The following is a 57554-nucleotide window of genomic DNA, read 5'->3' on the forward strand; positions in this document are numbered from 1 at the left end:
ACCCTCGTCGAACACGCCCTCCTCGCCCGACTCCGCTGAACACCACACCAGCGGACGGCGTAGGGCCCGTCGGACCCCGGGGTGGGGTCCGACGGGCCGCGGCCGGTCGCCGGGCGGCTACTCGGTGGGCTCCAGCCCGGCCCTGACCAGGCCGTAGGTGTACGCGTCCTCCAGCGCCAGCCAGGAGGCGGCGACCACGTTGTCCGCGACGCCGACGGTGGACCAGGTGGACGTGCCGTCGGTGGACTCGATCAGCACCCGGGTCTTGGACCCGGTGCCGTGCTGGCCCTCCAGGATGCGGACCTTGTAGTCCACCAGCTCGAAGGTGGCCAGCGGCGGGTAGATGCCCTCCAGCGCGGTGCGCAGCGCCTGGTCCAGCGCGTTCACCGGGCCGTTGCCCTCGCCGACGGCGGTCCGGCGCTCGCCCTTGGCCCACAGCTTGACGGTCGCCTCGTTGCCGGAGACGCCGTTCGGGCCCTGCTCGCTGATGGTCCGCCAGGACTCCAGGGTGTAGAAGCGGTCCCGGCTGCCGCGCACCTCGTCGCGCAGCAGCAGTTCGAAGGAGGCGTCGGCGGACTCGTAGGTGTAGCCGAGGTTCTCCTGCTCCTTCACCTTGGCCACCACCCGGCCGGCCAGGTCCCGGTCGGTGGAGAGGTCGTAGCCGAGCTCCTTGCCCTTGAGCTCGACGGAGGCCCGGCCGGCCATGTCGGAGACCAGCATCCGCATGGTGTTGCCGACCCGCGCGGGGTCGATGTGCTGGTACAGGTCCGGGTCGACCTTGATCGCGGAGGCGTGCAGGCCCGCCTTGTGGGCGAAGGCCGAGTAGCCGACGTACGGCTGGTGGGTCGAGGGGGTCAGGTTGACCAGCTCGGCGATCGCGTGCGAGATCCGGGTCATGTCGGCCAGCCGGCCCTCGGGCAGCACCCGGCGGTCGTACTTGATCTCCAGGGCGCCGACCACCGGGAACAGGTTCGCGTTGCCGACCCGCTCGCCGTAGCCGTTCGCGGTGCACTGCACGTGGGTCGCGCCGGCGTCCACCGCGGCCAGGGTGTTGGCCACCGCGCAGCCGGTGTCGTCCTGGGCGTGGATGCCGATCCGGGCACCGGTGCGCGCGATCACGTCGGCGACGATCTCCCGGACACCGGCCGGCAGCATCCCGCCGTTGGTGTCGCAGAGCACCACCACGTCCGCGCCGGCCTCGTGCGCGGTCCGGACCACGGAGAGCGCGTACTCGCGGTTGGCCCGGTAGCCGTCGAAGAAGTGCTCGCAGTCGATGAACACCCGGCGGTCGCGGGAGCGCAGGAACTCCACGCTGTCCCGGACCATCTCCAGGTTCTCGTCCAGGGTGGTGCGCAGCGCCAGCTCCACGTGCCGGTCGTGCGACTTGGCGACCAGGGTGACGACGGGGGCGCCGGACGCGACCAGCGCGGCCAGCTGCGGGTCCTCGGCGGCCCGGCCGCCGGCCCGGCGGGTGGCTCCGAAGGCGACCAGCCGGGCGTGCTCCAGCTCCAGCTCGGCGGCGGCGCGGGCGAAGAACTCGGTGTCGCGCGGGTTGGCCCCGGGCCAGCCGCCTTCGATGAAGCCGACCCCGAACTCGTCCAGGTGCCGGGCGATGGCCAGCTTGTCCGCCACCGTCAGGTTGATGCCCTCACGCTGGGCGCCGTCGCGCAGCGTGGTGTCGAACACGTGGAAACTGTCGTCGGTACGGCTGACCTCGGTCATGACCCCTGGTTCTCCGTTCGGGGAGGTTCGTGCTGCTCTGGCCGGATTTCTGGTCCCGGCTCCACTGTCCAGGATCTCGCGCGCGGCCCCGGTGTCCCCGAGCCCTTCGTGGGGGCTCCCGGCCGGTCCGGAGGTGGTGCTCGCCGGGGCGGTGCCCACGGTGGTCACGGGGCTTCGCCAGGAAAGCAAAAGACCCCTCGCGGGTGCGAGAGGTCTGCGCGCGGGTCTGGACGCTCGTGGTCGCTCCGCATCGGGTCCTGCGGAAGCGGTCACTGCGGACCGGCGCGCCTGCTGCCGATAATCAGCGAAAGCGAGGACACGTCGGCAGTCTGGCACAGCCCCCGGGATCCGGCCCGCCCGTCTCGCGATGCGGAACGGACGGGCCGGACGGGGTGCGGGCCGGGCGGGCCGGGCCGGGTGCGGGCTCAGACGATCTTGTGCAGCCAGCCGTGGGTGTCCGGGGTCTGGCCGCCCTGGATCGACAGCAGCGCCTTGCGCAGCTCCATGGTGACCGGGCCGGGCTCGCCGGTGCCCACGGTCCAGTCCGCGGCGGCGGACTTCACCGAGCCGACCGGGGTGATGACGGCGGCGGTGCCGCAGGCGAACACCTCGGTGAGGCTGCCGTCGGCGTTGGCCTGCTGCCACTCGTCGGTGGAGATCTTCCGCTCCTCGACGGCGTAGCCGAGGTCGGCGGCGAGCCGGAGCAGCGAGTCGCGGGTGATGCCGGGCAGCAGGGCGCCGGACAGCTCGGGGGTGACGATCTTCGCGTCCTTGCCCTCGCCGAAGACGAAGTACAGGTTCATGCCGCCCATCTCCTCGACCCACCGGTGCTCGGCGGCGTCGAGCCAGACGACCTGGTCGCAGCCCTTCTCGGCGGCCTGGGCCTGGGCGATCAGGGAGGCGGCGTAGTTGCCCGCGCACTTGGCGGCGCCGGTGCCGCCGGGCGCGGCCCGGACGTACTCCTTGGACAGCCAGACCGAGACCGGCTTGATGCCGCCCTGGAAGTAGGCGCCGGCGGGCGAGGCAATGATCATGAAGAGGTAGGAGTTGGCCGGGCGGACCCCCAGGCCGACCTCGGTGGCGAACATGAACGGACGCAGGTAGAGGCTCTGCTCCGGCTCGTTCGGGACCCACTCCTGCTCCTGCCGGACCAGCAGCTCCACGGCCTCGACGAAGGCCTCGACCGGCAGCTCCGGCATCGCCAGGCGGCGGGCCGAGGCCTGGAAGCGGGCGGCGTTGGCCTCCGGACGGAAGGTGGAGATCGAACCGTCGGCCTGGCGGTAGGCCTTCAGCCCCTCGAAGATCGACTGGCCGTAGTGCAGGGTCATGTTCGCCGGGTCGATCTCCAGCGGCGCGTACGGCGTCAGCTGGGCGTCATGCCAGCCCACGCCCTCGGTCCAGCGGATGGTGACCATGTGGTCGGTGAAGACCCGGCCGAAGCCGGGGTTGGTCAGCCGGGCCTGGCGCTCCGCCGCGGGCAGCGGGTGGGCGGAGGGCTTGAGATCGAACGTGATGGGCGCCTGGGTGGGCGTGCTCATGGCTGTTTCCTTCACCGTGGGGTTGGTCCGGGCCGCCACCGCCGCAGGCACGTTCCGGCGATCGAACGCCGGAACGGAAGCACAGCGGCACGGCCCACTGTCGATACTCGCATCCAGAGGGCCGTGCCGAACAGTTGCCCGCTCCTTTGAGAGCTGCAAGCTGCGGTTATGCGGTCCGGCCCACCTGGCCGGAAACCTTGTCGGACCCGGCCTCGTACGGCCGGAATCCCGCTCTCGGATCCGGCCCGCCAGCCGGAACCGTGCTTTCGGATCCGGCCCGCTACCCGGAACCGTGCTTTCGGATCCGGCCCGCTACCCGGATACTCGACCGGCGAGCGCGTCGCCGACCTGGGAGGTGCTGCGGGTGCCCGAGCGCTCGGCCAGGTCCGCCGCGACGGCGGCCTCGACCCGGGCGGCCTCGGCGGGGAAGCCGAGGTGCTCCAGCAGCATGGCGACCGACAGCACGGTGGCGGTCGGGTCGGCCTTGCCCTGGCCCGCGATGTCCGGGGCCGAACCGTGCACCGGCTCGAACATGGACGGGAACTCGCCGCCGGGGTTGATGTTGCCGCTCGCGGCCAGGCCGATCCCACCGGTGACGGCGGCGGCCAGGTCGGTCAGGATGTCGCCGAACAGGTTGTCGGTGACGATGACGTCGAAGCGCTCGGGCTGGGTGACGAAGAAGATGGTCGCCGCGTCCACGTGCAGGTAGTCGGTGGTGACCTCGGGGAACTCCCGGCCGACCTCGGCGAAGATCCGGGTCCACAGGTGCCCGGCGTGCACCAGCACGTTGTTCTTGTGCACCAGGGTGAGCTTCTTGCGCGGCCGCGCCTGGGCCCGGCGGTAGGCCTCGCGCACCACGCGCTCGATGCCGTACGCGGTGTTCAGGCTGACCTCGGTCGCCACCTCCTGCGGCGTCCCGGTGCGCAGCGTGCCGCCGTTGCCGACGTACGGACCCTCGGTGCCCTCGCGGACGACCACGAAGTCGATCTCCGGCGAGCCGGCCAGCGGCCCCTGGACCCCGGGGAACAGCCGGCCCGGGCGCAGGTTGATGTGGTGGTCGAAGGCGAACCGTAGCTTGAGCAGCAGCCCGCGCTCCAGCACGCCCGACGGCACGCTCGGGTCGCCGATGGCGCCCAGCAGGATCGCGTCGTGCGACTTCAGCTCCGCCAGCACGTCGTCCGGCAGCGTCTCCCCCGTCCGGTGGTAGCGCCGGGCCCCGAGGTCGTACTCGGTGGTCTCCAGCTTCACATCGGCGGGAAGCACGGCACCCAGGACCTTGAGGCCTTCGGCCACCACTTCCTGGCCGATGCCGTCACCCGGGACAACTGCGAGACGAATCGTGCGAGACATGCTGGGACCCTACTCCGGCGTCCCAGGGGCTGACACCTGCCGTCCACTATCCGGACGGCTCAGGTCAGGTCGATCTCGACCGGGAACGGCTGATCGACCTTCAACTGCTTGTGGTGGATGCCGGTCGGGAAGTACCGCCCGGACGCAGGCTCAAGCTCGAACGTGTAGACGACCGGACGGCCCTCGTCGCACTCGACACGCCAGAAGTGCCGAATGCCGGCTGCAGCGTACTTGCGCGGCTTGATCTCCCGGTCACGCTCGCGGGACTCATCCGAGACGACCTCGATCGCCAGAAGGACGTGCTCGGCAGAGAAACCCGTCTGGCGATAGCCGGTGTCCGAGTCCTCGTGAACGACAAGGATGTCGGGTTCCGGCCGGTTCCGCCGGTCCAGCGTGACAGTCATCTCCGGCCAGACCTCCCAACCCTCCGGAACCGCCCTCTCCAGCCCTCGCTCCAGCACACGCTTCGCTCGGACATGGAACTTCGTCTGCGGGCTCACGAAGATCAGGCTCCCGTCGATCAGCTCTGTGTGCGGCGGGAGATCAGGCAGCCGGTCAAGGTCCTCTGCGGTGTAGCCACCAGCAGGGGGCCGAATCCAGTCGGGGTACGGCGCGATGCTCATGGTTCCTCCCATACGGGGATCCTGACGGCCCTCCCAGGCTACTCGGCAAGGAGTCGCCGAACGCCACTCCTTCGACGGAGCGCGTACGTCGAATCCCGCGCCCAGGGCGCACGTAGGGTGGCGAGGTCCGGGGTTCACTGGCAGAACGGGGCGCGTGGGTGAGGGCCGAACAGCGGCGGGAGGTGCTGGTCTGCGGGGGCGCCGGGGGGCTGGCGGCGGGCGGGTACGCGCTGGCGGCGGGGCTGCGCGGGCAGTGGCCGGCCGGGGCGGACGCGGTCGCCGTGCCGTTCCACGCCCACCTGTGGGACCTGCTGCACGGGGAGGCGTCCGGGGACCTGCTGTTCAACTGGAACAGCGGGTACGGAGTCCCGTTCCTGCCGGACTTCTTCGCCTACCTGATGAACCCTTTCTCCTGGTTCACCGCGTTCCTCCCCCGGGACCGGGGCGAGCTCGCCGTCCTGCTGGTCACCCTCGCCACCATCGGCCTCGGCACCGCGCTGATGGCCCGGCTGCTGGGCCGGCTGCACCCCGGCCCGCACTGGCTGCGGGCGCTCGCCGCCGTAGGGTACGGGCTGTGCGCCTGGGTGCTGGACGTCGGCGGCGCCGCGCCGATGTGGCTGTGGGGGCTGGTCTCGCTGCCGCTGCTCGGGCTCGCCGCCGACTGGTGCCTGCGCGAGCGGCACTGGGTGGCCGGCTCGTTGTGCGTCGCCGTCGCCTGGGCCGGGAACCTGTACACCGCCGCGCTGGCCACCCTCGTCGCCGGACTCCTGTTCGCCGTCCGGCTGTTCGCCACCCCCCGGCCGTTCCGCCACCGGGTCAGGGCCACCGGCCGGGCCGTCACCATGGCCACCGCCGGGGTGCTGCTGTCCTCGCCGGTGCTGTTCGTCGCGGTCCGGGCGGCGCGCGGCGCCCAGCCCGAGTCCCCGGTGGAGCCGCTCGGCCCGTCCGGCCTCGGCGGCCACCTCGCCCAGCTGCTGCCCGCCACCCACAGCGGGCGCCCGCTGCCGGACGTGGCAATCGGCCTGTTCGGGCTGCTGCTGGTGTGCGGGCTGCCGTTCAACCGGCGGGTGCGGGCGCGGGAGCGGGCGGTGTGGTGCGCGGCGCTGGTGCTGGTGGTGCTCAGCTTCGTGTGGACCCCGACCGTCCTGGTCTGGCACGGCCTGGCGATCCCGGCGGGCGGGCCGTACCGGGTCGCGTTCGTGCTCAGCGGCCTGCTGGTGCTGGCGGGCTGGGTGTCGCTGGCGCACCGGCCGGATCCGCTCACCCTGTGCGGCGGCGCCGCCGTGGTCGCGGTGATCGCCGCACTGGCGGCGGGCCGGCACTCGGTGCGTCCCGCCACCTGGGTGCTGCTGGCCGTCGGCGGCGCCGTCCTGCTCGCCGCGCTGTGGGTGCTGGACCGACGGCACACCGACCGCCGGGCGAACGCCGTCGCCACCTGGGTGATCGGCGGCGCGGTGGTCGGCAACGCGGTCTGGTCCGGGTACGCGGCGCTCGGCGCGGCCGATTCCGTCGGCGTCCCCCCGGCGGCGGCCCGCGCCGCGCACGCCGCGGTCCGCGCGGCCGACGACTGGCCGCGGGGGCGCAGCGACCCCGGCCCGCACGCCTTCACCGCCAACGACCCGCTGCTGCTGGGCGGCCAGGGCGGCGGCTACTTCAGCGGCTACCTGCCGACCGTCGCCGCCCTGCTGCTGCACGACCTGGGCGCGGGCTGGACGGCCGGCGGACGGCAGACCGCGAGCGTCGCCGACCCGGTCGGGCAGGCGCTGTTCGGGGTCCGCGCCCACCTGGACGACGGGCCGCCCCCGGACGGCTTCGCGCCCGTCCGGGCCGCCGCGCCGCCGCTGGTCACCCTGCTGGCTCCGCAGGCCCGGCCGGAGACCTCCTCGGTCTGGTCCCGGCAGGAGTCGCTGCTCGGCAGCCAGGTGTACGACGCCCCGCTGCCCGTCCCGGCGGGCGGTCCCGCCCCGACCCTGCACGGCACCAGCGGCTGGTCGGTGCCGCCCGGCGACGAGGGCACCGTCCTGACCGCCGTCTGCACGCCCGGCTCGACGGCGTTCTTCCACGGCGTCTGGTACCGGGGCACGGTCAGCGGCCTGGGCACCACCTACCGCAGCGACGGGGAGCAGCCCACCACGGCCGTGGCGATCCACCGGCTGGGGACCGTCCCGGCGGACGGGACGGTCCGGGTGACGCTGCGGTCCGAGACGGTGAGCCAGGTGCCCGCCCGCCCGGTGGGCTGCCTGCGGACCGGCGCCCTGGAGGCCGCCGTCGCCCGCCTCACCGCCGGCGGCGCCACCCGGGTCGAGGCGGGCGGGCACACCGTCACGGCGGCCCTTCCGGCGGGTTCCGTCGGCACCGCGCTGCTCTCCGTCCCCGCCACCGAGGGCTGGAGCTGCGCGGTCGACGGCGGCCGGTACTCGGCGCCGGTCCCGGTGCTCGGCATGATCGGGGTGCCGCTGGGCGCGGGCGGCTCCCGGATCGCCTGCTCGTTCCGCCCGCCGGGGCTCAGCGAGGGCCTCATCGTCACCTCCGCCACCGCCGCCGTTCTGGCCCTGGCCGCCGCCTTCGGCCACCTCGCCCGCCGCCGCCCCGCCCACGTCTCCCGCCGGGAGCGCCGCAGGGCCCTGTCCGCTCCCGGCGCCCGGAAGGCCCCGGACACCCCGGACGCACCGCAGGCCCCGCAGGCCCCGGACGCGTGAGGGGCGGCCCACCGGCCGGTGCCGGCGGGCCGCCCCGAGGGCCGGTCCCGGGGGTGTCCGGGGTCAGGGCAGGGTGACCACCTGGGCCCGGCGGCTGGCCGCGTTGAAGTGCTGCAGCAGCAGGAGCCCGGTGCCGTCGCCCGGCGTGCGGCGCACGGCGAGGACGGTGCCCGGGCCGGCCGGGGCCAGCACCGCCGGCGGTCCGGTGAGGCCGGTCCGGGCGTCGAGGGCCGGCTGGAGGACGTCCAGCGGGACGGTCGGGGCGGTGCCGTGCAGGCCGATGGCGGAGTAGGCCTCGGCCGCGTCCGGGGTGCCGGACCCGGCGGCGCCGGTCCAGACGCCGTAGCGGACGGCGCTGTGGCCGGGCCGGACGCCGGGCAGGGCGCTCAGCCGCACGGGCAGCACCACCACCTCGCTGTCGAGCAGCGCGGTGTCGGTGTCGCCCCAGCGGGCGTTGAGCGGTTGGACGTCGAGCTCCTCCCCGGTCCGGGCGTCGAGGGCGCGGGAGACCAGGACGTCGCTGCCGCGCAGCCGGTCGGCCTTGAGGACGACGTCGGTCGTCCCGTCCCCGTCGGTGTCCAGCGAGACGCGCACGCCGTACAGCCCGACCGGGGTGGCGGCGGGGGCCCACAGCCGGGCGCCCACGTACAGCAGGTCGGGGTCGACGGCGGCGCCGACCGCCCGCAGGTTGGCGGACCGTTCGCCGGGGTGCTCGACGCAGACGTCCTTGGCCGGGTCGGCCCCCGCCCCCGCGTCCTCGGGCAGGATGCCCGCGCCCGGCCCGACGGCGGCGCCGCTGCCGGCCGGGCAGTCGGCCCAGCGGGCCCCCTCGCCGCCGAGGGCGAGGGCGGTGACCAGTCCGGGCTGCTCGCCGGGGGCGGCGCTGCCGCCGAGCGTGACGAGGGTGCCGTCGCGCGCGGTGCGGGCGGCGGCCGTCGCGGTGAGGTCGCTCACCGGGCGCGGCGCGGCGAGCACCGGGACCCGCAGCTGCGGCAGGGAGTCGTCGGCGACCGGGGTCAGCAGCACCCGTCCGGAGAGCTCGCCCCGGTAGCTGCGGGCCTCGCCGCCCTGCACGGTGTCGATGGTCGGGTCGGGCGCGCGGCCCAGCCCGCCCGGGACGGACAGGGTCACCCGCACCCGGGCGGTGCCGCCGGCCGGGACGTCGACCCGGTCCGGGGCGACCTCGAAGGCGGCGCCCGGCAGTGCGGTGGCCGCCGCGTAGCCGGTGCGGTAGGACACCGGCGAGCCGGAGAGGTTGCGGACCTCGATCTCCCGCCCGAGCGCGGTCGGCCCGCCGACCTCGACCGGGCCGAAGGAGACTCCGACGCTGCCCTCCTCGGCGCCCTCCCCCGCCGCGTAGGCGACGGCGGGCGTGCGGACCGCCCGGTCGACCCGGACCCGCCCGGCCCCGGTGCGCTCGGGGCCGTAGACCGGCCCGCCGTGGTCGTCGCCGAGGTAGGTGTCGGTGGTGGTGTTCATCAGCGCGGCCTTGACCTGTTCGACCGACCAGTCCGGGTGCGCGGCGCGGACCAGCGCGGCGAGCCCGGCGACGTGCGGGGTGGCCATCGAGGTGCCGTTCTCGCGCTGGCCGCCGGCGCCGCTGCCGACGAGGGCGGACCAGATGGTCTCGCCGGGGGCGGCCAGGTCGGGCTTGACCACCCCGGGCACGCCGATGCCGCGCGAGGTGAAGTCGGTGAGGGTGTCGACCCGGGCGGGCTGGTTCTGCGCGACGGAGCCGTGCAGCGGGTTGCCGGGGGCGGCGAGCCGGACCCGGACCGGCCCGGCGGCCGCGGCCTGCCGCAGGCGCTCGCCGTCGGCGCGGGCCAGCAGGGCGGCGGGGATCCGGTCGTCGCCCGCGATCTCGGCGAGGTGGTCGGTGTCGGCGGCGTACAGCGCCCCGACGGCGCCCGCGTCGGCGGCGTGGTCGGCGCGCGGGCCGGAGTTGCAGGGCCGGTCGGCGTCGGCGGTCTTCCAGGCCAGCAGGGCGATCCGGCCGGCCAGCCGCTGCCGGTCCGCCTCGTCGAAGGCGGTGCAGCCGTCCGACTGGTCGACGGGCACGGCGAGTTCGCCGCTCACGTCGGCGGTGGCCCAGCCCTCGTAGCGCTCGCTCCAGTGCGCCGGGACGACGCCGGCCGCCGTGGCGGGGGCGAGCACGGTGATGCCGTCCACGTCGGCGTGCCCGTGGACGGAGGCGGCGACGGTGACGGCCCGGGCGGCACTGCCGGGGCTGCCGCCGATCGCGTAGACGTCGCCCTCGTTGCCGGCGGCCGCGACCACGACGGTGCCCAGCGCGGCGAGCCGGTCGACGGCGAGGGCGTCGGTGTCGTCGGTGCTGCCGAAGCGGCTGCCGAGCGAGAGGTTGACGACGTCCAGCCGGTCGCTCAGGTCGCCGTCGCCGTCCGGGTCGGCGGCCAGGTCGAGGGCCTGGGCGAGGCGGTCGGTGGAGCCGTCGCAGCCGAAGACCCGGATCGCGTACAGCTGGGCGCCGGGGGCGGCGCCGGGCCCGACCTTGAACGCGGCCGGGTCCAGCCCGGGCCCGTACGGGCCGGTGTACGGGCGGCCGTCGGCGGTGACGCCGTACCCGGCGGCGGTGCCGGCGACGTGGGTGCCGTGGCCGTTGCGCACGCAGTCGATCGGGTTGTCGCCGGGGTGCGGCACGGGCTGGTGGTGCGGGGAGGACGGGTCGGGGTCGTAGTCGTCGCCGACCAGGTCCTTGCCGCCGACGACCTTGGCGTTGGGGAACAGCGCGGGCGGCGCGGGCTTGCCGCGCTCGACCGAGCGGAAGGCCTCTTCGGTCCCGGGGCCGCCGAAGTCGGCGTGGGTGTAGTCGATGCCGCTGTCGATGATCCCGATCCGCACGCCCTTCCCGGTGTCGCCGTCGGGCTGCCCGGTGCCGCCGTCGGGCGCCTGGGCGCCGGCCCAGACCTGCGGGGCGCCGGTCAGCGGGACGGAGTAGGAGTTGTCCCGCCGCTTGTCGACGATCGGGTGGACGGCCCGGACGCCGGGCAGCGCCCGCAGCGCGGGCAGCCGTCCGGCGGGCGCGCTGACGGCGAGGCCGGTGAGCAGGGTGCGGGTGCGGTAGAGCTCGCGGGCGGCGGGGGCCGTCCGGTGGACGGCTTCGGCGAGCCGGTCGAGCGCGTCCCCGGCGCGGGCGCGCTGGGCGGAGCCGGCCTGGGCGGCCTCCCGGCGGACGGCCTCCGGGGAGCGCCGGTCGCGCCGGGCCCCGTCGGCGGCGCGCCGCCAGGCGGTGCCGGCCGGCTCCGTGGTGAGTTCGAGCAGGACGGAGGACGCCCGTTCGGTCCTCCGCGGTCCCGAGGCCGGTGGGCCGCCCGCCGCCGGGGCGGCGGCGAGGGCGACGGTCCCGGCCAGCAGGGCCAGGGTGAGGCCGATCCGGGCGGCGGATCGACGGACGGGTGGCAGGCGCACTGGGCCCTCTCCCCCGGCCGGGGGGACTGATCCGCAGCGTGTGTCGCTGACGCCCGCCCGCGCGGACGTCGATCACCCTTCCGGGGGCCCCAAATTAGGATGATCGCGCCGGGCGGGGCGATCAACTTCGCTCGGACGGACCGGCATTCCACCCTACGGAGTGATGCACCGTCACCCCGGTCGGCCCAGTAGCCCGATGAACGCCACCAGCCCGGTCGGCGCGGTCCCGCGGCGGCGGGCCCGGCCGGCGCGGCTCAGTGGTGGCCGGTCGCGCCGCCGTTGTCCCGGCGGTCCAGCGAGCGCTGCAGGGCGGCGGCCGCGAAGGGGGTCCGCTCGGCGGCCCGGCGGCGGCGCGGGGCGCGCACCGGGGTGGCGGTGGGGGCGGAGGTGGCGTGGCGGTCGGCGGTGGTGGGCATACCGGGCTCCTTGGAAGCGGCGCGTCCGAAGGCGCGGCCAGAGGGTGGGAGACGGGAGTCGTACCGCGCGCGGCGCACCCCGGGCAGGGGGCGGCGGGCGGGAGCGCGCTGGGCAGGGATCGCCTGCCCGTGAAGGCGCACGCGTGCACGGGCCGCGCGCCCTGGCTACAGGGGCGGCACACCGTACGGCCCTTCCACGGTACGACCGCTCCGGGGCCCTGTCTGCACGGATACTCGGATTTCCTAGTATCTGAGACGGGCGTCACCCGGGAGAACGCAGCAGGGCCCGGACCACCGTGCGAACGGCGGTCCGGGCCCTGTCGGGGCGGGGGGATCAGCCCAGGTCGACCGAGCGCGCGAAGCGGGCGCCGATCTCGGCGGCGATCGCCGACAGCACCTCCTGCGGGATCTCGCTGTCCACCGTGATGGAGGCCAGCGCGCTGCCGCCGTCCCGGGCGACCTGCATGCCGGCGATGTTGATGCCCGCGTCGCCGAGGTGGCGGCCGAGCACGCCGACCACGCCGGGGCGGTCCTCGTACTTGAAGAAGGCCATGTGGTCGGTGAGCGCGACGTCCACGTCGAAGGCGTCCACGCCGACGATCTTCTGGGTCTGCTTGGGGCCGGCCAGCGTGCCCGAGACGGCGATCTCCTCGCCGGTCGCGAGCGTGCCGCGCACGGTGATCACGTTGCGGTGCTCGGGGCTCTCGCTGGAGGTCGTCAGCCGGACCTCGACGCCGCGCTCCTGGGCGAACAGCGGGGCGTTGACGTAGGACACCGTCTCCGCCACCACGTCCTCGAACACGCCCTTCAGGGCCGACAGTTCGAGCACCTTCACGTCGTGCTGGGTGATCTCGCCGCGGACCTCGACGTCGAGCCGGGCGGCCACCTCGCCGGCCAGCGCGGTGAAGATCCGGCCGAGCTTCTCGGCCAGCGGCAGGCCCGGGCGGACGTCCTCGGCGATCACGCCGCCCTGGACGTTGACCGCGTCCGGCACCAGTTCGCCGGCCAGCGCGAGGCGCACCGACTTCGCGACCGCGATGCCGGCCTTCTCCTGCGCCTCGTCGGTGGAGGCGCCCAGGTGCGGGGTGGCGACCACGTTGTCGAAGGCGAACAGCGGGGAGTCGGTGCACGGCTCCTTCGCGTACACGTCCAGGCCCGCGCCGGCCACCCGGCCCTCGCGCAGGGCGCTGGCGAGCGCCTCCTCGTCGACGATGCCGCCGCGGGCGGCGTTGACGATGCGCACGGTCGGCTTGACCTTGTGCAGCGCCTCGTCGCCGATCAGGCCGAGGGTCTCGGGGGTCTTGGGGAGGTGGACGGTGATGAAGTCCGAGACCTCCAGCAGCTCCTCCAGGGTGACCAGCTTGACGCCCATCTGCGCGGCGCGGGCGGCCTGGATGTAGGGGTCGTACGCGACGATCTTCATCCCGAACGCGGACATCCGCTGGGCGACCAGGACGCCGATCCGGCCGAGGCCGACGACGCCGAGGGTCTTCTCGCTCAGCTCGACGCCGGTGTACTTGTTGCGCTTCCACTCGCCCTGCTTGAGCGCGGCGTTGGCCGGCGCGATGTTGCGGGCGACGGAGATCAGCAGGCCGCAGGCGAGTTCGGCGGCGGTGACGATGTTGGAGGTCGGCGCGTTGACGACCATCACGCCGGCCTTGGTGGCGGCGGCGACGTCCACGTTGTCCAGGCCGACGCCGGCCCGGGCGACCACCTTGAGCTTGCGGGCGGCGGCCAGCGCCTCGGCGTCGACCTTGGTGGCGGAGCGGATCAGGATGGCGTCGACGTCGGCGATCGCGGTCAGCAGCTCGGTGCGGTCCGCGCCGTTGCAGTGGCGGATCTCGAAGTCCGGGCCGAGCGCGTCGACGGTGGCGGGCGACAGCTCTTCGGCGATCAGTACGACGGCGGTTTTCACAGTGGTCGCAGTGCTCACGGCAGTGTTGTCCTTAACTGTCCGGTTCCCCCGGCACGCAGGTGGGCGCGGAAGGGCGGGGGAAGGTGGCATGCCGCGTAGGTAGACGCACGACGCTGTGGGCCTGACGCGCACTCGGAGTGTATCGACGGGCTGGATGCCCGGCTGCTCCCGTCCGGCGAAATCACCCGGACGAGAGCAGCCGACTTGTACAAGGGAGTTACGGAATCAACGTCCGGGGACGTCAGGCCTTGTCGTTGACCCAGCTCATCAGCGAACGCAGCTTCTTGCCGGTGGTCTCCAGCAGGTGGTCCTCGTCGGCCTTCTTGTACTCGTTGTACTTGGGCAGGCCCGCCTTGTACTCGGCGATCCAGGTGTTGGCGAAGGTGCCGTCCTGGATCTCGGTGAGGACCTTCTTCATCTCGGCCTTGGTGGCGTCGGTGATGATCCGCGGGCCGGTGACGTAGTCGCCCCACTCGGCGGTCTCGGAGACCGACCAGCGCATCTTCTCCAGGCCGCCCTCGTACATCAGGTCGACGATCAGCTTCAGCTCGTGCAGGCACTCGAAGTAGGCGATCTCCGGCTGGTAGCCGGCCTCGACCAGGGTCTCGAAACCGGCCTTCACCAGGGCGGCGGTGCCACCGCAGAGGACGGCCTGCTCACCGAACAGGTCGGTCTCGGTCTCCTCGGTGAAGGTGGTCTTGATGACGCCGGCCTTGGTGGCGCCCAGGCCCTTGGCGTACGACAGCGCCAGGGCGAAGGCGTTGCCCGTGGCGTCCTGCTCGACGGCCACGATCGCCGGGACGCCGCGGCCCTCCTCGTACTGGCGGCGGACCAGGTGGCCCGGGCCCTTCGGGGCGACCATGCAGACGTCGACGTCCGCCGGCGGCTTGATGAAGCCGAAGCGGATGTTCAGGCCGTGGCCGAAGAACAGGGCGTCGCCGGCCTTCAGGTGCGGGGCGATGTCGGCCTCGTACACGTCGGCCTGGATCGGGTCCGGGACCAGGATCATGATGACGTCGGCCTCGGCCGCCGCCTCGGCCGGGGTGACGACGCGCAGGCCGGCCTCCTCCGCCTTGGCACGGGACTTGGACTCCGGCTTCAGGCCGACCCGGACGTCGGCGCCCGAGTCGCGCAGGGACAGCGCGTGGGCGTGGCCCTGGCTGCCGTAGCCGATGACCGCGACCTTGCGGCCCTGGATGATGGACAGGTCGGCGTCGTCTTCGTAGAACAGCTCGGCCACGGGGGCACATCTCCTTGCGTATCGGTGCCGGGTGGGCGGTTCCTACCGTATGTGCACCCGGCACGGGTGTGGGTCTCTGCTTGCGGCGATTGCGGGTACGGCGATTGCGAGCGCTTGGTCAGGCGCTGCGGTCGAGGGCGCGCAGCGAGCGGTCCGTGATGGAACGCGCGCCGCGGCCGATGGCGACCAGGCCGGACTGGACCAACTCCTTGATGCCGTACGGCTCCAGCATCCGGAGCATGGCCTCCAGCTTGTCCGAGCTGCCGGTGGCCTCGATGGTCACCGCTTCCGGCGACACGTCGACGGTCTTGGCACGGAACAGCTGGACGATCTCGACGATCTGCGACCGGGTCTCGTTGTCGGCGCGGACCTTCACCAGGACCAGTTCCCGCTGGATCGCAGCGGCCTGGTCGAGTTCGACGATCTTTATCACGTTCACGAGCTTGTTGAGCTGCTTGGTGACCTGTTCCAGCGGGAGGTCCTCGACGTTGACCACGATCGTCATCCGGGAAACGTCCGGGTGCTCGGTCGGGCCGACGGCGAGGGAGTCGATGTTGAAACCCCGACGGGAGAACAGCGACGCGATGCGGGCGAGCACGCCGGGCTTGTTCTCGACCAGGACGGAGAGGGTGTGCTTGGACATGTGATTCCTCGGTCGTTCCGGAGGGGAGGGCCGTCAGTCGGAGTCGTCGCCGAAGTCCGGGCGGACTCCCTTGGCGAACTGGATCTCGTCGTTGCTGGTGCCGGCGGCGACCATCGGCCAGACCATCGCGTCCTGGTGGACGATGAAGTCGATGACGACCGGGCGGTCGTTGATCTCCATCGCCTGCTTGATGACCTCGTCGAGGTCCTCCGGGCGCTCGCAGCGCAGGCCGACGCAGCCCATCGCCTCGGACAGCAGGACGAAGTCGGGGATCCGGGTGCCCTGGGCCGGCGGGGCGATGCCGTCGTGGCCGGGGCCGGCGTGCAGCACGGTGTTGGAGTAGCGCTGGTTGTAGAACAGCGTCTGCCACTGCCGGACCATGCCCAGCGAGCCGTTGTTGATGACCGCGACCTTGATCGGGATGTCGTTCAGGGCGCAGGTGACCAGTTCCTGGTTGGTCATCTGGAAGCAGCCGTCGCCGTCGATCGCCCAGACCGGGGTGTCCGGCCGGCCGGCCTTGGCGCCCATCGCCGCGGGGACGGCGTAGCCCATGGTCCCGGCGCCGCCGGAGTTGAGCCAGGTGCCGGGCTTCTCGAACCGGACGAACTGCGAGCTCCACATCTGGTGCTGGCCCACGCCCGCGGCGTAGATCGCCTCGGGGCCGACCAGCTTCCCGATCCGCTCGATGACCTGCTGCGGCGAGAGCTGGCCGTTCGGGGCCGGCTCGTAGCCGAGCGGGTAGGTCTTCTTCCACTCGTCGAGCTTCTCCCACCACTCGGTGTAGTCGCCCTTGTGGCCGGCGTCGAACTCGGCCTGGACGGCCACGATCAGGTCGGCGAGCACCTCGCGGGCGTCGCCGACGATCGGCACGTCCGCCGGGCGGTTCTTGCCGATCTCGGCCGGGTCGATGTCGGCGTGGACGACCTTGGCGTACGGGGCGAAGCTGTCCAGCTTGCCGGTGACGCGGTCGTCGAAGCGGGCGCCGAGGGTGAACAGCAGGTCGGACTTCTGGAGCGCGGTGACGGCCGGGACGGAGCCGTGCATGCCGGGCATGCCCAGGTGCTGCGGGTGGCTGTCCGGGAAGGCGCCGAGCGCCATCAGGGTGGTGACCACCGGGGCGCCGGTCAGCTCGGCGAGGATCCGCAGCTCGGCGGTGGCCCGGGCCTTGATGACGCCGCCGCCGACGTAGAGCACCGGGCGCTTCGCGCCGACCAGCAGCTTCGCGGCCTCGCGGATCTGCTTGGCGTGCGGCTTGGTGACCGGGCGGTAGCCGGGCAGCGCGGTCTCGACCGGCCAGCGGAAGGTGGTGGTGGCCTGCAGCGCGTCCTTGGCGATGTCGACCAGGACCGGGCCGGGGCGGCCGGTGGCGGCGATGTGGAAGGCCTCGGCGATCACCCGGGGGATCTCGGCCGGGTCGGTGACCAGGTAGTTGTGCTTGGTGATCGGCATCGTGATGCCGCAGATGTCCGCCTCCTGGAAGGCGTCGGTGCCGATCGCCTTGGAGGCGACCTGGCCGGTGATCGCCACGATCGGCACGGAGTCCATGTAGGCGTCGGCGATCGGGGTGACCAGGTTGGTCGCGCCCGGCCCGGAGGTGGCCATGCAGACCCCGACCCGGCCGGTGGCCTGGGCGTAGCCGGTGGCGGCGTGCCCGGCGCCCTGCTCGTGCCGGACCAGGATGTGGCGCACCTTGACGGAGTCCATCAGCGGGTCGTACGCGGGAAGGATGGCCCCGCCCGGGATGCCGAAGACGGTGTCCGCGCCGACGGCCTCCAGGGAGCGGATGAGCGACTGGGCGCCGGTCATGGTCTCGACGACGTGCTGGGGAGCGGGAGCGTTGGCGGCCGGGTTGTCCCCGCGGCGGGGGGATGCGGCGTGCTCAGTCATCTGCCTGTCTCTTCTCGGAATGTGCCGACCCGGCTGCGGGCCCCGGTGCTGCGAGGGTGGGGTCCCGGTCCGGATCGATCGCCGGCTCTGCCCCGATCGTCCCGCTCGGTCCGACAACTCGGACTTCTCGGGCGGCCGGAGCCAGGGGTCTTGCGGGTTGGAACAGCGTCAGTGCAACAAAAAACCCCTCGTGCCCAAGGGCATGCGAGGGGTGGCGCGTCGGTCTGTCACGAGCAGGGCGTGTGAGCCCACTCAGCCGACGCGCCCGCCAAGTACGAGAATTCGGGTGCGCATGGCAACGACCATCCTCCCGTCCGGGGTGGCGTGTCAAGCAGGTGGGATGACCGTCTCGCCATGCGGACCACCTGCCGGACCGGTGGCGGCCCGGTGTTCGGGCAGGTCAGCACCCTCGTGGTGATGTACGACACGTCCCGGCCCGGGGTCCGTCCGGCCACTCGTCCGGGTGTCGGCGGCCGGGTGCCCGCGCCGGGCGGCGAACGTGCCGGACGGCCCGGGCAGCGGGTAGTCCCGGCGGGCCAGCGCGCGGCGCAGCCGGGGCTCGTCCAGCGGCGGCGCGAAGGCCGAGCCCTGGGCCAGTCCGCAGCCGAGCTCCCGCAGCACGGCGACCTGGCGGGGCAGGTCCACCCCGTCGGCGGCGGTGGCCATCCCCAGGTCGCGGCCGAGCCGCAGGGCGTGCCCGGCGAGCGTGCGGCCGAGCGGGGACTCGCCGAGGTCCTGGACCAGCGTGCGGTCCAGCTTGAGGCCGTCCAGCGGCAGCCGGGCGAGGGCGCCGAGCGAGCCGCTGCCGGCGCCGTAGCCGGCCAGCCAGGTGGAGACGCCGAGCCGGCGCAGGGCGGCCAGCCGGCGGCCGAGTTCGTCGGCGAGCGAGTCCGGCCCCATCCGGGCCACCTCGATCACCAGCTCGTCGGCGGGCAGCCCGGCGTCCCGCAGCGCGGCGGCCACCGTCTCGTACAGGCCGGGCGAGCAGAGCCGCTCGGTGGACAGCCGGACCGCCACCGGGACGGGCTCCGGCGCGCCCCGGCCCCGGCCGGGCAGGCCGCGCCGGGCGGCGGCCGCGGCGACCGCCTCGTGGACCAGCCAGCGGGCGAACCGGGTGGCCGCGTCGCCGTGCTCGGCCGAGCGCAGGAACTCGGCCGGGGTGAGCAGCAGGCCGCCCGCGGACCGCCAGCGGGGCTGCGCCTCGACACCGGTCACCGTGCCGCTGGCGAGGTCCACCAGGGGCTGGTGGAGCAGGGTGAAGCCGCCCTCCCGGACGGCCAGTCTCAGCCGTTCCTCCAGTTCGGTGCGGCGTTCCAGGTCGGCGCGCATGGCGGGGGTGTAGAGCACCACCCGGCCCTTGCCCTCGGACTTGGCCCGGTACATCGCGAGGTCGGCGTTGCGCATCAGCTCGTCGGCGGCGGCCCTGGGGTCGGCCGCGGCGCCGCGCTCGGGGGTGCCGAAGGCGATGCCGATGCTGGCGGCGACGCCGAGTTCGGTGCCGCCGATCCAGTACGGCTCGGAGAGCGCGATGCGCAGGCGTTCGGCCAGCTCCTGGACCTGGAGGCGGCCGAGCGGGCCGCAGACCAGGGCGGCGAACTCGTCGCCGCCGAACCGGGCGACGGTGTCCCCGCAGCGGACGGCGCCCTGGAGCCGGCGGGCGGCCTGCACCAGCAGCCCGTCGCCGACCTGGTGCCCGGCGGTGTCGTTGACCGCCTTGAAGCCGTCCAGGTCGAGGAAGAGCACCGCGATCCCGGCGCCGGTGTCGCCCTGCTGGCCGCGGGCGCCGAGGGCGGCCCGCAGCCGCTGGGTGAACAGCGCCCGGTTGGGCAGGTCGGTGAGCGGGTCGTGGAAGGCGTTGTGCTGCAACTGGGCCTGGAGCATGACGCGTTCGGTGACGTCCCGGCTGTTGAGCAGCAGCCCGTCGCGGTGCCGGCTGACGGTGGACTCGACGTGCAGCCACTCGCCGCCGCCGGAGCTGATCCGGCACTCCACCCGGGCGGAGGGCTCGGCGGCGCCGGGGGCCCGGCGGGCGGTGGGCCGGTGGGCGGTGAGCCGGACCCGGGCGAGGTAGCGGCGGACCTCGGAGAGCACCCGTTCCACGTCCTCGGGGTGGACCAGGTCCAGCAGGTTGCCGCCGACCAGTTCCTCCGGGTCCCGCCCGTACACGCCGAGCGCGGCCGGGGAGACGTAGGACAGCACGCCGTTGGCGCCGGCGATCATGATGACGTCGCTGGAGCCCTGCACCAGGGAGCGGAAGTGCGCCTCCTTGTGGGCGAGTTCCTGGGCCAGCGACAGGTTGTCGAGCAGCATGACGCCCTGCCTGAGGATCAGTGCCAGCCCGACGGTGCACGCGGCCGCGGCCACCACGCGGTCCAGCGCGCGCCCGCCGAGGGCGTTGTAGAGGATGCCGGCGGTGCAGACCGCGGCGGCCGCGTACGGGGTGAGCGCGCTGAAGGTGGTGGCCACCCGGCGGCGCGGCAGGCCGCCGGCCGAGGGGTGCTCGCGCAGCGGTCGGCGCCAGCGCGGCGACCACGGCGCCCAGGCCAGCAGCAGGCTGCCGGAGAACCAGCCGGCGTCGAGCAGTTCGCCGGAGTGGTAGCTGCTGCGCAGCTCCGGGGAGGTGAACAGGGCGTCGCACAGCACGGTGACGGCGAGCGCCAGCATCGCGGTGTGCACGGCCGCGCGGTTGCCGTCCCGGCCGCCGAAGCGCAGCCCGACCACCAGGCTGACCAGCAGGATGTCCAGCACCGGGTAGGCCAGGTTGAGGGCCAGCCGCAGCGGGGAGCCGTCCTCCCCGGCCGCGATCCGGCCGAGCGCCAGGCTCCAGCTGAGCGTGAACAGCGAGCCGGCGATCAGCCAGCCGTCGAGCAGCAGGCAGAGCCAGCCGGCCGCGGAGCGCGGGCGCTGGGCGAGCACCAGGACGCCGGTGATGGCGAGCGGGGCGAACAGCAGGAAGGCGTACTCGGCGAGCGAGTCGCGGGGCAGCGGGGTGCGCACGACCAGCTCGTACCAGCCCCAGGTGCCGTTGCCGAAGGCGACCATGAGCGAGGAGAGGCCGAACAGCAGCCAGGCCGGACGGGCGTGCCCGCCGACCGTACAGCCGTACACCAGGCAGGACAGCGCGGCCGCCAGCGCCGCTGCGGCCAGGCCGAAGTCGCCCATGAAGACGGACAGTTGGCGCGATCCCCAGCCGACGGCGGCGCCCGTGGCGTAGGCCACGCAGAGCGCGCCCAGGACGAGGCCGGGCAGCGTCCGGCTCTCCAGGAGCCGGCGCAGCGGCGCACGGCGGGCGGGTTCCGGCAGCTCGGCGGCGGACGTGTCGGCGGGCGGTGCGCCCGGGCGTCCGGCCCCGGGCAGCACCGTATCGGTGGAGCTCACTCGGCCTCTCCCCCTCCGGCCCGGGGCCTCGCGCCCCGGCCACGGACCACCGGCCGCGCACCTCTCGGCCGTACGCGCTGGCCTGGCGCCCCGTCAGGACGGTGGCCCAGGGGGTGGGCGGCCTGTCGGCCGCCGCACCGTACCGATGCTCCCAAAATGGACCCTACACCAATTCCGTCACTCAATGACACGCACACTCAACTTAGAGTAATGGCGCGGGAGTAGCGGAATGTCCCCGATTCCGACGGATCGGCCCGGTTGGCGGCGGCGCGCGGGCGGGGGCTCACGCGGCGCGCACGGGAGCACGCGGCGGCGCCCCGCCCTCGGGCCGACCGCGCCGACGGCGGTCCGGGCCCGGCGGCGGGGCCGGTTCTCAGCGGCCCGGCGGGGCCGGATCGTGTGGGAACAGCCGCAACCGGTGCGCCAGCGCGGCCGCCTCGCCCCGGCCGCCGACCGCGAGCTTGCCCAGGATGTTGGAGACGTGCACGCTTGCGGTCTTCGGAGAGATGTACAGCTCCTCGGCGATCTGCCGGTTGGTCCAGCCGCGCGCGAGCAACCGGAGCACGTCCCGCTCACGGGGGGTGAGGTTGAAGGAGTCCCCGGCGGTCGCGGCCGGCACGGGCCCGGCCGCCGTCCGCTCGGCGGGCGCCAGGCTCAGCCCGGCCCGCTCGGCCAGGCCCTCGACCTGCGCCCCGAGCGTCCGGTCCTTGCGGACCGCCGCCAGTGCGGCGGCCTCGCGCAGCAGTTCGGCCGCGGCCTCGCGCCGCCCGGCCCGCACCTCGGCCTCGCCGGCCCGCAGCAGGGCGACCGCCAGCGGGTACGGCAGGCCGGTCGGCCGCAGCGCCTCGACGGCGGCGGCCCACTGCGCGGGGGTGTCGGCGCCCTCGGCGCGGGCCAGTTCGGCCTCCAGCAGCCGGGACCAGCCGTGGTGCAGCGGGGCCCGGGGCCGCAGCGCGGCGGCGGCCGCGCTGATCGCGGCCAGTGCCGCGGGGCGGCCCGCCTCGGCCTCCGGCAGGCCCCGGGTGTCCGCCTCCACCGCGGCGGCCTCGGCCAGCAGCGGGTAGACATTGGCCTCGTAGCCGAGCCGCCCGTCCTCGGTCAGCGCGGCGAGCAGTTCGGCCCGGGCCTCCAACGGCCGGCCGCCGAGCGCGGCGACCCGCACCGCCAGCCGGCTGATCGGCACCCCGTGCTGGACCTGGCCGACCCGGTTGGCCGCCCGGGCCCGGGCCAGCATGGTCGCCGCGGTGGGCAGGTCCCCCCGGAGCAGGGCGAGTTCGCCGCGCATCCGGTCCAGGAACTCGGCGTGGGTGCCGCTGAGGCTGCCCAGCTCGCAGGCGGCGAGCACCTCGGCCGCCTCCTCGACCCGTCCGAGGTCGGTGAGCGCCTCCACCAGGTTGCCGGTCAGGATGGTGCCGATGTTGCGCAGCAGGCCGTTGCCGTCCGCGAACTCCAGGCCCTCGCGGGCCAGCCGGACCGCGTCCTCGGGCCGGCCCAGCCCGCGCTGCAGGCTGGAGAGGTTGTTGATGCCGCGCAGCAGCAGGTCGGGCACGCCCAGCCGGCGGGCCCGCTCGACCGCCCCGACCAGTTCGGCCAGCCCGCCCTCGGCGTCGCCCTGGACGTCGTAGCGCAGGCCGCCGAGGGTCATCCGGGCGTGCACCTCGACCGAGTGCGCGCCGACCTCCGCGGCGATCCGGATCGCCCGCTCGGCGAGTTCGAGGTGCTCGGGCCCGGGCTTCTTGAGCATCGCCGAGCCGGCGCCGAGCGCCAGCACCTCGGCCTGGACGGCGGACGGCGGCAGCGGCTCCACCAGGCGCAGCGCGTGGCCGATCTCCTCCTCGTCGCCGGAGCGGCGCAGGCTGCCCAGCATCCGGGCCCGGTTGATCCGGAACCAGGCCGCGCGCACCGGGTGCACCGTCTCGTCGACCAGCCGCAGCCCGCGCTTGGCCAGGCTCAGGCCGCGCTCGCGGTCGCCGCAGCGGCGGGCCGCGACCACCGCCTCGGCCAGCACGTCCTCCAGCTGGATCCGGTCGCAGTCCTCGTCGGCGGCGCTGCTGTCGCAGGAGCCGGGCGGGTAGGTCTCGGCCCAGTCGTACGGGCGCAGGGTGTGCGCCAGCACCTCCTCGGAGACCATGTCCCACAGCTCCAGGGCGCGTTCCAGCATGCCCAGCTGCTCGGCGAAGGCGTTGCGGCGCCGGGCCGCGCGGGCGGCGTCCAGGGCGGTCGGCAGGGCGCGGGCCGGGTCGTGCGCGTGGTACCAGTAGTTGGCCAGCCGGGCGGCCAGCGCGTCGGAGGAGACCAGCTGCGGCTGGGCCTCCACGGCGAGGGCGAACTTGCGGTTGATCCGGTGCCGTTCGCCGGGCAGCAGGTCGTCGGAGACGGCCTCGCGGACCAGCGCGTGCCGGAACCGGTAGCCCTCGCCCTCGCTGTCCGGGCGCAGGATGTTGGCGCCGACGGCCGAGCGCAGCGCCTCGATCAGCGCCTCCTCGTCGTCGTCGAGGACGGCGGCGAGCAGGGCGTGTTCGACGTGCGAGCCGCCCTCGGCGGCGATCCGCACCACCCGCTGGGCCTCCTCGTCCAGGCCCTCGACCCGTACCAGCAGGATGTCCCGCAGCGAGTCGGTCAGTCCGGCGCCGCAGCCGTCGTCGAAGGCGGTGGCCAGTTCCTCGACGAAGAACGGGTTGCCCTCCGAGCGGCGGTGGATCCGGTCCACCAGTTGGCCGTCGGGGTCGGTGATGCCGAGGATGCCGGCCAGCTGGGCGGCCACCTCGCGGCGGACGAACCGGGCCAGTTCCAACCGCTGGACGGTGCGCAGCCGTTCGAGCTCGGCGAGGAAGGGCCGCAGCGGGTGCCGGCGGTGCAGGTCGTCGGTGCGGTAGGTGGCGACCAGCAGCACCCGGGAGCGGTGCAGGGTGCGCACCAGGAAGGCCAGCAGTTCGCGGGTGGAGCGGTCGGACCAGTGCAGGTCCTCGACGGCGAGCACGAGGGTACGTTCCGCGCCGAGCCGTTCGAACAACCTCGCGGTGTGCTCGAACAGCCGGGCCCGGCCGTACTCGTCGTTGGGTTCGCCGTCGGCCTCGCCGAACTCGGAGAGCAGCCGCGCGAGATGGCCTTCGCTGCCGGCCGCGGCGGCCTCGAACTCGGGGCCCAGCGAGCGGTGCAGCCGGCGCAGCGCGGCGGCCAGCGGCGCGTACGGCAGGCCCTCGGCTCCGACCTCCGGACAGCTGCCGAGGGAGGTGAGCGCTCCCCGGTCGGCGGCGCGCTGCAGGAACTCCTCCAGCAGCCGGGTCTTGCCGACGCCGGCCTCGCCGCCGATCAGCACGGCCTGCGGACTGCCGGTCCCGGCCCGGCGCAGCGCGTCGGTCAGTTCGGTGATCTCGCTGCCACGGCCGACGAAGACGGGGCTGACCGATATCTGCTGCATGGAGGCGAGCATGCCATAGCCGGAGGGGACCGGCCGAGGGGATATCTCCCCTGGCGAACGCCCGGAGGGGGAGACGCTCACTCGCAGCGTCTCCCCCTCCACGGCTCCCTCGGCACCGTCGTGGTGCCGCACCGTCAGCATTCGGTCTGGCGGACGGGGCGCCGCTGGAAGCGGGAGGCCACCGGACGCCGGCGCAGGCGGCGGGCCTCCTTGGCCTCGCGCACCAGGCGCTCGTGCTCGGCCTGGGCCACGAGCTCGTGGGCCTGTTGCTGGAAGGTCTGGTACTCGATCATCTTCGGTTCCCCCTGTGGGTTTCGCTGCTTCCTGCTGACAAGTAAGAGCTTCCTCTCCCAGTGGGGGGTGCCACATCGGGAGCGTGCCCGATCTTCCGGGGCCCGGAGGGCTTAGATCGGGTGCCGGAAACGACTCAAGGCCCGGTCTCACCCCGATATGGGGGTGAGACCGGGCCTTAGGCCTTACTTAGAGGGCCTTAGATGCCTTAGTTGCCTTAGGAAGGCAGGCTTGACAGCTCAGGCGCCCTGGGAACGGACCACTCAGGCGGAGACGCCGAGCCGCTCCAGGATCAGGTCCTTGACGCGGGCGGCGTCGGCCTGGCCGCGGGTGGCCTTCATGACCGCGCCGACCAGCGCGCCCACCGCGGCGACCTTGCCGTCACGGATCTTGGCGGCGATCGCCTCGTTCTCCGCGATGGCCTGGTCGACGGCCGCGCCGAGCGCGGAGTCGTCCGAGACGACGGCCAGACCGCGCTTCTCGACGACCTCGTCCGGCTCGCCCTCGCCGGCCAGCACGGCCTCGATGACCTGGCGGGCCAGCTTGTCGTTCAGCTTGCCCTCGGCGACCAGCGCGGCGACCCGGGCGACCTGCGCCGGGGTGATCGGCTGCTCGCTCAGCTCGGTGCCGGTCTCGTTGGCGCGGCGGGCCAGCTCGCCCATCCACCACTTGCGGGCCTGGTCGGCCGGGGCGCCGGCCGCGATGGTCTCCTGGATCGGCTCCACCGCACCGGCGTTGAGCACCGACTGCATGTCCTTGTCGGACAGGCCCCACTCGGCCTGCAGCCGGGCACGGTACACCCGCGGCAGCTCGGGCAGGGCGGCGCGCAGCTCCTCGACCCACGCACGGGCGGGGGCGATCGGCACCAGGTCCGGCTCGGGGAAGTAGCGGTAGTCCTCGGCGTTGTCCTTGATCCGGCCCGAGGTCGTGGAGCCGTCCTCCTCGTGGAAGTGACGGGTCTCCTGGACGATGGTGCCGCCGTCGGTCAGCACGGTGGCGTGCCGCTGGATCTCGAAGCGGGCCGCCCGCTCGACGCTGCGCAGCGAGTTGACGTTCTTGGTCTCCGAGCGGGTGCCGAACTTCTCGGTGCCGTTCGGGCGCAGCGACAGGTTGACGTCGCAGCGCATCTGGCCCTTGTCCATGCGCGCCTCGGAGACGCCCAGCGACTTGATGACCTCGCGCAGCTCGGCGACGTACGCCTTGGCGACCTCGGGGGCGCGCTCGCCCGCACCCTCGATCGGCTTGGTGACGATCTCGATCAGCGGGATGCCGGCCCGGTTGTAGTCGAGCAGCGAGTGGGTGGCGCCGTGGATGCGGCCGGTGGCCCCGCCGACGTGGCTGGACTTGCCGGTGTCCTCTTCCATGTGGGCGCGCTCGATCTCCACCCGGAAGGTCGAGCCGTCCTCCAGCTGCACGTCGAGGTAGCCGTCGAAGGCGATCGGCTCGTCGTACTGCGAGGTCTGGAAGTTCTTGGGCATGTCCGGGTAGAAGTAGTTCTTCCGCGCGAACCGGCACCACTCGGCGATCGAGCAGTTCAGCGCCAGGCCGATCTTGACGGCCGACTCGACGCCGATGGCGTTGACGACCGGCAGCGAGCCGGGCAGGCCCAGGCAGGTCGGGCAGGTCTGGCTGTTCGGCTCCGCGCCCAGCTCGGTCGAGCAGCCGCAGAACATCTTGGTCTTGGTACCCAGCTCGACGTGGACCTCAAGGCCCATCACCGGGTCGTACGACGCCAGAGCGTCGTTGTAGGACACCAGGTTCATGGTGCTCACAGGAATCCCTTCGTATTCAGTGCGTCTTCGGTGTCCGCAAGCCATCGTTGGTACGACGGCAGCTGGGAGAGAAGCTCAAGGTCGATGTGTCGGGCCAGTAGTTCCATGCTGTCGTCGAGGACTCCGCCGTGTCCGGTGCCGGCGATCTCCTGCCAGACCCGCTTCGCGTAGGCCGGTCGATCAGGGCTGTTGTGCGCCTTCTCCACCGAGGCCGGGGTCTTGTACGGGTAGGCGGCCAGGTTCGCGCCCGCGATCGAGCGGCGGATCGCCTCCCGGTCGGCCAGCATCCACGACTCGGTCATCCGGACCGGGACGAGCGCCACCGGCTCGGCGGCCTTCGTCCCCCGGGCCTGCTCGCGGAGCCGCGCGGTCAGTTTCTCGGCGGTACCGCGTTCCTTCTCGTCGCTGTGCACGAAGATCAGGTGGCACTCGCGCGCCAGCTCCCAGGCGGCCTCGGCCACCTCTTCGGCAGTGCCCGAGCCGGTGATCATACGGTCGGCGAGCTCGCACGGGTGCACCGTCACCGGGCCCGGTGCCCTGGCCAGCAGCAGGTCGTCCAGCTGCCGGGTGATCAGGGTACTAAGGAACGGCGCGTCGCTCACTCCCTCCACGACCAGCCCGGGGTGCAGCGGCCGGTAGCCCTTCACGCGGCGCCCCGTTCCAGCCTACGCAGCAGCCGGTCCACTGCCTGCGGGGTGGTGGAGCCGCCCGGTTCCGCGTCCGGGTCCCGGGGCCGCAGCGGGCGCGCGGTCGTGACCCGTGAGACCGCCCGCCGCTCCGGATCGATGTGGTTCGCCTGGTCCAGGAAGACCACGCTGCCGGAGAGGTCAGTGCGCAGCGCGGCCAGCAGGGCGGGCGAGTGGGTGGTGACCAACAGCTGGCCCGGTGCGGTCAGCGCCGGGGCCGGCAGTCCGGCGTCCCGGCCGAGCCGGCGGACCAGGTCGGCCACCTGGGAGAGGTGCATGCCGTTCTCGATCTCCTCGACGGCGAGCACCCCGGGCCGCTCCCGGTCCCAGTAGGCGGCCAGCAGGGCGAGGGCGCGCAGGGTGCCGTCCGACAGCGAGGCCGGCGAGACCCAGCCGGTGTGCTGGAACTCGACCTCGAAGTCGTACTCGCCCCTGGTCCGGACGACCTCCGTACGAATGTCCCGGACACCGGGCACGAGTGCGGCGAGATCGGCCACCAGCCGGGTGAAGCGCTCGGGATCGGTGGCGCCGATCCGGTCCAGGACGACCGCGAGGTTGCCGCCGTGCGGCTCCAGCGGGCCGTCCGCCTCGGGGCGGCCGAGCTCCCGCAGGGCCCCGGGTTCGAGGATGTACGGCTGCCAGGCCGCGGTCTCGCGGGCGACCAGACCGAGGAGTTCCAGGGTGCCGGCCGCCTCGCTGTGCAGGCCGAAGAGCTCGTCGTCCTCGGTCACGGTCGGGTCGCCGAGGATCGGGCCGCCGATCGTGGCCGCCCGGGTGCCGGTCCTGGCCGTGAAGGCGTCGCGGGCCCGGACGATGTCGACCCGCAGTGCGTCGGAGTAGCCGAGCCGGTCCATCCAGTCGGTGTTCTCCAACCGGCTCACCCAGACGCGGCTCTGGCCGCGGACCAGCGCGGCCCGGTGGGGTGCCCCCGGCCGGGAGCCGGACCGGTCCAGCCGTACTTCCACCCGCAGCCGGACCGGCAGCGGGCCATCGGCCGAGGCCACCACGGCTCCCACGGTGATCCGGAACGAGTCCCGCAGCGGGGCCCGCTCGGCGCCGCCCCGGTGGAAGAGGTCACGGACGGCCAGCCGCCGGTCGCCGGCCGCTGCGGCGTCGAAGCCGTGGTGGACCGTTCCCGACACCAGCCGCAGCGCGTCGAACAGGTTCGACTTGCCGGCGCCGTTGACGCCCAGGAGCACGGTGACTGGATGCACATCGAGCTCGAAGCCGACGAACGACTTGAACCCGTCGATGCGAATCTGGGTGATCATCTCCTACTCCTGTCCTTCCCCGTGGGCACAGCGGGCCCGGGCCGTCAGCCCGGGCCCGCCACGGCCGCTAGCCCAGCAGCACGTCGTCGGAGCCCAGCCGGCGCAGCTCGCGCACCAGCAGGGCGGTGCCGGTGACCAGCGCGGCGGCGCCGACCAGGGCGTTCACCAGCTTGAGGGTGTCGCTCTCCTCGCGGGCCTTGCGGACGTCCTTGGCGACCGAGATCGCGCCGAAGGCGCTGGTGCCGATGGACAGCCACAGACCGGGCCGGGAGTGCTTGAAGCCCTTGAGGGAGCTCGGGGCCTTGGCCTTCTCGATCCTGCTCACAGTGCCGGTGCCTCCTCCAGCAGGGTGTGCCCCCACTTGTCGTTGAGTGCGGCCTCGACGGCGCCGCCCACGCGGTACAGGCGGTCGTCCGCCATCGCGGGCGCGATGATCTGCAGGCCGACCGGGAGATTGTCCTCCGACGCCAGGCCGACCGGCAGCGACATGGCCGCGTTGCCCGCCAGGTTCGACGGAATCGTGCACAGGTCGGCCAGGTACATCGCCATCGGGTCGTCGGCGCGCTCGCCGATCGGGAAGGCGGTGGTCGGCGTGGTCGGCGAGACCAGGACGTCCACGCCGGCGAACGCGGCGTCGAAGTCCCGCGAGATGAGCGTGCGGACCTTCTGGGCCGAGCCGTAGTAGGCGTCGTAGTAGCCCGAGGACAGCGCGTAGGTGCCCAGGATGATGCGGCGCTTGACCTCGTCGCCGAAGCCGGCCTCACGGGTCAGCGCGGTGACCTCCTCGGCCGAGCGGCTGCCGTCGTCGCCGACCCGCAGGCCGTAGCGCATCGCGTCGAAGCGGGCCAGGTTGGAGGAGCACTCGCTCGGCGCGATCAGGTAGTACGCCGGCAGCGCCAGGGTGAACGACGGGCAGGAGACCTCGACGACCTCGGCGCCCAGCTCGCGCAGCAGCTCCACCGACTCGTCGAAGCGCTGCATCACGCCGGCCTGGTAGCCCTCGCCGGCGAACTCCTTGACGACGCCGATCCGCATGCCGCGGACGTCGCGCATCCGCGCGGCCTCGACCACGGCCGGGACCGGCGCGTCGATCGAGGTCGAGTCCAGCGGGTCGTGGCCGGCGATGGCCTCGTGCAGCAGCGCCGCGTCCAGCACGGTGCGGGCGCACGGGCCGCCCTGGTCCAGGCTGCTGGAGAACGCCACCAGGCCGTAGCGGGACACCGAGCCGTAGGTCGGCTTGACGCCGACGGTGCCGGTGACGGCGCCGGGCTGGCGGATCGAGCCGCCGGTGTCGGTGCCGATCGCCAGCGGGGCCTCGAAGGCGGCCAGCGCGGCGGCCGAACCGCCGCCGGAGCCGCCCGGGATGCGGGTGAGGTCCCACGGGTTGCCGGTCGGGCCGTAGGCGGAGTTCTCGGTGGAGGAGCCCATCGCGAACTCGTCCATGTTGGTCTTGCCGAGGATGACGACGCCGGCGTCCTTGAGACGGCCGGTCACCGTGGCGTCGTACGGCGGGATCCAGCCCTCGAGCATCTTGGATCCGCAGGTGGTCGGGACGCCCTTGGTGGTGAAGACGTCCTTCAGCGCGAGCGGGACGCCGGCCAGCGGGCCCAGCTCCTCGCCCTTGGCGCGCTTCTCGTCGACGGCCCTGGCCGCGGCCAGCGCGCCCTCGGTGTCGACGTGCAGGAAGGCGTTGACCTTCTTGTCGACGGCGTCGATGCGGTCCAGGTGCGCCTGCGCGACCTCGACGGCGGACACCTCGCCCTTGGCGATGGCGGCGGCCGTCTCGGCGGCGGTGTACTTGATCAGCTCGGTCATCTCGGTCAGTCCTCCCCGAGGATCTGCGGCACACGGAAACGCTGCTCCTCGGCGGCGGGGGCGCCGGACAGCGCCTCCTCCGGAGTGAGCGACGGCCGGACCTCGTCCGCGCGCATGACGTTGGTCAGCGGCAGCGGGTGGGAGGTCGGCGGGACGTCCTGTCCGGCGACCTCGGAAACGCGGGCGACCGCGCCGATGATCACGTCGAGCTGCTCGGCGAAGTGGTCCAGCTCTTCGGGCTTCAGCTCAAGACGCGACAGCCGGGCGAGGTGGGCGACCTCCTCGCGCGTGATGCCAGGCATGCAGCGATCCTCAGGGTGAGTTCTGGTGAGGCCCGGCGGTGCCTTGCGGGCGGTGCCGGGCCCGGGCAGGAGCAGCCGGGTTCGGCGCTCCGTCCTCGTGGTCTTTGGCCCCATCCTATGGGGCCCGGCCCGGCCACCGGCCAACGAGTGAGCCGGGGCGCCCGTCACTCCCCCGCCGGTGACCGGCCGTCGCTCCCCCGGTGCCCTCGGCCGCGCGGCCCGCCGCGCCTCCCGGCGTGCCCCCCGCCGCGCCTCCCCGCGCCCTGGGCTACTGCGGCCGGTAGCGCGCCCAACTCTGCGGGCCCGGCGCCTTGATCTCCATCTGGGCGGCGGCCTGCGCCGCCTGGACCACCGGCGGCAGCACGGAGGGCCGCACCGGCGGCAGCGCCGGGGGCAGGACGGGCGGGAGCGACGGCGGCAGCACCGGCGGGGCGGCCTGCTGGCCGATCGGCCTGGGCGGCTGGGCCGGTCGGAACCCGGCGCGCAGCGGGGGCGACGCGCCCAGCCGCTCCACCGGCGGGGCGCCGGTGCGGTGCACCCGCAGCCAGGCGGTGGCCTGCTCGGCGGGCAGGGCGGCCGAGACCAGCCAGCCCTGGACGGCGTCCACGCCCATGCAGTGCAGCCGCTCCCAGGTCTCGTCGTCCTCGACGCCCTCGGCGACGACCGTCAGGCCCAGCGAGTGGGCGAGCTCCACCGAGCAGCGGACCACGGCCGCGTCGTGGTCGTCGGCGACCATCCGGGAGACGAAGGAGCGGTCGATCTTCAGCTCGCCGACCGGCAGGCTGCGCAGCCGCACCAGCGAGGAGTGGCCGGTGCCGAAGTCGTCCAGGGACATCCCCACGCCGTAGCCGCGCAGCTCGGCGAGGGTGTCGGCGGCCCGCCGGGAGTCGTCCAGCAGCAGCCGCTCGGTGATCTCCAGCTGGAGCGCGTGGGCCGGCACCTGGTGGCGTACGAGGTGGCCGGCGACCCGCTGGGCGAACCCGGGGTTGAGCACGTCGCGCGGCGAGACGTTGACCGCGACCTGCACCTGGAGGCCCTGGTCGCGCCAGTACGCGAGCTGGCCGACCGCCGCCTCCAGCACGTAGTCGGTGAGCCGGGGCATCAGGCCGCTGGACTCGGCGAGCCCGACGAACTCGTCCGGCGAGACCCGGCCCTGGCCGGGGCGGTCCCAGCGCAGCAGTGCCTCCAGGCCCACCACCCGGCCGTCGAAGGCGACCTTCGGCTGGTAGTGCAGCTCCACCTCGCCGGTCTCCAGGGCCCGCCGCAGGTCCCCGAGCAGCCCGATCCGGTACGGGGTGTCGGCGTCCTGGGTCTCGTCGTACTGGGCGACGCCGCTGCATCCCTCCTGGGCGTGGCCCATCGCGACATCGGCCCGGCGCAGCAGCGACTCGGCGTCCTGGGCGTGCTGCGGGTAGACGCAGACGCCGGCGCTGGCCTCCAGGACGAGCAGCAGCCCGTCCAGCCGGATCGGGGCGGCCAGTTCGGCGATCAGCGCCTTGGCGACCCGCTCCAGGCTGTCCGGGCAGTTGATGCCGGGCAGCAGGACGGCGAACTCGTCGCCGCCCATCCGGGCCACCATCGGGCGGCCGCGCCGGTAGTGCCGGGGCAGCCCGGCGAAGACGTCGTCGATGGACTCCCGGGTCGCGCTGCCGGCCGGGCCGCCGGAGCGCAGGGCCCGGTGCAGTCGGCGGGCGATGTGAACCAGCAGACGGTCACCGGCCGTATGACCAAGTGTGTCATTGAGTGATCGGAAGCGGTCGAGGTCAAGCAGGATGAGACCGATGCTGTAGCCGTGATCACACTCCGCGATCGCCTCCTGGGCGGCCAGCAGCAGGGCCTGACGATTGGGCAGGTCCGTCAGCGGGTCGGTCAGTTGGTCGCGGGCGCGGTCCCGGGCGATCCGCCAGGCCGCCACCAGCACGGCCAGGGGCACCGCGAACAGCGGCAGCAGCTCGGGTTCGTACCGGTAGACCAGGACGGCCAGCGGGATGAGCGGCGCGGCTCCGGCCAGCAGCACGCCGAGCAGCAGGACCGCACCTGCCACCCCCTGCGGCGGGCGTGTGGGCGCACCGCCGGTCGTACGATCCATAAGCCCTGTCCTCCGTCGGGCCCGCCCCGTCAGGCCGCCTTACGGTGAGGCACCGTGCCGGTACCGACAGCTGCCGGGCATGGAGCGACCCCGAGGAGCCCCGGCTCAGCCGGTGCCCCCACCCCTGCTGACACTCTGTTGCGCTCCAGGGTATGCCGGGGTCCACCCGGTGGGCAGACTTTCGGACAACCGGAAACGCGCCACCGCGCCCGGGTGTCGCACAGTGACACAATGCCCGCTATCGCCGCACGGCACCCGGTGACGTTGCATCAGGACGATAACAACACGGATTCGGCCACCCGCCGCTCGGGTCGGCCCCAGATCACTCCCCCGCGGGCGCCTCCACCGGCTCGGCGGCCTCCTCGGGCTCCGGAAGCCCCAGGTGGGCACGGGCGGCGGCCGGGCCGTCGGCCAGCAGGACGGCGAAGCCCGCGTCGTCCAGGACGGGCAGTCCGAGCTGAACGGCCTTGTCGAACTTGGACCCCGGGTTGTCACCCGCGACCACGAAATCGGTCTTCTTCGAAACCGAACCGGTCACCTTCGCTCCGCGCGAGGTCAGCGCCTCCTTGGCGCCGTCCCGGGTGTGGCCGGCCAGGGTGCCCGTCACCACCACCGTCAGGCCCTCCAGCGGGCGCTCCGCCTCCTCCTCGTCCGCGAACTCCTCGGTGAAGCGGACCCCGGCGGCGCGCCACTTCTCCAGGATGTCGCGGTGCCACTGCTCCTGGTACCACTCGACCACCGACCGGGCGATGATCGGCCCGACCCCCTCGACCGCGGCCAGCTCCTCCTCGGTGGCCGAGAAGATCCGGTCCAGGTCACGGAACTCCCGGGCCAGCTCCTGGGCCGCGACCGGCCCCACGTGCCGGATCGAGAGCCCGTTGAGGAACCGCCACAGCGGCCGGTCCTTCACCCTCTCCAGGTTCTCCAGCAGCAGTCCGGCGGTCTTCTTGGGCTCGCCCTTCTGGTTGGCGAAGAACGTGGCCTTCTTCTCCTTGCCCGTCCGGTCGTCCAGCTTGGGCATGCCGGTCTTCTGGTCGCGCACCAGGACCTCGATCGGCAGCAGCTGCTCCATCGTCAGCCCGAAGATGTCGCCCTCGTCCCTCACCGGCGCCTCGGCCGGCTCCAGCGGCTGGGTCAGCGCCGTCGCCGCGACGTAGCCGAGGCCCTCGACGTCCAACGAGGAACGGCCGCCCAGGAAGGCGATCCGCTCGCGGATCTGGGCCGGGCAGAACTGGGCGTTCGGGCAGCGCAGATCGATGTCGCCCTCGGCCATCGGACGCAGCTCGGCCCCGCACTCGTGGCAGTGCGAGGGCATCACGAACTCCCGCTCGGTGCCGTCCCGGAGGTCCTCCACCGGCCCGAGGATCTCCGGGATGACGTCACCGGCCTTGCGCAGCACGATCGTGTCGCCCAGCAGCACGCCCTTGGCCTTGACGACCTCCTGGTTGTGCAGCGTCGCGTACTGCACCATCGAACCGGCCACCTTCACCGGCTCGGCCAGCACCGCGTACGGGGTGGCCCGGCCCGTCCGGCCGATGCCGACCTTGATCTCGGCGAGCCTGCCGGTGACCTCCTCCGGCGGGTACTTCCAGGCGATCGCCCAGCGCGGGGACTTGGAGGTCGCGCCGAGCCGGCCCTGGAGGGCGATCTCGTCGACCTTGACCACCACGCCGTCGATCTCGTGCTCGACCGAGTGCCGCTGCTCGCCGAAGTGCCGGATGAACTCCCGCACCTCGTCCAGCGTCCCCACCACCCGGTTGTGCCGGGCGGTGGGCAGGCCCCAGTCGTGCAGCAGCCGGTACGCGTGCGACTGGTCGTCGATGTCGAAGCCGACCCGGGCGCCGATGCCGTGCACCACCATGTGCAGCGGGCGCGAGGCCGTGACGTGCGGGTCCTTCTGGCGCAGCGAACCGGCGGCGGCGTTGCGGGGGTTCATGAACAGCCGGATCAGCGCCCGGGGCCGCTTGCCCTCCTTCGCGCGCTCCTCGTTCTCCCGGCGGCGCAGCTCGTTCTCCGCCACGAACGAGGCGTTGAGCGCCTCGAAGGCCTCCGTCGGGAAGTAGACCTCGCCGCGGATCTCCACCAGCTCGGGGACGTCATCGCCCTTGAGCCGGTGCGGGATCTCCTTGATGGTGCGGACGTTCGCGGTGATGTCCTCGCCGACCCGGCCGTCGCCGCGCGTCGCCGCCTGCACCAACTGGCCGTTCTCGTAGGTGAGGTTGACGGCCAGGCCGTCCACCTTGAGCTCGCACAGGTAGTGGTAGTCGATGCCGTCCAGCTCGCCGGCCACCCGCTCGGCCCAGGCGGCGAGCTCGTCGTCGTCCATCGCGTTGTCGAGGCTGAGGAGGCGCTCGCGGTGCTCGACCTCGGCGAACAGCCCGGTCGGGGCGCCGCCGACCCGCTGCGTCGGCGAGTCGGGGGTGACCAGGGCCGGGTGCTCGGCCTCCACCGCCTCCAGCTCGCGCATCAGGCCGTCGAACTCGGCGTCGCTGACGACCGGGGCGTCCTGCTCGTAGTACCGGACCCGGTGGTCGGTGATCTCCTGCGCCAGCTCGGCGTGCCGCCGGCGCACCTCCGCCGGGACGTCCTCCCAGCCCTCGACAGCCGTCACCGCAAGCCCTCCTACGTTCTCATTCCGGGTTGTCCACCAGGCTCTGCGCCGCCCGTACGCTCTGGGACAACGCCGTGCGCGCGTACGCCGGGGAGGCCCCGGACAGCCCGCAGGTCGGCGTCACCAGCACGCGGCGGCCCAGCAGATCCGGAGCGAACCCGAGCCTGCGCCACAAGGTCCTGACACCCTGGACACTACCGGCCGGGTCCGACATCCCCAGGTCAGTGGAGGGGACGACACCAGCGAGGATCGTCGTGCCCGCCTCCACGGCCTCGCCCAGGTCCTCGTCCGAACGCTCGGTGAGGAGCGAGAAGTCCAGCGAGACCCCGGCCACCCCGGCGCGGCGCAGCAGCGGCACCGGGACGTCCGGCGCGCAACAGTGCACGACGACGGGCGCGTCCAGGGCCCCGATGACGTTCCGCAGCACCTCCTCGGCGACCTGCCGGTCCACCGAGCGCAGCCGCTGGAAGCCGCTGGCGGTCCGCACCGAGCCCGCCAGGACGGCGGGCAGCGAGGGCTCGTCGAGCTGCAGCACGACCTCCGCGCCCGGGATCCGACCGCGGACGTCCGCGAGGTGGCGGCGCAGTCCCTCGGTGAGCGAGCCGGCGATGTCCCGGCAGGCGCCGCGGTCGGAGAGCGCCTTCTCGCCGTACTTCAGCTCGACGGCCGCCGCCAGCGTCCACGGGCCGACGGCCTGGACCTTCAGCGCGCCCCGGTAGCCCTGGGTGAACTCCTCCAGGGCGTCCAGGTCCTCGCCGAGCCAGGAGTGGGCGCGCCGGGTGTCCCGGCCGGGACGGTCGGTGAACCGCCAGCCGCTCGGCTCGGTCTGCGCGAACAGCTCGACCAGGAAGCCGGCGCCGCGCCCGATCATGTCGGCGCCCGGCCCGCGCGCGGGCAGCTCGGGCAGGAACGGCAGCTGCTCCAGCGCCCCGGTGGAGGTCCTGGCGGCCTCCCGGGCGTCGGTACCGGGCAGCGAGCCGACGCCGGTGGCGGCGCCGCGCAGGTCGGGGAAGGCATGTGGGGTGCTCACCCGCCCGAGCCTAGTGCGCGGCGGCCGCCGGGTCGGCGGGCCGGGGGCGCGGGGGCGCCGCCGGGGCGTTCTGCGGCCGGCGCGCTGCCGGGTCGGTCACTGACCGGGGCGGACCGTGATGTCGGTGATCTCCGCGTCCCGGGAGGCGTCCAGCGCGGCGAGGAGCGCCCGGGCGACGGACTCCGGCTCGATCCAGCGGCCGGCGTCGTACTCCTTGCCCTCCTGCTGGTGCACCTTGGCCTGCATCGCGGTCGCGGTGCGGCCCGGGTAGACCGAGGTGACCCGGACGCCGTTCGCGTGCTCCTCGTGGCGCAGCGAGTCGGCGAGCGCCTTCAGGCCGTGCTTGCTCGCCGCGTACGCCGACCACTCGGCGTGGGCGTTCAGCCCGGCACCGGAGTTCACGAAGACCACATGGCCCTTCGCCAGGCGGAGCGACGGCAGCAGCAGGCGGGTCAGCTCGGCCGGGGCGACCAGGTTGACGTTCAGCGTCTCCTGCCAGGCCTTCACCGGCAGTTCGCCGACCGTGCCCAGCTCGACCATGCCCGCGACGTGCAGCAGCGAGTCCAACTCGACGGGCATCGCCTGGTGCCCGAACGCCCAGGACAGCTTGCCCGGGTCGCCCAGGTCGCCGACCAGGGTCCGCGCCCCGGGGAAGCGCCCCCGCAGTTCGGCGGCCCGCCGGGCGTCGCGGGCCAGCAGCCAGAGGTCGTCGCCGCGCTCGGCGAGCTTCCCGGCCAGGACGGCGCCGATGCCCGAGCCGGCGCCGGTGATCAGATGTGCAGCCATGGGTCCGATCCTCTCAGGCCTTGAGCTGCGCGAACACCTCGGCGGGCGTGTCGGCGAAGGTCACCAGCTCGGCGAGCGGCCGGGGCAGGAAGCCCTCGGTGTCCATCCGCTCCAGCTGGGTCCGCAGGCCCGCGTAGAAGCCCTCGGTGTCCAGGAGCACCACCGGCTTCTCGAACATGCCGTGCTTCTTCAGCTCCAGCACCTCGGTCACCTCGTCCATCGTGCCGAGCCCGCCGACCAGCACCACGATCGCGTCCGCGCGGGCCGCCAGCTCGGCCTTGCGCTCGGCGAGGTCCGCCGTCATCACCAGCTCGTCGGCGCCGACGTACGCCTTGTGCTTCAGCATCTCGACCAGCACGCCGACCAGCCGCCCGCCGGCCGCCTTCACCTCGTCGGCGAGCAGGCCCATCAGCCCGGCGTTGGAGCCGCCCCAGACCAGGGTGTGCCCGCCCTCACCCAGGAGGCGCGCGAACTCGGCGGCGGGGGCGGAGTAACGGTCGTCGAGCGAGTACGCGGAGCAGAAGACGCAGATATTCATAGTGCCCCTGGTCTATCACGCGCCCGGACACCCGCTCACCGGCATTACGCGGGGCCACCGGCGGGCCCTGAATCCGAAGACTGGCCCTAAGGTGCTGCGCGTGCGCCAACTAGAGATATCGGACCTGATCACGGCGGTGGACCCGGTCGACGGCCGCCGGCTCCCGGTCCGTCGCGACGACGTCGTCCGGCAGCTGCGGGCGGCCGGGGACGAACGGGCCGCCCGGATCGTCGCCGGACTGCCCGTCGACCGGGACGGCACCCTCGACCCCGACGCCGTCGACCGGCTGCTCGTCAGCGTCCACACCGAACTCCAGCGGCTCAGCGAGGAACTGCGCGTCGGCGACCGGCTGGTCCACCTGCTCGGCCCGCTCTTCGCCGCCATCCGGGCCGACGGCGGGCGGCCCGGACCGTACCGGCTGGTCGACATCGGCTGCGGCCTCGGCTACCTGGTCCGTTGGCTCGCGGCGACCGGCGCGCTCGGCCCCGACGTGGAACTCGTCGGCGTCGACCTCAACGCCGCCCTCGTCGGCGAGGCCGACCGCCTCGCCCGCGCCGAAGGACTCGACTGCCGGTTCGTCCACGGCAACGCCTTCGAACTGCCCGAAGCCGCGACGGTCTACGTCTCCACCGGGGTGCTGCACCACTTCGGGGCCGAGGCCCTGGCGGAGTTCTTCCGGGCCCAGGCGGCCTCCCCCGCGCTCGCCTTCTGCCACTTCGACATCGCCGCCACCACGCTGGCACCCATCGGCGCCTGGGTCTTCCACCGCGCCCGGATGCGGCACCCGCTCGGCCGCCACGACGGGGTCGTCTCGGCGGAGCGCGCACACCCCGACGAGGTGCTGCTGCGGGCGGCGTCGGCACCCGGCATGCGGGCGCTGGTGTACGAGCCGCGCGGGCTGTCCAACCCGTTCTGCACCACACTGCGGCCGGTGGTCGGAGTCCGGCCCGAACTGGAGGCGCCCCTGCGACGCGCCCTCGGCCGCCGGGCCCGCCGACTGGTCGGGGCCGAACACCTGGACGGGGGCGCGCGGTGACCCCCGCCGTGGCCCTCCTGCTGCTGGGCCTGGTCGACGCCGCCTTCAGCGGCTTCCGCGCGTACGCCGGACGCGACGCCCGCATCCGCAAGTACCGGGGCAACCTCCGGGCCGCCGCCCGGGGGCTGGCGGTCGGAGCGGTGCTGCTGGCCGCCCCCGTGGTGGTGGCCGTCCTGGTGCTGCTGACCGCCCCCGATCAGGCCCGGGCGTACGAGACCCTGACCGCCGGCGCCCGCGGCTACCTGCTCCCCCTCGTGGTGTACGCCACCGCCGTGCTGCTCTCGCTGGCCGCCTACCTCACCCTGCCGTTCCGCGCCGGCACCCTGGCCATGGTCATCGGCCTCGGCCCGCTGACCCTGCTCCGACCCGTCGCGGTCGCCGCCGCCTGCCTCGACGCGGTGTTCAACGGCGGCGGCCCGCCCTCGCTGCTGGTCGGCGCCACCGCCGGCGCGGCAGTCCTGTGCGTCGAGCCCCTGGTCCACCACCGGTGGTACCGCGAGGTGCAGTAGGGAGCCCGTTCTACTGTCGGCACGTGAGGATGCCGCCGAGGCAGGTGATCTTGAATGAGCCCTCGTTCGCGATCGTCTCGGCGGCGATCTCGTGTGCCCTGCCGACCGTCTCCCGGAACGGGACACCGCACTGCTCGGCCCATGCTTCGTACGAGGCCAGGTGGGCGATCAGCGGTGCGGGGTCGGTGAGTTCGATGGTGCCGGGCAGCTCTCGGACGCGGATGTCGCCGAACACCGCCCCGAGGTGGCCGACTGCCTGCTCCAGGGAGAAGCGCGCGCTGAGAGAGACCCGCGCCGGCCCTTCGGGGATGCCCAGGACGTCACCGGCCGCCCTCCTCCAGAGCCGGTCGAGTTCGCGCTTGTCGGTGTCGCTGTTGGTCGAGACGAGGAGTACACCGCCGGGTCGCAGGACCCGGGCGAGGTCCTTGATCGTGGCCTGGATGTCGCCCACGTGGTACAGCATGTGCAGGGCCAGCACGGCGTCGGCGGAGTCGTCGGCGAAGGGCAGTGCCTGGGCATCGGCGACCAGCACCGGCTTCTCCATCTCGGCGAGGATGCCCGCCGAGATGTCCACACCCACGACCCGCAGGTCCGGACGTTCCCGGCGAAGGCGGTTGGCGAACATGCCGTTGCCGCAGCCGATGTCGAACACCGTGCCCCTGGTGCCGGCCAGTTCGTCGACGACGATGCCCGGCAGGTCGTGCTGCGGCTGCTGCCAGCGGTAGATCGACTGCCGTGCGGCCAGGTGCCGCCCGTCGGCGTAGGCCTGGTTGGCGAGGACTGCTTTGTCGGAGACGGCGGCGGCCTGTTGCGCGGTGTTGCTCGTCACGTGGCTGACTCCTGAAGGTCGCCGAGGGTAGGACGGAGCAGGTCGAGGACGTGGGTCCAGTTGTAAGTTTCGCGCGCCCCGCCGGACTTGGGCCGGTGCGGCATGTGGTCGCCGATCAGGACGCCCATCGAGCGGAGGCGGGCCAGGCTTTCCGGGTACGCCGGGTGGGCGGCCAGGGCGGAGTTGACGTAGGGCTGGACGGCCACGGGGATGCCGAGTCCGTAGGCCTCGCAGAGTATGCCGAGCGCGAGGGTGTCGGAGATGCCGGCCGCCCACTTGTTGATGGTGTTGAACGTGGCGGAGACGACCGCGATGGCGTCCGCCGGAGGCAGTGGCTGGGGAATGCCCGGTGTGCGCCAGGCTGAGCGGATCGGATGGCCGGTCTGGGCTTCGATGGCCTCCTGGTCCAGGAAGCCGAGAGCGCTGGGGGTCGCGATCACACCGGTCTTCCACCCCTCGCTGTGCGCAGCGGTGATCAACTCTCCCACCCCGTCGGCGATCCCCGTGGCGCAGACGACGATGTAGAGGAACGGATCGCGGTGCTCGGTCAACGTGAACTCCCGTTCGTCAGAACGATTCCCGCCACCTTGAGCAGGTATCGTCCGCACTGGTTGCCATGAACGGAGTACCAGTATGCCCAGGCAGATCTCCGAGCACATCGGCGAACGCATCGCCCAGTACCGCAAGCTCCGCCACCTGACCCAGCGTGAACTCGCGGCCCGCGCCCACGTCTCCTACAGCATGCTGACCAAGGTCGAGCAGGGTGCCAAGCCCGCGACACCGGCCGTGATCGCCGCCGTCGCGCGCGCCCTGTTCGTCCAGACCGTCGACCTCACCGGCCAGCCGTATCTGGCCGAGCTGCGACAGGACGAGCTCGACGTACTGATCCAGCCGATCCGTGAAGCGCTCGATCTGTACGACCTCGGCGCCGATCCCGATGTCCCCCCCCGCCCAGTCGGCGAACTGCACTCCGCCGCCGAACGGTTGTGCGCGCTGATTCGCGAGACCCGCATCAAGGACGCGGCCCGGCTCCTTCCGGCCCTGATGGCCGAGGCGACGACGACCGCACACGCGACGCCGTCCGAGAAGGCCTGGCAGGTGCTGGCCAGCACCTACCGCACCGCCTACGACATCACCACGAAGTTGGGCTACAGCGATCTCTGCGTCGTGGCCCTGGACCGGATGGCGTGGGCGGCCGAGCGTGCGTCCGACCCGGTCGTCGCCGGGGTCCGCCAGTACCTCCGCTCGCTCGTCTACTTGCGCTCGGGCCAGTACGACATCGGGAAGCGGCTCGTCGGAGTCGGCATGGGCACCCTGGCGCAGGCCGATCCGAGCAGGGTCCGCGACGTGGCGGTGGGGCAGCTCCACCTCGGCGCGGCCATGCTGGCGGCCCGTTCCGGGAGCGGCGACGCGGCCGCCGGGCACCTCTCGGAGGCGGCACGGATCGCCGAGGTCACCGGCGAGGCCATGCGGGTGCACTGGCTGTCGTTCGGCCCGACGAATGTGGCCGTGCACCGGGTGGCGACGCTCGCCGAGCAGTACCGGTACACGGAAGCCGTGCGGGCGGCCGAGCAGTTCGAGGTCTCCGCGCAGTGGCCGGCCTCGCGGGCGGCCGCGCACTCGGCGGAGGTGGCGCGGGCGCAGCTGTGGATCGGGCGCACGGAAGCGTCATTGAGGTCGCTGCAGCGCGCGAGGGAGCTGGCGCCCCAGCAGATGCGCTACCACCCGATGGTCCGCGAGACGGTTGCCGGGCTGGTTTCGGCACGCAGGTCGGCGCCGGACACGCTTACGAACATGGCGCACTGGGTCGGCATCTGATCATCACTCTTTGAGGTCGGACTATCACTGATGAGTGATAGTCCGACCCTTTTCGGGCGGCGATGCTCTCCGTAGTGGGACGACTACGCCAAGGAGAAGCCCGATGACCCCCCTCTCGGACGTCACGAGCGGCACCGCCGCGCTCCGACCGGATCCGGGTGTCGGCATCCGTCCGGACTCCGGACCGGCGACCGCCTGCCTGCCGTACTCGGCCGAGTCGGTGGGCGTCGCGCGCCGGCTCGTCGCGACCAAGCTGCTGGAGTGGGGGCTTCCCGGCCTGGTGGACGACGCCTCCCTGATCGTCAGCGAGTTGGTCACCAACGCCGTCAAGACGGGCTGCCAGACCCGCCTGGTCGTCGCCGTCCGTCGCCCGAGCGATCGCATCGTCCGCGTCCTCGTCGGTGACGGCTCCCGCATGATGCCGGTGATGATCCAGACCAGGCCCGGTGCCACCTCCGGCCGGGGGCTCGCCATGGTCCACAAGCTCACGCGCGGCCGTTGGGGTGTCACTCCTCGCCCGTTCGGAAAGGTCGTCCACGCCGACCTTTCGGTAGCCGCGGCCCGTCGATGAACCCGTTCCACGGCGCTGAACAGGCCCGGCCGTCCGGGTGGGACGGCCGGGCCTGGAGGAGCGCGCCGGTCACGGGTGCTGGAAGAGCACCTCCGGGTTCTCTGCCGACGGGCCGTCGAGCAGGGGGCGGTCGGTGCCCTTCAGGGTCCGGTCGAAGAAGGCGCCGACGTACTCCCGGGTGAGCTGCATCCCGCGTTCCGGCGAGGTGGTCGTGCCCGGGGGGAGCGGCAGGCCGATCTCTTCGGCCAGCACGGGGACGTCCGTGAAGCTCGCGTGGTTGGTGCCCGTGACGGCCAGCCAGGGCTTGTAGCCCTCCTGGCCGGCCCAGGTCTGCCCCCAGGAGGTGTCGCCGCCGCCCACCGTGTGGTTGCTCTGCTTGCCGAGCAGGAGGAAGGAGCGGCCCTTGAGGGTGTCGGTCGGGATGGGCGGGTTGAAGGTTCCGTCCATGTTCACCCCGGCCAGGATCCGCTGGTCCTCGGCCATCGCGGTGAGCGCCGACGCGCCGCCGACGGAGTGCCCGGCCATGCCGACGCGGTCGCGGTCGATCAGGTGGGAGAGGCGCCAGGCCGGGTGGTGCCCGGTCAGCCGGTCCAGGACGAAGGACACGTCCTTCGCGCGGCTGTCGGGGAGGGAGTCCGGTGCGCCGGTGTCGCAGAGCGCGCAGCCGGGGGTGCTGCCGTCGGCGAGGGTCTCGCCGGAGTCCTCGTAGGTGTGGCCGACCAGGGCCACGACGTAGCCGTGGGCGGCGAGGTCGGTGGCCAGGCCGGTGAGGGTGGCGCGGGGGTTCTCGAAGCCCGGGGAGAGCACCACCAGCGGGTACGTGCCGCCTGCGGCCTTGGCGCCGGTGTAGGCGTGGGTCGTGGTGTCCGCGAGGTCCTGCGGCTGGACTCCGGTCCCTGGCGGGACCCGGGTCGCCACGAAGTTCTGTGCCTCGCCGAGGGTCATGTAGGGGGCGGGCCCGCCGGTGCCGGGCCGGGCGGGGTAGAACATCGACACCGTGAGCTGCCGGGGCCCGGCCGTGGGCACCCAGGGGTCGGTGCGGCTCTGGTCGGTGAGGTGCAGCACGTCCTCGCCGGCCGCGTACGGTCCGGTCGGGCGGGGCAGCTCACCGTGGAACGCGGCGGCGGGCAGGGCAGCGGCGGACGAGGGCGACGGCGAGGCCGTCGCGGCCCCGGCGACCGGGATCGGCAGGGCGAGGAGGAGGGCCGCGACGGCCGCGATACGGCGGGTTCGGTTCATGGCCCTGACCCTAGGTTCGCGCTCCGGGCCCCCGGATCAGCCCGATGGATGCTCTCTCCGGCCGCCGTCATCCATGCGATGCAGCGGCGTCATCCATCGGGATGACCGCCCTGGCGGCGCCCACCGGCGGCCGCTCCCGGGCGAGTTGCGCGGGCATGACCTTCTCACGTGCCCCCAGACCGTCGGGAGCACTGTCAGGGCTGCTCGATCAGTGCTCTGGTCACCGGAACCACCGTCAGGATGGCTTCGAGGCCCTTGTAGTCGTCCGCCTGGTGCTTGGCCGTGGCCTCTTGGTCGGCCCGGAAGGCGTCCAGCGAAATGTCCGGAGCGCTGCGTGACATGGCGGCGAATTCCGCCCGGGACACGAACTTCCGACGGCGACGCAGCGGGACCAGTTCCCCGATCCGGTGCCCGTCCCTGGTCACGGTGAAGGACTGGCCGGCCTGGACGGCGTCCATGATCTCCTCGGGCCTGCTGCGTAGGTCCCGCTGGTTGATCTCGGGTTGCACTGACATGTGTCCAGCCTAGGGACGGAACGCCGCCGGGTGCCACCGTGTGGCGCGGCGTTCGAAGGGATCCGGTCAGTTCCCGAGGGCGTCGACGGCCGGGCGTGCGGTGGTGGCGATGGTGGCGGAGCCGACGACGCGGGTGCCGTCGTAGAGGACGACGGCCTGGCCGGGGGCGATGCCGCGGACCGGGGTGTCGAGCTGTACCCGGAGTTCGCCGTCGACGACGGACGCGGACACCGGCACCTCGTCGCCGTGGGCGCGCAGCTGGGCGGTGTAGCGGCCGTCGGCGAGGGGTTCGGTGCCGCACCAGCGGGGGCGGATGGCGGTGAGCCCGGTGACGTCGAGGCCTTCGACGGGGCCGACGGTGACGGTGTTGTTCACCGGGGAGATGTCCAGCACGTAGCGGGGCTTGCCGTCGGCGGCCGGGCGGCCGATCCGCAGGCCCTTGCGCTGGCCGATGGTGAAGCCGTACGCGCCGTCGTGCTCACCGAGCTTGGTGCCGTCGGCGTCGAGGATGTCGCCGGTGGCGGTGCCGAGATGCCGGGCGAGGAAGCCCTGGGTGTCGCCGTCGGCGATGAAGCAGATGTCGTGGCTGTCGGGCTTCTTCGCCACGGCCAGGCCGCGCCGTTCGGCTTCCTCCCGGATGACGTCCTTGGTGGTGTCGCCGAGCGGGAAGAGGGAGTGTGCGAGCTGGTCCGCGTCCAGCACTCCGAGGACGTAGGACTGGTCCTTGGCGGCGTCGACGGCGCGGTGGAGTTCGCGTTCCCCGGTGGGCAGGTCGACGATGCGGGCGTAGTGGCCGGTGCAGACGGCGTCGAAGCCGAGGGCGACGGCCTTGTCCAGCAGCGCGGCGAACTTGATCTTCTCGTTGCAGCGCAGGCAGGGGTTGGGGGTGCGTCCGGCCGCGTACTCGGCGACGAAGTCGTCGATGACGTCCTCGCGGAAGCGCTCGGCGAGGTCCCAGACGTAGAAGGGGATGCCGATCACGTCGGCGGCCCGCCAGGCGTCCCGGGAGTCCTCGATGGTGCAGCAGCCGCGGGCGCCGGTCCGGAAGGACTGCGGGTTGGCGGACAGCGCCAGGTGGACGCCGGTCACTTCGTGCCCGGCTTCGACGGCCCGGGCGGCGGCGACTGCGGAGTCGACCCCGCCGGACATCGCCGCGAGCACGCGCAGTCGGCCGGTGGACGGTGTGGTCGGGGCACCCGGGAACTCAGTCATGGTGAGTACAAGCGTACGGGGCCGCCGGACATGCCCGGCCCCGTACGGGAGGAACCGCGGGGGCTACCGCCGTACCGATGCCAGACCGGCGTTGCGGGCCCGCTGGACCACCGGGCCGATGGCCTCGACGAGTGCCGTGACGTCCTCCGGCACCGAGGTGTGCCCGAGCGAGAACCGCAGCGAGGCGCGGGCCTGCAGCGGGTCGACGCCCATCGCGAGCAGCACGTGGCTGGGCTGGGGCACCCCGGCCGAGCAGGCGGAGCCGGTGGAGGCCTCGATGCCCTGGGCGTCGAGGAGCATCAGCAGGGCGTCGCCCTCGCAGCCGGGGAAGGAGAAGTGCGCGTTGGCGGCCAGCCGGCCGCCGGCCGCCGGGTCGCCGTTGAGGACCGTGTCGGGGACGGCGGCCAGGACGCCGGCCACGAGTTCGTCGCGCAGCGCGCCGAGCGTCACCGCGTGCTCCTCGCGGTGCCGGACGGCCCAGGCCGTGGCGGCCGCGAAGCCGGCGGCGCCGGGGGCGTCCAGGGTGCCGGAGCGGACGTCGCGCTCCTGTCCGCCGCCGTGCAGCAGCGGGACGGGCGCGGCGCCGCGGGAGAGCAGCAGGGCGCCGATGCCGAACGGGCCGCCGATCTTGTGCCCGGTGACGGTGAGCGCGGTGAGTCCGGATTCGGCGAAGGAGACCGGGACCTGACCGAGCGCCTGCACCGCGTCGGCGTGCATCGGGATGCCGTACTCGGCTGCCACGGCGGCGAGTTCGCGGACCGGCTGGACGGTGCCGACCTCGTTGTTGGCCCACATCACGGTGACCAGCGCGACCGAGGCCGGGTCCTGCTCGATCGCCTCGCGCAGCACCTCGGGGTGCACCCGGCCGTACGCGTCGACGGGCAGGTAGTCGACGGTGGCGCCCTCGTGCTCGGAGAGCCAGTGCACGGCGTCGAGCACCGCGTGGTGCTCGACGGGGCTGCACAGCACCCGGGTGCGGGCCGGGTCGGCGGCCCGGCGGGCCCAGTAGAGGCCCTTGACGGCGAGGTTGTCGGACTCGGTGCCGCCGCCGGTGAGCACGATCTCGCTGGGGCGGGCGCCCAGCGATTCGGCGAGCGACTCGCGGGCCTCCTCGACGACCCGGCGGGCCCGGCGGCCGGCCGCGTGCAGGGAGGAGGCGTTGCCGACCACCCCCAGGTGCGCCGTCATCGCGGCGATCGCCTCGGGCAGCATCGGCGTGGTCGCCGCATGGTCCAGGTATGGCATAACCATCCGATTGTAGAGGGCGCCCGGGTGGGGTGATCCAGGCCTACGCATCCGTACGCATCGTTCCGGCCACCTCGGGCACGGGAGCGGGTGCGGACCGTGCGGGGCGCGGGCACTGGTCTGTACCAATGCCGGACGGCGGCGTCCGGTCCCGGTTTGTACCACCGTGCCCACCAGCGGTTAGCCTGGCGGACACTTCTCAGCCGGCACCACGGGAGGCGCCATGTCGCAGTCGGTCGACCGCGCGCTGACCCTGCTCGACGCGCTCGGCGACGCCCCGCTCTCGCTGGAACAGGCCGCGAGCAGCCTCGGGGTGCACAAGTCCACCGCGCTGCGGCTGCTGCGCACCCTGGAGGAGCACGGCTTCGCCCGGCGCCAGCCCGATCTGCGCTACCGCCTCGGCGGCCGGGTGCTCTCGCTGGCGCACCGGGCGCTGGAGGACTTCGACGTCCGGCAGGTCGCCGCGCCGTTCCTGGCCGCGCTCAACGCGCGCTGCGGCTACACCGTCCGGCTCGCCGTGCTGCACGACGGCGAGGTGCTCTACCTGGACGAGGTGGCCGCGCCGTCGACGGCCGAGCCGTCCCGGATCGGGCGCCGGGCGCCGGTGGTCGGTACGGCGGTCGGCCGGGTGCTGCTGGCCGGGCTGCCCGCGGACGACGCCGACGGAACGGCCAAGGACGCCCGGGACACCCGGGACACCCGCGACACCCGGGACGCCGAGGACGCCGAACTGGCGGCGGTGCGCCGCCGGGGCTGGGCCGCGGAGTCCGCCGAGCACCGGGAGCCGGTGACCTGCGTGGCCGCGCCGGTCGCGGGCAGCGGCGGGCGGACGGTCGCGGCCTGTGCGCTGAGCGCCCCGGCGGGCGAGGTGCCCCCGGCCGAGCTGGCCCGGATGGTGCCGGAACTGCTCTGCACGGCGGAGGCGATCTCGCTCGCGTACGGCGGCTCGCCTACTCCTCGCTGGTGCGAGAACCGTTGCGGTGCCAGGCCCGCGGGGCGCGCCAGCCGTACCGCAGGGCGAGCATCCGCAGGCCGAAGGCGGTGAGCGCGGCGGCGGTGCCGGTGAGGCCGGTGAGCCGGTCCGCGCCGATCAGCAGCGCGACCAGGGCGGCGCCGACCAGGGCCGGGACGGCGTAGATCTCCCGGTCCCAGCGCAGCAGCGAGGGGATCTCCCCGGCCAGGATGTCGCGGATCACGCCGCCGCCGGCCGCGGTCACCATGCCGAGCGCGATCGCGGCGACCGCGCCGAGCCCGTAGTCGTGCGCCTTGGCGGTGCCGGTGACGCAGAACAGCCCGAGTCCGAGGGCGTCCAGGGTCTGCACGGCCCGGTTGATCCGCTCGACCTCGGGGTGCAGGAAGAACACCACCCCGGCGGCGGCGAGCGGGGTCACGAAGTAGCCGAGGTTGGTGAAGGCGGCGACCGGGGTCGCGCCGATCACCAGGTCGCGCATCACCCCGCCGCCCAGTGCGGTGACCTCCGCCAGCACGCAGATGCCGAAGATGTCCATGTTCTTGCGGACGGCGAGCAGGCCCCCGGAGAGGGCGAAGACGAAGATGCCGACGAGGTCCAGCGACTGCTGCACGTCGGTGGGAAAGATCTGCGAGGTCACCGTCCCCTTTGTACCCGATGAGCCGGGATGCCCGGTGCCGCCGGCTCCACCGACGGCGGTGTCCGTCGGTGGAGCCCGTCGGTGGAGCCGGTGCCGGTCCGTTCAGCCCTTCGCGGACCCCTCGTCCGCAGCTCCACCCTCCGGGAAGTGGCACGCCACCTGGTGCCCGGTCTTGAGCGCGACCAGCGGCGGCTCCTGGGCGGCGCAGACGTCCTGCGCCTTCCAGCAGCGGGTCCGGAAGCGGCAGCCGCTGGGCGGGTCGATCGGCGAGGGCACGTCGCCGGTGAGCAGGATCCGCTCGCGTCCGGAGCGCTGGCGCCGGCGCGGGTCGGGGACGGGCACGGCGGACATCAGCGCGTTGGTGTACGGGTGCATCGGGCTGCGGTAGAGCGAGTCCCGGTCGGCGATCTCGACGACCTTGCCGAGGTACATCACCGCGACCCGGTCCGAGACGTGCCGGACCACGGAGAGGTCGTGGGCGATGATCAGGTAGGTCAGGCCGAGTTCCCGCTGGAGGTCGTCCAGCAGGTTGACCACCTGCGCCTGGATCGAGACGTCGAGGGCGGAGACCGGCTCGTCCGCGACGATCATCTTGGGCCGCAGTGCGAGCGCCCGGGCGATGCCGATGCGCTGGCGCTGGCCGCCGGAGAACTCGTGCGGGTAGCGGTTGTAGTGCTCGGGGCTGAGGCCGCAGAGCTCCAGCAGTTCCTGGACGGCCTTCTTGGTCCCGCCTTCCGGCACCGCGTTCTGGAGCCGGAACGGCGCGCTGACGATGGTGCCGACGGTGTGCCGGGGGTTCAGCGAGGAGTACGGGTCCTGGAAGATCATCTGGATGTCGCGGCGTAGCGGCCGCATCGCCCCGACGCCCAGGTGGGTGATGTCGGTGCCTTCGAACTCGATCGTCCCGGCGGTGGGTTCGTCGAGCCGGGTGACCAGTCGACCCATGGTCGACTTGCCGCAGCCGGACTCGCCGACGACGCCGAGCGTCTCCCCCGCGTTGACGGTGAAGTCGATGCCGTCGACGGCCCGCACCGCGCCGGTCTGACGCCGCAGCAGTCCGCTGCGGATCGGGAAGTGCCGGGTCAGGCCGGTCACCTTGAGCAGCGGCTCGCGGCCGGAGGCGGGCGCGGGCGCGGCCCCGTCGGCTTCCTCGGGGCGGGGCGTTGCCGCCTGGGTGTCCGTCATCGGTTCTCTCCAGAGGGGTGGTACGGGGCCGGGCTCACAGCCGGGGCGCGATCTCTTCGGCGAAGATGCGGTGCCGCTCGTCGGCCGGCAGGTGGCAGGCCGCGAAGTGCCCGGGCGCGGCCTCGGCCAGCACCGGGATCTCTCCCGTGGAGCGCCCGCCGGTCAGGGCGGCGTACGGGCAGCGCGGGTGGAAGGCGCAGCCGCTGGGCACGTTGATCAGGCTGGGCGGGGTGCCCTTGACCGGGACGAGCCGGTCCTGGAGTTCCCGGTCCAGGCGCGGCATCGAGCCCAGCAGCCCCCAGGTGTACGGGTGTTCGGGGGAGTCGAAGAGGGTCTCGGCCGGGCCGCGCTCGACGCACTTCCCGCCGTACATGACGAGGATGTCGTCGGCCAGTTCGGCGACCACTCCCAGGTCGTGGGTGATGATGATGACGGCGGAGCCGAACTCGTCCTGGAGGTCGCGGATGAGGTCCAGGATCTGCGCCTGGACGGTGACGTCCAGGGCGGTGGTGGGCTCGTCGGCGATCAGCAGGGAGGGGTCGTTGACCAGGGCCATGGCGATCATCGCGCGCTGGCGCATGCCGCCGGAGAACTGGTGCGGGTAGTCGTCGACCCGGCGGTCGGGCTGCGGGATGCCGACCCGGTCGAGCATCTCGACGGCGCGGGTCCGGGCCTGCTTCTTGGTGGCCTGCGGGTGGTGCACCCGGTAGGCCTCGACGATCTGCGCGCCCACCGTGTAGTAGGGGTGCATCGCGGTCAGCGGGTCCTGGAAGATCATCGCCAGTTCGCGGCCGCGCAGTTGGCGCACCCGCTCGGGGCCGGCCGCGATCAGGTCCTCGCCGCCCAGGCGGATCTCGCCGCTGATCCGGGCCCGCTTGGAGCGGTGCAGGCCCATGATGCCCAGCGAGGTGACGGACTTCCCGGAGCCGGACTCGCCGACGATGCCCAGGGTGCGGCCCTTGTGCAGGTCGAAGCTGACCCCGTCGACCGAGCGGACGAGGCCGTCGTCGGTGTCGAAGTGGATCCGCAGGTCGCGCACGGAGAGGTAGGGGTCGCCGTCCGGGGCCTGGGCGGCGGCTGCCGTGGTCTTCTGGAGCTCGGTCACGAGAGCCTCACGCGGGGGTCGACGAGGGCGTACAGGAGGTCGACCACGAGGTTGCAGGCGACGATGAAGAAGGCGGCGAGCAGCGTGACGCCGAGGATCTTCGGCAGGTCGTTGTCGGCGATCGCCTGGACGGCGAACTGGCCGACGCCCTGGAGCGAGAAGACCTGTTCGGTGATCAGCGCACCGCCGAGCAGCAGGCCGAGGTCCATGCCGAAGATGGTGATGATCGGGGTGAGCGCGGCGCGCAGCCCGTGCCGGGTGACGACCTTGCGCTCGACCAGGCCCTTGGCCCGGGCGGTGCGGATGTAGTCCTCGCTCATGGTCTCCAGCATTCCGGCGCGGGTGAGCCGGGCGTAGAGCGCGGAGTAGAGGAAGGCGAGCGAGATCCAGGGGAGGATCAGGTTGCGGGCCCACATCAGCGGGTCGTCGGTGAAGTCGACGTACTGCAGGTTGTCCAGGATCGGCCACTGGTAGCTGAAGAGCGTGAGCAGCAGCGCGCCGGTGAAGAAGACCGGGAGCGAGACGCCGGCGAGGGCGACGCCCATGGCGGCCCGGTCGAAGATCGAGCGCGGCTTGAGGGCCGAGACGACGCCGGTGGCGACGCCGGAGACCAGCCAGAGTACGGCCGCGCCGACGGCCAGCGAGAGCGTGATCGGGATCCGCTTGGTGAGCTCGGGCCAGACCTCCAGGTGGTTCTTGAAGGAGTAGCCGAAGCACGGGACGTGGCAGGTGGCCGGTTCCGGGCCGAAGTTGTACTCGGCGCCGCTGACCAGGCCCTTCAGGAAGTCCCAGTACTGCGAGTACAGCGGCTGGTCCAGCCTGAGGTTCTTCTTGACCGCCTCAATGGCCTCGGGGGACGGGTTCTTCCCGATGTACTGCGCGGCCAGTTGGTCGGCCGTCTGGCCGGCGAGGCGCGGGAGCAGGAAGAAGATCGCGAAGGTGACCGCGCTGACGACCAGCAGCAGAACGACCGCCGCGAGGATCCTGCGGATGATGTAGGCAAACACAGTTGGGCGGCTCCGGCGGCCCGCCGCCGTCCGGGATCTTCCGGACGGCGGCGGGCGCCGCTGCCTTCACCTGCCTTCAGGGATGCGGAGCCAGGCTCTTTACTTGGAGGAGCCGATGTTCAGGTAGTCGTACTCACCCGAGAAGGCCGAGGTGGACACCACGTTGGTGGCGCTGTCCGGGCGGTACAGGAAGACCTTGTTGTAGGTCAGCGGGACGTAGACCGCCTGCTCCATGATCTTCTTGTCGATCTGGCCGTAGATCTTCTCGCGGGCCGACTGGTCCGTGCTGGTGATGGCGTCGTCCAGCAGCTTGTTGACCTCGGGGTCGTTCAGCTGGGCGAGGTTGCTGTTGCCGGTGTCCTTGATGGCGCGGCCGTCGGAGATCTGCTGCAGGAAGCCGTAGCCGGTCGGCCAGTCGGCGCCCCACTGCATCATCATCAGGCCGATGTTGTGGTCCTTGCCGAACTGCGGCACACCGGCGGAGCCGGAGAAGTACTTGCCCTGCGGGTACTTCTGGATCTCGACGTTGATGTTGATCTTCTTCAGCGCGGCCTGGATCGCGGTGGCCGCCTGGACCTCGGTGTCGCGCTCGGTGCGGGCGGAGATCACGGTGCTGAAGCCGTCCGGCTTGTTGCAGGCCTTCAGGGCGTCCTTGGCCTTGGCCTCGTCACCCTTGTTGTCCTTGGTCTCCCAGACGTTGAAGTCCTGGTGGCCGGCGATGTCCGGCGGGAGCACGGTGTTGGCGATCTGGCCGCGGATCGGGCCGCCCATCGTGGTCTGCGTGGAGACCTTGTCGAGGGCGAACTGGACGGCCTTGCGGCACTCGATGTTGTCGAACGGAGCCAGCTGGGAGTTGATCGCGACGTAGGTCAGCCGGCCGCCGTAGGCGCTGTCGGTGTTGGCCTTGAGCTTCGGGTTCTGCAGGATCTGGGCCTGGGTCTGCGGGTCGACACCGCCGCCGACGAGGTCGACCTGGGCGTTGCCCGCGATCAGGTCCTTGTCGATGGTGGACTGCTCCATGCCCATCTTGAGCACGATCTTGTCCGCGAGCTGCTTGCGCAGCGGGTCGGTGCTCTTGTCCCAGTTGGTGTTCGGGACCAGGGTGAGGCCCTTGCCGTCCTCGTAGGTCTCGAACTTGTAGGAGCCCGAGGAGACGATGTGCTTCACGTAGCCGGAGCCGTCGTCCTTGGCCTGCGGGACGGGGGCCGTCTGCGGGGCGCTGACCAGGTAGTCGAAGTCCGCGAAGGGGTGCTTCAGGTGGAAGACGACGGTCGTGTCGTCCGGCGTCTCGATCGACTTCAGGCCCCCCTCCTTGTCCTTGTACGGACCGGCGTACGGGGTGTCGTTGTCGACCAGCAGGTCGTGGAAGTACGTCGGGCCGTTGGAGTTCACGTCCGGCGCGAAGTTCGAGCGCTCGACGGCGTACTTGACGTCCTTCGAGGTGATCGCGGTGCCGTCGTCGTACTTCAGGCCCGCCCGCAGCTTGTACGTCCAGGTCAGGCCGTCCGCGCTGGGCTTGCCCAGGGACTCGGCGAGGTCCGGGGCCAGCTTGTTGCCCTCCGCGCCGGGGGCCGGCGTGAAGGTGGTCAGCGGGCGCGCGTACAGGCGCGAGAAGTTGTAGATGTAGGCGTAGTACGTGTTGCCCGGGTCGAAGGAGTCCGGGGCGCCCTTCATCTCGTAGGTGACCGTCCCGCCCTTCTTGTCGGAGGCGTTGACGATGCCCTTGGTGGCCGCGTCGGCTCCACCGGAGCCGCTCGCGGACGAGGAGGAGGACGAGGCGCCCTTGGTGTCGGAACAGCCGGTGACGACCAGGACGGCGGCGGCGGCCGCCGCGGTCAGGGCGACGGTACGGGACCTGCGCATGGGTGACATCAACCCCTTGAGGAGATGGAGGAGGGAGGGTTCTGACGGAGGGTCAGTTGCTCTTGGGATCGAGGGCGTCGCGCAGCCCGTCGCCGAGCAGGTTGAAGGCGAGCACGGTGATGAAGATCGCCACGCCGGGGACCACCATGTACTGGGGGTCCACCTGGTAGTACTTGATCGCGTCCTGGAGCATGCCGCCCCAGGAGGCCTGCGGGGGCTGGATGCCGACGCCCAGGAAGCTCAGTCCGGCCTCGAAGAGGATGTTGGTCGGGATCAGCAGGGTCGAGTAGACCAGGATCGGACCGACCAGGTTCGGCAGCAGCTCCCGGAACAGGATGAACGGGCCGCGGGCGCCCAGGCTGCGGGCGGCGTGGACGAACTCCCGCTCGCGCAGCGACAGCGTCTGTCCGCGCACGATCCGGCCCATGTAGGGCCAGTTGAAGAAGCCGATCACGAAGATCAGCACCAGCATGTGCAGCGGGAGGCCGTGCAGGCCGAACGCGCCGCCCTGCAGCGAGGTGGAGATCGCGATCGCGAACAGCAGCAGCGGGAAGGCGAGGAAGACGTCCATGACGCGGCTGATCAGCGTGTCCACCCAGCCGCCGTAGTAGCCGGCCATGACGCCGAGCACGGTGCCGATCGTGTTGGACAGCAGGGTCGCGGCGAAGGCGACCAGCAGCGAGACCCAGGAGCCCTCGATCACTCGCGAGAGCAGGTCGCGGCCCGTTCCCGGGTCGACGCCGAGCGGGTGGTCCAGGCTCATCCCGCCCCAGTCGCCGAACGGGATCCCGCCCAGGTCGGCGTCGAGCAGGTCCTGGTGCAGGGCGTCCGGGTCGAGCCCGAACAGCCCCTCGATCGGCTTGGCCAGCACGGCGAGCAGGATCAGCAGGATCACCACGACGCCGCCGATGACGGCGGCCTTGTCCCGCTTGAGGCGGGTCCAGGCGATCTGTCCGAGGGAGCGTCCCTCGATCGTCTTGGCCGGGCTCTCGGCGGCGGGAGCCTCCGGTTCGTTCCCGGCGGTGGTCACGGATGCGGTCATGGTCAGTTGGTCCCCTCGCCGACGGTGGCCGGCCCACGGGTGCCGGTCGCCGGCTTCGGCGGTGCGGCTGCGGACGTGCGAAAGGTGCTTAGGAGGAGCGGGTGTTCGCGGCAGTACGACGTGCACTGGGCACTGCCGTCACGCGGGATGGGCTTCGCGTGGACGAGCGGGTCGGCGTGCGCGCTCACCTTTGTGGGGTTCCAGTACGCGCGGTGCGTTGCGCAGAACTCTCTGCCATGCGAACTGGCTTACGCCAGCCCTGACAACCGACAGATGCCCAACTGTGATCTGCAAGCATGCACGTCTCCGGTCTTCGGCATATACCTCTTCACACGGCTGTAACAGGCATGTCAAGATGACCGGGCACCCTATCCGGAAATTCGTCCGGAAAGCATCGAAGCCGACCTGACCAGGGGTCAAGTCGGCTTCATGGAAGCGGTTTGGGCCGAACACGCGTTTCGGAATCAGCGCCCGGGGTAGCCGGGCCACGGCCGCTGGGGCTGCTGCTGCTGCCAGCCCTGCGCGGGCGGCTGCGTGCCGTAGGCCCACCCCGGGGTCGGCTGCCCGGGCATCGACTGCGCCGGGTACGCGGGCGGCGGCACCGGCGGGTACGGGCCGGTCGGCGGCCGGCCGGACTCCCGGTCGAAGAACGGCCGCGAGTTGGCGCGCATCCACAGCGCCACCGGGTCGTACTCGTCCGACATCGCCACCGTGGACACCGCGAGCCCCTCCGGGGCCACCCCGATCGCCCGCTGCATCAGCGCGCGCACCGCCTCCACCGCCGGCGGCGAACTCTCGTACAGGTCCAGGCCGATCGCCAGGTACGGCTCCCCCACCGCCGGCTGCACCCAGGCCCGGCGCAGCGCCCGGACGGCCCGCACCTCACCGGCCTGGCGCTCCAGCAGCGCGAAGAACTGCTGGGCGTCGACCTGCGGCTCGCTCAGCTTCAACGGCCCGGCCGGCAGCCGGTCCAGCCCCGCGGCGATCCGCCGCAGGTCAGCCCAGGGCACGCCGACGCCGCCGCCGGGCGCGTGCGGGTTCAGCCACAGGCCCCAGCGGGTGCGGTACAGCGAGGCGGCGATCTCCCGGCCGGAGATGACCTCGTGCGCCCGCCCCCAGCCGGAGGCGGCCAGTTGCTCGGGCGAGGTGACGGCCGGCGCGTAGCCGTGGCCGCTGATCTCCATGTTCCCGTACTGCGCGTCCGCACTGCCCGGTGTGCCGTGCCAGAGCAGCATCCAGACCCGGCCGTCCGCCAGCGCGTGCAGCAGCCGCTCGTACGCGTCGTAGCGCTCCGGCGCGACCTCGCGCAGGGCGTGCTCCAACGCGCCCGGATCCGCTCCCGGGTGCCCGGCCGGTGCCTGGCCCCAGGGCCCCGGCACACCGCCCGCTCCCGTTCCCGCACTCATGCGCCCACCTCGCCGCGCCTCTTTCCTCGAACCCGCCGGCCCGTCGGCCGTCTGCACGCACCCTATGGCGCGGCACCGGCCACCGCCACGGCGACGTGCCTACGAACAGACCCCGCTCACACCCGTGAGTAGAAGGGCATGACCCGGGTGAGCAGCCACTCGACCACCGGGTCGTCGGCGAGGTCGAGCAGTACGAGGTGGACGCCTCCGGGCAGCGGCGCGGTTCCCAGTGCTCGGCCGAGCGCGTCGTTCACCGCCGCCGGGTCCGCCGGAGCCGCCGGGTCCAGTTGGACGCCCACGAACATCACGGTCGGCTCGCCCTCGATGCTGGCCAGTGCCCTGCGGGCGGTCAGCACCCCGGGAAGGGCCGACAGTTCGGCCCGGCAGGCGGCCAGGAAGTGCTCCGGGTCCTCGCCCGGCACCGGCTCGCGCAGCGCCACCCGGCCGCCGGTCGGCGCCGCCGGGTCCTCCGGGGCCTCCCACCGGTCGTCCCTCGGGCCGCGGAGCAGTTCGGCCACGCCCTGCGGCGGCACCGGGATGCCCACCGCCGCCTCGGGGTTCACCGCGATCCCCACGCCCAGCGGCAGCCCGCGGGCGAACTCGCGGACCGGCGCGATCGCGAACGCCATCCCCGGCGCCTGCTGGAGGAACACGTCCTGCGAGGAGAACACCGGCACGTACGGGTCGCCGGCCAGCTCGATGACCGGCAGGTCCAGCGACTGCCCCTGCGGGTCGCCCCCGGCCGGCAGCGGCACCCACACCTGACTGCGGGCCAGCACCTCGATCACCCGCGGCGTCGCCCCCGGGTCGCCCAGGGCCGCGGTCAGTACCTGCTCCAGCTCGTTGGCGGGCCACGACCCGCCCGCCGGCGCCTGCTCCGGACCGCCCCACCCCTGCTGCTGCTCCACCGGGTACCCCATGCGCCGCCGATTCCGCCCTCTGCCGGTCGGCCGCCCTCTGCTGCGCCGACGCGGAGCAGTCTAGGGCCGTGGACGGTCGGGCCGGGGGCCCGCGTCCGGTACCGGACGGTGTGACCGGGTCCCCTCTCCCCTCCTCGCGCGGGACGTGCCATGATGTGCGCGTCCGACGGCATGCGCCGCGGGCCCCACAACTCCATACCGGCCGCTCGAACCCGCGCGGGAGAGCCCGGAGTACCGCAGGTCGGTACAGCCGGCGCCGAAGGAGCAAGTCCTCCCCGGAATCTCTCAGGCACCCCTACCGCACGGGTTAGGCACATCTGGAAAGCGGCGCGCGGCCCGGTCGCGCGCCCACCCACGGTGCAAGCCGCCATGCTGTCCCCGATGCTGGAAACAGCTGTGGGCCGGCGGGCGGTGAAGCTCTCAGGTTCGACGACAGATGGGGAGACCCACGCCGCCGCATGCCCGCGCGCAGGGGTCGGTCCCCGAGCGGGTCCGGTCCGGTGCGCGCACCCCTGAGTGCCCCGACCGAGGAGTTCCTGGCCATGTCGTCCCTCCGCCTGACCGCGCTCGACGCGCTGCACCGCGCCCTCGGCGCGACCATGACCGACTTCGCCGGCTGGGACATGCCGCTGCGGTACGGCAGCGAGCGCGAGGAGCACCTCGCCGTCCGTACCAAGGCCGGCCTGTTCGACCTCTCCCACATGGGCGAGATCACCGTCACCGGCCCGCAGGCCGGCGAGATGCTGGACCACGCGCTGGTCGGCTTCGTCTCCGCGCTCGGTGTGCTGCGCGCCCGCTACACCATGATCTGCGCCGAGGACGGCGGCATCCTGGACGACCTGATCGTCTACCGCCTGCGCGAGGACGCCTTCCTGGTCGTCGCCAACGCCTCCAACGCCCAGCTGGTCCTCGACGAGCTGATCGCCCGCGCCAAGGGCTTCGACGCCGTCGTCACCGACGACCGCGACACCTACGCGCTGATCGCCGTCCAGG

45 protein-coding genes and 1 riboswitch (1 of these 46 running past the window's edge) are annotated in these 57554 nt (G+C 73.1%); of the genes, 7 read left to right on the forward strand and 38 right to left on the reverse strand.

Annotation, left to right across the window (positions count from 1 at the left end):
• Positions 1–117: 117 nt before the first annotated feature.
• From cimA to ACFQ6N_RS27715, 4 genes are all read right to left on the reverse strand, one after another.
• On the reverse strand, positions 118–1722 hold the full coding sequence (cimA, locus tag ACFQ6N_RS27700) for a citramalate synthase (protein ID WP_380654479.1): 1605 nt from the start codon (positions 1720–1722) through the stop codon (positions 118–120).
• Positions 1723–2147: 425 nt separating this feature from the next.
• The gene (locus ACFQ6N_RS27705) at positions 2148–3260 is read right to left on the reverse strand and encodes a branched-chain amino acid aminotransferase (protein WP_380654483.1); all 1113 of its coding nucleotides are present in this window, start codon (positions 3258–3260) and stop codon (positions 2148–2150) included.
• Positions 3261–3572: 312 nt separating this feature from the next.
• The gene (locus tag ACFQ6N_RS27710) at positions 3573–4610 is read right to left on the reverse strand and encodes a 3-isopropylmalate dehydrogenase (RefSeq protein ID WP_380654486.1); all 1038 of its coding nucleotides are present in this window, start codon (positions 4608–4610) and stop codon (positions 3573–3575) included.
• Between the two features lie 59 nt (positions 4611–4669).
• On the reverse strand, positions 4670–5233 hold the full coding sequence (locus tag ACFQ6N_RS27715) for a Uma2 family endonuclease (RefSeq protein ID WP_380654489.1): 564 nt from the start codon (positions 5231–5233) through the stop codon (positions 4670–4672).
• Between the two features lie 158 nt (positions 5234–5391).
• Here ACFQ6N_RS27715 and ACFQ6N_RS27720 point away from each other — a divergent pair, with 158 nt between their 5' ends.
• The gene (locus tag ACFQ6N_RS27720; protein ID WP_380654492.1) at positions 5392–7932 is read left to right on the forward strand and encodes a YfhO family protein; all 2541 of its coding nucleotides are present in this window, start codon (positions 5392–5394) and stop codon (positions 7930–7932) included.
• A 63-nt stretch (positions 7933–7995) separates the two neighbouring features.
• Here ACFQ6N_RS27720 and ACFQ6N_RS27725 read toward each other — a convergent pair whose 3' ends face one another.
• The 20 genes from ACFQ6N_RS27725 to ACFQ6N_RS27820 form a co-directional block, all read right to left on the reverse strand.
• On the reverse strand, positions 7996–11358 hold the full coding sequence (locus tag ACFQ6N_RS27725) for a S8 family serine peptidase (RefSeq protein WP_380654495.1): 3363 nt from the start codon (positions 11356–11358) through the stop codon (positions 7996–7998).
• 254 nt (positions 11359–11612) lie between these two features.
• On the reverse strand, positions 11613–11774 hold the full coding sequence (locus ACFQ6N_RS27730) for a hypothetical protein (RefSeq protein WP_380654498.1): 162 nt from the start codon (positions 11772–11774) through the stop codon (positions 11613–11615).
• 334 nt (positions 11775–12108) lie between these two features.
• Positions 12109–13689 (reverse strand): phosphoglycerate dehydrogenase, encoded by a 1581-nt coding sequence (serA, locus tag ACFQ6N_RS27735; protein ID WP_380654604.1) that lies wholly within the window; start codon positions 13687–13689, stop codon positions 12109–12111.
• Positions 13690–13930: 241 nt separating this feature from the next.
• Entirely contained in the window at positions 13931–14929 is a 999-nt protein-coding gene (ilvC, locus tag ACFQ6N_RS27740; RefSeq protein ID WP_380654501.1) for a ketol-acid reductoisomerase, read from the reverse strand.
• Between the two features lie 118 nt (positions 14930–15047).
• Entirely contained in the window at positions 15048–15572 is a 525-nt protein-coding gene (ilvN, locus tag ACFQ6N_RS27745; protein WP_030057405.1) for an acetolactate synthase small subunit, read from the reverse strand.
• A 33-nt stretch (positions 15573–15605) separates the two neighbouring features.
• Positions 15606–17459, reverse strand: coding sequence for an acetolactate synthase large subunit (locus ACFQ6N_RS27750; RefSeq protein WP_380654503.1), 1854 nt, complete (start codon positions 17457–17459; stop codon positions 15606–15608).
• Positions 17460–17786: 327 nt separating this feature from the next.
• A complete protein-coding gene (locus tag ACFQ6N_RS27755; protein ID WP_380654607.1) occupies positions 17787–20735 on the reverse strand; it encodes a putative bifunctional diguanylate cyclase/phosphodiesterase in 2949 nt (982 codons plus the stop codon).
• Between the two features lie 475 nt (positions 20736–21210).
• On the reverse strand, positions 21211–24258 hold the full coding sequence (locus ACFQ6N_RS27760; protein ID WP_380654506.1) for an AAA family ATPase: 3048 nt from the start codon (positions 24256–24258) through the stop codon (positions 21211–21213).
• A gap of 134 nt (positions 24259–24392) precedes the next feature.
• Positions 24393–24551, reverse strand: coding sequence for a hypothetical protein (locus tag ACFQ6N_RS27765; RefSeq protein WP_380654509.1), 159 nt, complete (start codon positions 24549–24551; stop codon positions 24393–24395).
• A 261-nt stretch (positions 24552–24812) separates the two neighbouring features.
• The gene (gatB, locus tag ACFQ6N_RS27770; RefSeq protein ID WP_380654610.1) at positions 24813–26312 is read right to left on the reverse strand and encodes an Asp-tRNA(Asn)/Glu-tRNA(Gln) amidotransferase subunit GatB; all 1500 of its coding nucleotides are present in this window, start codon (positions 26310–26312) and stop codon (positions 24813–24815) included.
• Between the two features lie 5 nt (positions 26313–26317).
• Positions 26318–26968 carry a hypothetical protein gene (locus ACFQ6N_RS27775; RefSeq protein ID WP_380654512.1) on the reverse strand — a complete coding sequence of 217 codons (651 nt, stop codon included), beginning with the start codon at positions 26966–26968 and terminating at the stop codon, positions 26318–26320.
• Complete coding sequence (locus tag ACFQ6N_RS27780) at positions 26965–28278, reverse strand: AAA family ATPase (protein ID WP_380654515.1); 1314 nt, start codon at positions 28276–28278, stop codon at positions 26965–26967. The genes ACFQ6N_RS27775 and ACFQ6N_RS27780 overlap by 4 nt, the downstream gene beginning before the upstream one ends.
• A gap of 67 nt (positions 28279–28345) precedes the next feature.
• Positions 28346–28603, reverse strand: coding sequence for a hypothetical protein (locus ACFQ6N_RS27785; RefSeq protein WP_380654518.1), 258 nt, complete (start codon positions 28601–28603; stop codon positions 28346–28348).
• On the reverse strand, positions 28600–30093 hold the full coding sequence (gene gatA / locus ACFQ6N_RS27790; RefSeq protein ID WP_380654521.1) for an Asp-tRNA(Asn)/Glu-tRNA(Gln) amidotransferase subunit GatA: 1494 nt from the start codon (positions 30091–30093) through the stop codon (positions 28600–28602). The genes ACFQ6N_RS27785 and gatA overlap by 4 nt, the downstream gene beginning before the upstream one ends.
• Positions 30094–30098: 5 nt before the next feature.
• On the reverse strand, positions 30099–30395 hold the full coding sequence (gatC, locus tag ACFQ6N_RS27795; RefSeq protein WP_380654524.1) for an Asp-tRNA(Asn)/Glu-tRNA(Gln) amidotransferase subunit GatC: 297 nt from the start codon (positions 30393–30395) through the stop codon (positions 30099–30101).
• Positions 30396–30663: 268 nt separating this feature from the next.
• Positions 30664–32484 carry a putative bifunctional diguanylate cyclase/phosphodiesterase gene (locus ACFQ6N_RS27800; RefSeq protein WP_380654527.1) on the reverse strand — a complete coding sequence of 607 codons (1821 nt, stop codon included), beginning with the start codon at positions 32482–32484 and terminating at the stop codon, positions 30664–30666.
• A gap of 322 nt (positions 32485–32806) precedes the next feature.
• On the reverse strand, positions 32807–35095 hold the full coding sequence (gene ligA / locus ACFQ6N_RS27805) for an NAD-dependent DNA ligase LigA (protein WP_380654530.1): 2289 nt from the start codon (positions 35093–35095) through the stop codon (positions 32807–32809).
• 19 nt (positions 35096–35114) lie between these two features.
• Positions 35115–36125, reverse strand: coding sequence for a methionine synthase (locus ACFQ6N_RS27810; protein ID WP_380654533.1), 1011 nt, complete (start codon positions 36123–36125; stop codon positions 35115–35117).
• 96 nt (positions 36126–36221) lie between these two features.
• Positions 36222–36911, reverse strand: coding sequence for an SDR family oxidoreductase (locus tag ACFQ6N_RS27815; RefSeq protein WP_380654536.1), 690 nt, complete (start codon positions 36909–36911; stop codon positions 36222–36224).
• Positions 36912–36924: 13 nt separating this feature from the next.
• Entirely contained in the window at positions 36925–37449 is a 525-nt protein-coding gene (locus ACFQ6N_RS27820; protein WP_380654539.1) for a TIGR00730 family Rossman fold protein, read from the reverse strand.
• Between the two features lie 100 nt (positions 37450–37549).
• Here ACFQ6N_RS27820 and ACFQ6N_RS27825 point away from each other — a divergent pair, with 100 nt between their 5' ends.
• Entirely contained in the window at positions 37550–38485 is a 936-nt protein-coding gene (locus ACFQ6N_RS27825; protein ID WP_380654541.1) for a class I SAM-dependent methyltransferase, read from the forward strand.
• Positions 38482–38994, forward strand: a complete 513-nt coding sequence (locus tag ACFQ6N_RS27830; protein WP_380654543.1) for a hypothetical protein — start codon at positions 38482–38484, stop codon at positions 38992–38994. Before ACFQ6N_RS27825 ends, ACFQ6N_RS27830 begins: the two co-directional genes overlap by 4 nt.
• Before the next feature lie 10 nt (positions 38995–39004).
• Here the strand turns inward: ACFQ6N_RS27830 and ACFQ6N_RS27835 are convergent, their stop codons facing one another.
• Positions 39005–39823: a class I SAM-dependent methyltransferase gene (locus ACFQ6N_RS27835; protein WP_380654545.1), complete on the reverse strand. Its 819-nt coding sequence runs from the start codon at positions 39821–39823 to the stop codon at positions 39005–39007.
• Positions 39820–40374: a flavoprotein gene (locus tag ACFQ6N_RS27840; protein ID WP_380654547.1), complete on the reverse strand. Its 555-nt coding sequence runs from the start codon at positions 40372–40374 to the stop codon at positions 39820–39822. Before ACFQ6N_RS27840 ends, ACFQ6N_RS27835 begins: the two co-directional genes overlap by 4 nt.
• Before the next feature lie 82 nt (positions 40375–40456).
• Between ACFQ6N_RS27840 and ACFQ6N_RS27845 the strand changes: the two genes are divergently transcribed.
• Both ACFQ6N_RS27845 and ACFQ6N_RS27850 read left to right on the forward strand, forming a co-directional pair.
• On the forward strand, positions 40457–41641 hold the full coding sequence (locus ACFQ6N_RS27845; protein ID WP_380654550.1) for a helix-turn-helix domain-containing protein: 1185 nt from the start codon (positions 40457–40459) through the stop codon (positions 41639–41641).
• A gap of 103 nt (positions 41642–41744) precedes the next feature.
• Positions 41745–42212, forward strand: a complete 468-nt coding sequence (locus ACFQ6N_RS27850; RefSeq protein WP_380654553.1) for an ATP-binding protein — start codon at positions 41745–41747, stop codon at positions 42210–42212.
• A 69-nt stretch (positions 42213–42281) separates the two neighbouring features.
• Here ACFQ6N_RS27850 and ACFQ6N_RS27855 read toward each other — a convergent pair whose 3' ends face one another.
• From ACFQ6N_RS27855 to ACFQ6N_RS27870, 4 genes are all read right to left on the reverse strand, one after another.
• Complete coding sequence (locus tag ACFQ6N_RS27855; protein ID WP_380654555.1) at positions 42282–43451, reverse strand: alpha/beta hydrolase family protein; 1170 nt, start codon at positions 43449–43451, stop codon at positions 42282–42284.
• 194 nt (positions 43452–43645) lie between these two features.
• On the reverse strand, positions 43646–43966 hold the full coding sequence (locus ACFQ6N_RS27860; RefSeq protein WP_380654557.1) for a type II toxin-antitoxin system Phd/YefM family antitoxin: 321 nt from the start codon (positions 43964–43966) through the stop codon (positions 43646–43648).
• A 66-nt stretch (positions 43967–44032) separates the two neighbouring features.
• On the reverse strand, positions 44033–45178 hold the full coding sequence (mnmA, locus tag ACFQ6N_RS27865; RefSeq protein ID WP_380654560.1) for a tRNA 2-thiouridine(34) synthase MnmA: 1146 nt from the start codon (positions 45176–45178) through the stop codon (positions 44033–44035).
• A 63-nt stretch (positions 45179–45241) separates the two neighbouring features.
• Entirely contained in the window at positions 45242–46423 is a 1182-nt protein-coding gene (locus ACFQ6N_RS27870) for a cysteine desulfurase family protein (protein WP_380654563.1), read from the reverse strand.
• Positions 46424–46646: 223 nt separating this feature from the next.
• Here ACFQ6N_RS27870 and ACFQ6N_RS27875 point away from each other — a divergent pair, with 223 nt between their 5' ends.
• Entirely contained in the window at positions 46647–47468 is an 822-nt protein-coding gene (locus ACFQ6N_RS27875; protein ID WP_380654566.1) for an IclR family transcriptional regulator, read from the forward strand.
• Here the strand turns inward: ACFQ6N_RS27875 and ACFQ6N_RS27880 are convergent.
• From ACFQ6N_RS27880 to ACFQ6N_RS27915, 8 genes are all read right to left on the reverse strand, one after another.
• The gene (locus tag ACFQ6N_RS27880) at positions 47374–48033 is read right to left on the reverse strand and encodes a trimeric intracellular cation channel family protein (RefSeq protein WP_380654569.1); all 660 of its coding nucleotides are present in this window, start codon (positions 48031–48033) and stop codon (positions 47374–47376) included. The genes ACFQ6N_RS27875 and ACFQ6N_RS27880 overlap by 95 nt on opposite strands.
• A gap of 102 nt (positions 48034–48135) precedes the next feature.
• The gene (locus tag ACFQ6N_RS27885; RefSeq protein ID WP_380654572.1) at positions 48136–49218 is read right to left on the reverse strand and encodes an ABC transporter ATP-binding protein; all 1083 of its coding nucleotides are present in this window, start codon (positions 49216–49218) and stop codon (positions 48136–48138) included.
• Between the two features lie 34 nt (positions 49219–49252).
• On the reverse strand, positions 49253–50323 hold the full coding sequence (locus ACFQ6N_RS27890; protein WP_380654575.1) for an ABC transporter ATP-binding protein: 1071 nt from the start codon (positions 50321–50323) through the stop codon (positions 49253–49255).
• Positions 50320–51330 carry an ABC transporter permease gene (locus ACFQ6N_RS27895; protein WP_380654579.1) on the reverse strand — a complete coding sequence of 337 codons (1011 nt, stop codon included), beginning with the start codon at positions 51328–51330 and terminating at the stop codon, positions 50320–50322. The genes ACFQ6N_RS27890 and ACFQ6N_RS27895 overlap by 4 nt, the downstream gene beginning before the upstream one ends.
• A gap of 99 nt (positions 51331–51429) precedes the next feature.
• Complete coding sequence (locus ACFQ6N_RS27900; RefSeq protein WP_380654582.1) at positions 51430–53193, reverse strand: ABC transporter substrate-binding protein; 1764 nt, start codon at positions 53191–53193, stop codon at positions 51430–51432.
• 52 nt (positions 53194–53245) lie between these two features.
• Positions 53246–54235, reverse strand: coding sequence for an ABC transporter permease (locus tag ACFQ6N_RS27905; RefSeq protein ID WP_380654585.1), 990 nt, complete (start codon positions 54233–54235; stop codon positions 53246–53248).
• A gap of 464 nt (positions 54236–54699) precedes the next feature.
• Entirely contained in the window at positions 54700–55641 is a 942-nt protein-coding gene (locus tag ACFQ6N_RS27910) for an enhanced serine sensitivity protein SseB C-terminal domain-containing protein (protein ID WP_380654588.1), read from the reverse strand.
• Positions 55642–55757: 116 nt separating this feature from the next.
• Positions 55758–56561: an enhanced serine sensitivity protein SseB C-terminal domain-containing protein gene (locus tag ACFQ6N_RS27915; protein ID WP_380654591.1), complete on the reverse strand. Its 804-nt coding sequence runs from the start codon at positions 56559–56561 to the stop codon at positions 55758–55760.
• A gap of 207 nt (positions 56562–56768) precedes the next feature.
• A riboswitch (glycine riboswitch) is annotated at positions 56769–56872 on the forward strand.
• Positions 56873–57103: 231 nt separating this feature from the next.
• Between ACFQ6N_RS27915 and gcvT the strand changes: the two genes are divergently transcribed.
• Positions 57104–57554, forward strand: the 5' portion of a protein-coding gene (gcvT, locus tag ACFQ6N_RS27920; protein ID WP_380654594.1) for a glycine cleavage system aminomethyltransferase GcvT. The gene runs 671 nt beyond the window's last position; the window shows 451 of its 1122 coding nt (coding positions 1–451); its start codon is at positions 57104–57106; its stop codon lies beyond the right edge, outside the window.

The sequence above is a fragment of the Kitasatospora sp. NPDC056446 genome, from assembly GCF_042796115.1.
Lineage (GTDB): Bacteria > Actinomycetota > Actinomycetes > Streptomycetales > Streptomycetaceae > Kitasatospora.

Coding starts and splice junctions, on each gene's coding strand:
- cimA (WP_380654479.1), bottom strand. CDS start 1,722: ATGACCGAGGTCAGCCGTACCGACGACAGTTTCCACGTGTTCGACACC.
- ACFQ6N_RS27705 (WP_380654483.1), bottom strand. CDS start 3,260: ATGAGCACGCCCACCCAGGCGCCCATCACGTTCGATCTCAAGCCCTCC.
- ACFQ6N_RS27710 (WP_380654486.1), bottom strand. CDS start 4,610: ATGTCTCGCACGATTCGTCTCGCAGTTGTCCCGGGTGACGGCATCGGC.
- ACFQ6N_RS27715 (WP_380654489.1), bottom strand. CDS start 5,233: ATGAGCATCGCGCCGTACCCCGACTGGATTCGGCCCCCTGCTGGTGGC.
- ACFQ6N_RS27730 (WP_380654498.1), bottom strand. CDS start 11,774: ATGCCCACCACCGCCGACCGCCACGCCACCTCCGCCCCCACCGCCACC.
- ilvN (WP_030057405.1), bottom strand. CDS start 15,572: ATGTCCAAGCACACCCTCTCCGTCCTGGTCGAGAACAAGCCCGGCGTG.
- ACFQ6N_RS27750 (WP_380654503.1), bottom strand. CDS start 17,459: ATGACTGAGCACGCCGCATCCCCCCGCCGCGGGGACAACCCGGCCGCC.
- ACFQ6N_RS27760 (WP_380654506.1), bottom strand. CDS start 24,258: ATGCAGCAGATATCGGTCAGCCCCGTCTTCGTCGGCCGTGGCAGCGAG.
- ACFQ6N_RS27765 (WP_380654509.1), bottom strand. CDS start 24,551: ATGATCGAGTACCAGACCTTCCAGCAACAGGCCCACGAGCTCGTGGCC.
- gatB (WP_380654610.1), bottom strand. CDS start 26,312: ATGAACCTGGTGTCCTACAACGACGCTCTGGCGTCGTACGACCCGGTG.
- ACFQ6N_RS27780 (WP_380654515.1), bottom strand. CDS start 28,278: ATGATCACCCAGATTCGCATCGACGGGTTCAAGTCGTTCGTCGGCTTC.
- gatA (WP_380654521.1), bottom strand. CDS start 30,093: ATGACCGAGCTGATCAAGTACACCGCCGCCGAGACGGCCGCCGCCATC.
- gatC (WP_380654524.1), bottom strand. CDS start 30,395: ATGCCTGGCATCACGCGCGAGGAGGTCGCCCACCTCGCCCGGCTGTCG.
- ACFQ6N_RS27800 (WP_380654527.1), bottom strand. CDS start 32,484: ATGGATCGTACGACCGGCGGTGCGCCCACACGCCCGCCGCAGGGGGTG.
- ACFQ6N_RS27815 (WP_380654536.1), bottom strand. CDS start 36,911: ATGGCTGCACATCTGATCACCGGCGCCGGCTCGGGCATCGGCGCCGTC.
- ACFQ6N_RS27820 (WP_380654539.1), bottom strand. CDS start 37,449: ATGAATATCTGCGTCTTCTGCTCCGCGTACTCGCTCGACGACCGTTAC.
- ACFQ6N_RS27845 (WP_380654550.1), top strand. CDS start 40,457: ATGCCCAGGCAGATCTCCGAGCACATCGGCGAACGCATCGCCCAGTAC.
- ACFQ6N_RS27850 (WP_380654553.1), top strand. CDS start 41,745: ATGACCCCCCTCTCGGACGTCACGAGCGGCACCGCCGCGCTCCGACCG.
- ACFQ6N_RS27855 (WP_380654555.1), bottom strand. CDS start 43,451: ATGAACCGAACCCGCCGTATCGCGGCCGTCGCGGCCCTCCTCCTCGCC.
- ACFQ6N_RS27860 (WP_380654557.1), bottom strand. CDS start 43,966: ATGTCAGTGCAACCCGAGATCAACCAGCGGGACCTACGCAGCAGGCCC.
- mnmA (WP_380654560.1), bottom strand. CDS start 45,178: ATGACTGAGTTCCCGGGTGCCCCGACCACACCGTCCACCGGCCGACTG.
- ACFQ6N_RS27870 (WP_380654563.1), bottom strand. CDS start 46,423: ATGCCATACCTGGACCATGCGGCGACCACGCCGATGCTGCCCGAGGCG.
- ACFQ6N_RS27875 (WP_380654566.1), top strand. CDS start 46,647: ATGTCGCAGTCGGTCGACCGCGCGCTGACCCTGCTCGACGCGCTCGGC.
- ACFQ6N_RS27885 (WP_380654572.1), bottom strand. CDS start 49,218: ATGACGGACACCCAGGCGGCAACGCCCCGCCCCGAGGAAGCCGACGGG.
- ACFQ6N_RS27900 (WP_380654582.1), bottom strand. CDS start 53,193: ATGCGCAGGTCCCGTACCGTCGCCCTGACCGCGGCGGCCGCCGCCGCC.
- ACFQ6N_RS27905 (WP_380654585.1), bottom strand. CDS start 54,235: ATGACCGCATCCGTGACCACCGCCGGGAACGAACCGGAGGCTCCCGCC.
- ACFQ6N_RS27910 (WP_380654588.1), bottom strand. CDS start 55,641: ATGAGTGCGGGAACGGGAGCGGGCGGTGTGCCGGGGCCCTGGGGCCAG.
- ACFQ6N_RS27915 (WP_380654591.1), bottom strand. CDS start 56,561: ATGGGGTACCCGGTGGAGCAGCAGCAGGGGTGGGGCGGTCCGGAGCAG.